The following is a 57671-nucleotide window of genomic DNA, read 5'->3' on the forward strand; positions in this document are numbered from 1 at the left end:
CCTGAAAACGATAAGTCCCCTTATTATGATTTAGCAAAGAAATACGGGTTAAAATTAGACTTTCGAGGTTTTATACACGTAGAAGGAGTTCCTGCCAAAGATGTGCGTAGGGATAAGGTTAATTTAGCAGATTATTCTGCCGTAATATTTACGAGTAGAAATGCTGTAGATCATTATTTTAGAATTTGTGAAGAGATGCGATTTGAAGTGTCTGCAGAAATGAAATATTTCTGTATTTCAGAGACGATTGCCCTCTATCTTCAAAAGTATATTCAATATAGAAAAAGGAAGATTTTCTTTGGTAAACAGACCGCGAAAGACCTTGAAGAGGTATTGAAAAAACACAAAGGGGAGAATTTCTTGTTCCCTTGTTCGGATGTAGCTAATGAGGAAACAAGTAATTGGTTACAACAAAACGGCTATAAATTTACACCAGCTGTGCTTTTTAGAACTGTTGTAAGCGATTTGACTGATTTGAAAGATGTTTTCTACGATGTTATCGTGTTCTTTAGCCCTTCAAGTGTACAGTCCTTATATGATAACTTCCCTGACTTTAAGCAGAATAATACCAGGATTGCAGCATTTGGTGCTTCTACTCAACAGGCACTTTTAGATCACGGATTGATTTTAGATATCCCTGCTCCAACACCAAAAGCTCCTAGTATGACGATGGCTGTAGAAGAATATATCAAAAAGGTAAATAAGTAGTACCTAACATAAGGTAAATAACAAAAAAAGGGTTCTTAAGACCCTTTTTTTGTTATTTATGCAGTTTAAGGTCCGCAAAGATCTGTAAAGACTTTTACGGGCGTTGTTGTTGAGTTTTATCATTCCGAATCGGGAATGGTACGATGACAATTTTACGAATTGGCCGGATGATCAATTTGTGAGGTATGTTCATATTGTATGAAAGATAAATGAATTGTATTTTTATCTGTAGGGGGTATAGAAATGGTGGCGAGTCGAATCGATGATGTTAAAATGTAATAAAAGTGACGATGGTCATTGAGATTTTAAGTATATTTCTATTAAATTGCTTGGAATAATTTATTCCAATTAAAAATAAAGCATAGGCAGTATTTTTAAAATTTGATAGAAATATTTTTTTATGTTTGTAATTAAGCAAAATTAGTCAGTCGTGAAGTTAAAGCAAGTTGATAAAATTTCGGGCATTCAATCAGAGGACTTTTTAAAGAATTATCTGAAACCAGGTTTTCCTGTAATTATATCAGATTTTATAAGTGCAGAAAGTCCAGCGTGGAAGAAATGGAGTTATGATTACTTTAAGGAAATCGCAGGAGATATAAAGATAGATGTCTATGGAAAAGAGGAAGAATCAATGGACCGTGCTGCCAGTGCTCCTGTTGGCCATATGACATTTGCAGAATATTTGGATCTGATCACAAAAGAACCTACAGAGTTACGGTTGTTTTTGTTCAATCTACTCAAAATACGTCCTGAACTGAAACACGATGTTATTTATAACGATGTCACAGGAGGTAAGGTATTGCAATGGTTGCCATTTATGTTCTTTGGTGGAGAGGGGTCAAGTACCCGTAACCATTTCGATATTGATATGTCACACGTATTTATTTCTCAATTTCAAGGATTAAAACGTATTTGGCTTTTTCCGAATGATCAATCTGATTTGATGTATAAATTGCCATACAATTTTCATAGTATTGCCAATCCAAAATATAGTAGTGAAGAGGAATATCCCGGGATTAAGTACTTAGATGGTTATGAAGCGGTTATTCATCCTGGAGAGACCTTATATATGCCGGCAGGTTGGTGGCATTATATTCAATATGAGACAGAAGGCTATTCGATTTCTGTTAGGGCTTTAGCAAATTCGATCAGCGAGAAATTGCAGGGGGCGCGTAATCTGTTTATCACAAGGCATTTTGACAATACGATGCGAAAGATCTTCAAAGACCATTGGTTCCATTATAAAATTAATACAGCAAAACGTCGAGCCAATAATGCAATTAAAAGAAATAAACGTTAATATAGAAAGGGGACAGTAAAATGTCCCCTTTTGTTTTTAGAATGTATTTTTTGTACAGCATTTCGTTTGACCTCTCCTTAAAGTCTTTGCTATATTCATTCTTCTGCATCGCCCCATTTGCTAGCTTCCCGATAGAATAATGTATAAGGGTCGCTTGGGTAAATCATTGAGTCCGGGTTATGCCGAAATGGGAGATCAGGGTTAAAGATTTCCTGAAGAATATCTCGCATAAATCTGACAAAATTTTCTTTCTGGAAAGCAAGGAATTCATCAGTCAATATTCCCTCTTTACCACTGAATAATGTCCCTTCTTCCCGCATTTTACGGGCGACATAGAGATGGGGCTCGAGTTGTTTTCTTCCTGTCTTTTGTTCAAATACATAGGCATAGAATAGCGTCTGCACCATTGCTTTATTTTCGGTATTTGGCGCAAATACCTGGTCGATTTCTTTGAATATGATCGAGTCTCCACCTGTTTTGTAATCGACAATTCTACTGATAATACGATCGTCGTGTGTTACGACCTCATCTACACGGTCAATGATGCCGTAAAGTGTGACCTGTTGTTCTTCTCCATTGATCTCAATAGGAAAGGGCAGTACATAATCGTGGTCATTCTCGAGTTCAATAATCCGAAATGCTTTGTAGTTGTTGATGTCATATTCAAGATACATCTTGACATACTCGCAGGCAATCTTCAGCATGATCCGCTGCAGGCTGTTTAAATCATGTGTTGTCTTTAATTCGATCTGATATTGCAGGCCTATTTCACGAATCACCTGTGCTTCTATTTTGTCTATCTCGTGCCGTAAGACAGTTGTCGGTGTAAAGTCCTGTTGGCCCTTGAAAGGTAGGAATATCTTCTCCATGACATTATGGATGACAGTTCCCAGTTTATTCATCTCAAATTCCTGAGAGATTGAAGGCGGTTCTTTGATGCCGGCAATATGTTTTAAAAAAAACTGTAGCGGGGATTGCAGGTAAGTTGTTAGAGCCGTTGCAGATATCCTTTTCTGGTTGACGATAAAATCCTGATACATCTTTTCCCAGACTTCACCACGTTTCTCTATGACAATCTCTTGCGCTTTATCGGAAAATTGGATGGTCTGTTGTTGAATTTTTCGGTCAAACTGAAATTTACTTTCAAACTCCAGCTGTTTGATAAAGCGACTTTCTTCGCCGGTAGAGCTTTCGTCCACTAAGCCATTGTAGAAAATATGTATTCCTTCACTGTATTGAAAATGGCGATAGAATAAATAAGCTGACAGGGCATCCTGATTCTCCAATATGGGAAGGCCATAAGCGCTTCTTAGACTATTGGGTATAAAGGTAGGTGAATTGGACGTCTTTGGTAGAATGCCTTCATTTGCTCCTAAAATATATACGTTGTCAAAATTTAAACAACGACTCTCCAAGAGTCCCATAATCTGAATTCCTTCTAGGGGATCTCCTTCTATCGCCGAATTTATTGGGGCGATTGCTTTTTTAATCAAGCCAATCTGGAAGCTGATGCTTAAGGGCGCAACTGTTTCAAAGCCCAGTAGCAGCTGATTTAACGTTTTCTTTGTTTCGATCAAGAGGTTGTTGTCAATTTGGCGGATGCGCTCCTGAGAAGAGATGCTATGCAATAGGTCATCGACGATCAGAATGAGCGCAGGGATCAAATGTGCAGAATTTTCGATTGGCACAAAAAACTGAGGCAGGGAGCTTTTGAGATGAAGTTCCTCAAATGCGATCTCAAAGAGCTGTTTGTCGGCAATCTCTTTTTGGATCTGAAGTTTATCTGCCAAAGAAACCATGCTGAGCGGATGGTTGATAAAGGTCTCTATGACCTGATAAGGAATCTTCCGTCTCTTGAACTGTGATATCTCCAAATGAACATCCATCCATAGGTCCAGGATGCCGAAAATGGGAGACTGCGTCAGTGGATATCCCGTTGTGATGTTGGGGTTGACATCGGGTAGACTCTGTAGCAAAGGAACCAGTAGGTTTTCATCTGCTAGAAGAATGGCAGAGGTCTGTTCCATGTTATGGTGCTGTTCGAGGATATCATAGAGCAATTTTGTTTGGCTGATTTTTCCGGTGCTGGCATATAGATTTACGGTTGAGGTTCTATTGCCTATAATGTTCGGGCTATCGCCAAGGGCATTGATCAAACCTGTTTGAAAAATATTTCGACGGATAAAAAGTCCCGCCTCCTGCATAGTGTCCTCCAGGTAATAGGCATCGGCATCAAAGTAGAATAGTGCGCTGCCTTTGTCCTGCCATTGTTTAAATAATTTTGCCTCGGCTTTATTTAAAGCATTGAAACCGACAAAAAGGATATGCTGAAAGGAAGATGCAAACTGCTGATTCGTAGCCTTGCCATCAACCAGATCACGGTAGATTGTTGGATAGTTGGTTTGTCCTTCTGTTTTGAGCTTTTCTTTGAACCGATCATATAATACGGGCAGTCTTTTCCAAAGTTGAAGAAAGCGCTCTTGTACTCCACTATGCCCCGCAATAGAAAAGGACTGCCAAAATTGACGGATAAACCCTTGCTGTTCTTGCGTGAGATGTTGAAAAGCAATGTCGATTTTGGTATTGTCATAAAGTTCTAGATAGATCTGCTCGATGGGAACGAGATCATAATCCAGTTGACCAAAGTCACTCAATATAATTTCGGCAATGGGATAGAACTCTTCCAGCGTTTCTGGTTGCTTGCCCTCAGCTACCAATAACTCATTATGAATATTAAACAGATGAAAAAATTGGGTTAAAGGACTGGCTTCGGTATCATCGGTCGAAAGTCTGAAAAATTCCTGAATCGTAAAAAACTGCGGCGACCAGATCGCCTGACCATACACTTCGGCAAGATGTTTTTTGAGGTAGGTAATCGGCCGTTTATTATTAAACACGATGGCAATTTCACTCAGATCGTTTCCAAAACGTTTTTGAATGTCTGCTGCTACTAATTTTAGAAAGGCTGTCTGCATCGTGCTATTATTTTACTTCAGTTAATTGATTTGATTTCGCATAATAGAGATAGGCTTTAACGTTGTTATAGCCAAGGTTCTCCAAATTCTTTTTATAGTTGTCGACTTGATACTTGTGCCCAATATAGTCTGTCTGTGTGAATTTAAAATCCAGAACGATTGTTTCTTCCACGGAGGTGAAGACTTTATCGGGACGAATGGTCTCACCCTTGGCGGTAATAATGCTTGCTTCATTCCAGATTTTATAGTTTCCGGTGAGCCATTTATTGATCATGGGGTGCTTCCAGATCTGATTGATCTCCTGCATGAGAAAAGGCTCTTCCTCTTTGGAAAGGATTCCTTCCTGGATCAGTTGGCGTACCAGTTTATGGATGTCTTCTTCCTTTGAAATTTGAGCCATAATATCGTGGGCCAATATACCGTACTGCGCGGCTTTCTCCAGCATCATAATATCATTGATGTTACGTGTACTCGATTTTTCTAAGGCCATTTCCAATTCTTTGGAAATGGGGTAATGGCGAAGGGAAATAATATTGTCTTTTTGAGTCTGATGTTTTTTTTGTTCGATCGTTTGATCGATGTGTACACCTTTTTCCTCCAGTGCAAACGGAGCTATCGGGCTATCCAAGACTTGATAGAGCACATCGCTGATATATTCGTCTTTAATATCATATCCTGTAATTTCACCTGTTTTTTTGTCAACAGATTCTTTAAAGGAAGGTGCCGTAATATAGAGGTGTTCAACAGCACGTGTTGTTGCTACATAGAATGTGTTGAGTGCATCCATGTAGTTGAACAGCATCTCTTCAAAATATTGCTTGAAAAATACAGATTTGCCGACTGTAGATGTATATTTTATTGGGATTTTTCCCAATTGGGCAAAAGGAGTATCCGAGGTCTCTATCCAAAAATCGCCATTGATCATGCCATCGAGATCCCAGGAACAGAATGGAATCATCACAACGTCATAGGCTAGACCTTTTGATTTGTGGATTGTTGTTACCTCGATCGCATTAATTTCTCCGTTGGAAGGGAGCACCGCCCGGTTGCCATCTTCTTCCCAAAACTCCAGGAACTGTATAATGCCACGTTCGCCATTGGTGGAGAAAGCTGAGATCATATCTTTGAATGCGAGGAGGTAAGGGAGGTGGATATTGTCTGTGGTTGTGAAACCGTAGATTTCAATGAGTTTTTCAATTAAATGAACTAAAGGCTGTTTCTGTGCCATTTCCCACGAGTCAATCAGCGCCTCAGGGAGATAATCTTTAAGTGCGCGGATGTCATTGCTCGCAAATTTTAACCATGCATTCTGATCGATTGTCTTATTTTGAATATGCTGGTAGAGATAGACCATCTTTGCTTTATGGATGGTATGTTTATCTGAATTATAGACTAAAGCCTTCAACGTCTCGATCAATAATAGTACAGCATCATTGCTCGCTAAGGATAAAGCATCACCAGATATCACTTCAAATGTAAGTTGCTGCTCTTTTTTGAAGTCCATGAGCTTTTGGATGACCAATTTAGCCTGCACATTACTCCGTACCAGGATGCCGATCTGCTGCGCCTGATATCGTCCGCTACCGAGCCAGTCGCCTATTTTTTGACATAGTTGTAGTAACGATTCTTCAATAACCTGATTTCTTCTGTAGCGTCCATCAGTGACAGGAATGTAGGAGATTTCAATAGATCCTAATTGGTCAAGTTTCCCTTTTTTATGTTCAGGTACTTCCTGTTGGCTGTTTTCATAAGCTTTGACCAGCATATTGTCATTGCCAGCAGAAATCCACCATTGTTTACCTTCTTCATCGAGGCTTTCGAATACTTTTTCATTCAGTACCTGTTGCAGATGTTGGGGAATACTGCTAAAGAGGTAATTGTTTAAATGGATGATATTTGGAAGACTTCTAAAATTGGTGTCGAGGCTTCCGTTTTCGATAAAGGTGGTTTTGCTATCCTCGTCTAAGTGAAAGGTATGACCAACCTGTTGTTCTACCTGTTGCAGGAGTATACGCCAATCCCCATTCCGCCAGCGATAGATACTCTGTTTGACATCCCCAACGATCAGGTGTTCGCTGATTGTGCCTTTGGCATCTGCCAATGCATTGATCAATAGCGGACTATAGTTTTTCCACTGAATACGCGAAGTATCCTGAAATTCGTCAAACAAAAAGTAGTTAAATCGATTGCCGATCTTCTCCCAGATAAATGTTGGATCGCTATTTTCATCAAGTCCGAGTTTGTTTAATAAAATCTGCGAGTCGGAGATTAATTGAGCACCATTGTCCCGCCGCCATTGCGTCAGTAAATCGCTCATTTCCTTGAGCAGGCGTAGGTAATAGAGATTACTTTGTACCGCTTGATAAGCAATGTAAGCCGATAGATTATCGTGTAGCTTTTGGAACGATGCCAGAATGGGCCCGAGTGCGGCGATAAGATCATGACGTATATTTTTGTCACTATCTGTAAAAGCATCTTCATTGTCGATCAACTGGATATACTTTTCCAGTACCTTGGCAATTTCGGAAGCGCTTAGCTTTTCCGTTTTTTTATTGGTTTTGCTAGCGGAGATTATTTTATTGCGCGATTTACCTTTCAGGTCACTTTCGGAGATATTAAAATTCTTAAATGTTTCACTAAAGGCTTCAATTGTCATGGAGAGCGCTTCCGTGAAGGAGTTTATCTTCTGTTCAACTTCCTGATTGAGAAGATTAAAAACTTCCTTTGGATTGGCAGAATTGATGTAGCCATCAAATTCCTGAAAATTTTCAGAGAAAATAAGACTTGCCAAACCCATTAATTGTTGGCGGTAGTTCCAATTTTCATTTTTTGCTATTTTCTTTTCCGCATAAGCGATAATCCAATCCAGTAGGTCGGGTCGTTCATCCAGCAATTGATTAAGCATGACTGTAAGGTCATTTTTCACTTTATTGACATTCATTTCAATCTTATAAGCAGCATCAAGATTGAGTTCATAGGTAAATGCGCGAATGACTTTTTGGGAAAAACCATCAATTGTACTTATGGTAAAATGACTGTAGTCGTGTAGGATACGTCGATAAACCCGAAAAGCTTTCTCTTGTACCAGATGCGGATTCCAATCTGGCTGCTGCTGGAGTAAAAGCTTTCTGAAATCTTCAATTTTAGGGGTACGATTGCCTGTTGCCAAGCCATGGAGCACCGAGAGGATGCGTTCCTTCATCTCGGCGGTTGCCTTATTGGTGAATGTCACCGCCAAAATCTCCTTATAGCTATTCTCGTTGGAGAGTAGGAGTGTGAGATAGTGTAAAGTCAAGCTAAAGGTTTTTCCCGAACCGGCTGAAGCTTTTAGTATTTTTAATGGCGCAACAGATTTCATAGAATGAAGGTAGAAAGTAAAAAGTGAATTGGCAAAAATGTCGATGACTATTTCGAAGGTACTGTACCCAAACCGTTCATCCTGTTTACATTTGGTAAAGATGTCCTTTTGAATAAAGGAGCTGTTTAGTGCCTTGATTTTTGAAAAGTTCGTTGTAGATGCTGTATGGAAGCAAGAAAAGACGAAGGTCTAAGGGGTAGGTGTTACGCTTGAAAGAGCTTGTTGAAAACAGCTAACCCTGTCGTTTTCAGTGAAGTTTTATTAAATTATAATGATGATTAAAAAAAAATAACTATCTTTGCATCCCCTCTAGTATGAAGCTCGGGGGATATGTTGAATACATAAAATAAAATTAAAGAATGGCAACTAAAATCAGATTGCAAAGACACGGTAAAAAAGGACGTCCTTTTTACCACGTAGTCGTAGCGGATTCTCGCGCTCCACGTGACGGTAAATTCATCGAACGTATTGGTTCTTACAACCCAAACACAAATCCAGCAACTATCGTTTTGGATTTTGAAAAAGCTTTGGATTGGATGAATAAAGGTGCTCAACCAACTGACACTGCTCGCGCTATCCTTTCTTACAAAGGTGTTCTTTACAAAAAACACTTGCAAGGTGGTGTGAAAAAAGGTGCTTTTGATGAAGCTGCTGCTGAAGCTAAATTTACAGCTTGGACTGAAGCTAATGATGCAAGAATCACTGGTAAAAAAGATGGTTTAGCACAAACTAAAGCTGAAACTAGAAAAGCTGCTTTAGCTGCTGAAGCTAAGAAAAAAGAAGAAAAAGCTGCTGCTGTAGCTGCTAAAAATGCTCCTGTAGCGGAAGAAACTGCTGCTGAGGAGACTGAAGCTCCTGCATCAGAAGAAACTGAAGGTTAATTCTTTCATAAAGTATTCGAGAAAGCCGACTCAATCTTGAGCCGGCTTTTTTTGAAACAGCCAATAGGCTAATGGTTTGCCAAATCATGTCTCACAGCTAATCGCTAAATACGAAATATATGACTATTGATCAAAGCTTTTACATCGGTTACATCAGTAAAACAAGAGGTCTTAAAGGAGAAGTACAACTGTTTTTTGAATTCGAGGAATACGAGAGTTTGAATATCGATGTTGTCTTTGTGGAAGTGAACAAAAAGCTTGTTCCTTATTTTGTTGATACCATTAAATTTCAAAAAAATAGTACAGCGTATGTGACATTTGAGGATGTGGATCATATCGATAAGGCTCAAGTACTTGTCCGTAAAAAGCTATATCTTTCCAATGATAAGATGCCCGAGCGCGATCCAGATGATTTTAGATATACTGATTTAATCGGTTTTTTAGTGATTGATGAAAACCATGGTGAACTGGGGCAAATAACAGATGTCCAGGAATTTCCACAACAATTTGTCGCCTCGGTAAATATGGACGGTAAAGAACTGATGTTCCCGTTGTCTGATGATTTGATCTTAGGAATCGATGGCGAAGAGGAGATCATTGAAGTTGAATTGCCAGAAGGCTTGGTGGATCTTTATAAAGAATAAGCATATCCCCGAGCTTATTCAAATAAATAGCAGTATACGAACTATTGCAGTAATTTCTTATCTTGGTCTGTATATTATTACTGGCCATAATTATTGATTGATTTTGAAACCGTTATTACTGCTGCTATTCGTATTCTCGTTGTCTTCTTGTGCTTTCTTTGGGAAGAAAAAGGACTTTCCTGAAGGCAATTACCAAATGATATTGGGCTATTCAAATGAAGAGTATCATAAAGTAAAAAGAGAATCACCCCAAAATGTCGAGGCAGATACCTATGGTAATGATCCTACGATATATCGGTCCTTTCTCTCTCTCCATGATAAAGACAAGTTTGTCATGGCGATCGATGATATCTTACTCTTCGGTAAGTATAGATTCAACGGCGATCGATTAGAATTGACCGATGAGAAAAAAGGTAGCCTCGCATTAGATATTATTAAGGTAAAAAGCGATTTTGTTCAGCTGAGAGGTGATTTTTCACAGTTTAGCTCAGCACGTATACCCACTAGCGAAAGACTTTATATCAACTTTGCGTTAGATAAAACCCCTATCCGGGAGACCCCCAGCAAATTTGATAGCCAAGTGAATCTATGGCGAAATGCCCCTGTAAAATCAGAAAGTGAAAAGGAGATAAAAGCTAGGGCATTGAATTTTGTAGATTATTCTATCGCTTATTTCCAACACATATCAAGTTCTGGTACACATCACGATTATCGAATGGATGGTGTTGAATCACCCATTATTTATGCTGAGAATGGCATTGTGCTCAAGGCATGGGCAGATGTTCCCGATTCTTGGAAGGAATTATTTTACAACGAAAAAAATGCATTAGTCGCCTATCAATATTTATTTGATGGTTTTAAATTTGGATCGAAAGAGGAGTACCATGTTACAGGACTCTTATTGATCACATTTTATCTCAAAAATCTACGGAATTCCCTGGCAGCGAATCTTTAGCCAATCCTGTTGTGGCATAGTCAATATCTTCGCTGTCGATGATCCTCGATCGTTAATTTTATCTGTTTTTTTAAGTCTTTTACTTTTGGTGGAGCGTAAATTCCTGTTGTTGACTGGGAATAAACCTGAAGCCGCATTTATTGCAGTCTTTTTGCCGCTATTTTTGCCTTTTCGAAAAAATATTTTTGTCTTTTGATTTTTTAAAACGATATTAGCAACGCTTATAGAGAAAGGCCGAGGGACTAGACCCGTTGAAGCCTTAGCAACCTGTATTGTTCAAGGTGCTAAATTCTACCCTACTCCATGTGGGAAAGATAAGTTACATGTAGATAAACGATTCCTCGACTTGTGCGTTTCGATGTAAGCCAACCAAACTAAAAACAGTTTTTTAATGAAGATTATCGATCATATCCAGAATGCCAAAGGAAAAACATTGTTTTCTTTTGAGCTATTGCCACCGGCAAAAGGGCAGGGCATCCAAAGTATTTTTAAAACCATGGATGAACTGATGGAGTTTAAACCTCCTTTTATCGACGTAACCTACCATCGGGAAGATTATATCTATAAAGAGCATGCGAGTGGATTACTGGAACGCGTTTCCTATCGTAAACGTCCTGGGACAGTGGCGATATGTGCTGCAATCATGAATAAATATAAAGTAGATGCGGTGCCCCATTTGATATGTGGTGGTTTTACAAAAGAGGAAACTGAAAATGCCCTGATCGATTTGAACTTCCTGGGGATAGATAACGTCTTGGTATTGCGGGGAGATGCACGTAAAGGCGATGCCGATTTCATACCGAGCGATGGTGGACATGCTTTTGCAACAGACCTATTGGAACAGGTAACTGATATGAATAAAGGAAAGTATTTGCATGAAGACATTATCACATCGGAAAAGACTGATTTTTGCATCGGAGTAGCGGGATATCCCGAAAAGCATTTTGAATCGCCAAATTTCAATACTGATTTTAAATATCTGAAACAAAAAGTCGATATGGGAGCAGAGTTTATTGTGACTCAGATGTTCTTTAATGTTGAAAAATACAAAGAGTTTGTAACAAAATGTAGAGACAATGGAATCCATGTGCCTATTATTCCAGGATTAAAACCATTGACAACGAAAAAGCAGTTGGTGACCTTACCAAGGATATTTCATTTAGATATTCCGGAGGAACTGAGCGATGCTGTTTCAGCATGTAAAACGAATGCCGACGTCAGACAAGTCGGTGAGGAGTGGTTGGTGCAACAATGTCAGGAGCTGATTAAATTTGGCGCTCCGGTATTACATTTCTATACGATGAGTAATCCTGGTCCAACAAAGAAAATTGTTGAAAAACTAGCCTAACTCATAAAAATAATACGAAAAGGGAGCCAATAAGCTTCCTTTTTTTATTGTAATATTAGTTGTGAAAGCCCGAAATAAGTCCATAATTTCGATAGTGTGGTTTAGGTCGGTCTCTATATTCAGGGTTGAGTAGCCTGTTTATAGTCAGATACTTGTGTTAAATAGTGTTAATTAACTTATTGGAGTCAGGATAACTTTTTAACTTAAAGTGCTAAAAAGGATTTTAACAATAGACCAAATTGACCTTATGAAGTACACTAGATTAAATTCTCTACTCGGCTTTGCTTGCGGACTAATTGCTACATGTGTATATATCGCCACCGTTGAAAAGACGGTAAGCTGGTGGGATTGTGGTGAATTTATTGCCTGTGCCTACAAGCTAGAAGTGGCACACCAACCGGGAGCACCATTATTTCTTCTTATTCAGAATATATTTTCCAACCTGGCTTTTGGTAATGCAGGTAAAATTGCCTATTGGATGAATATTGGATCCGCAATCTGCAGTGGGCTTACTGTTACATTTTTATTCTGGACGATAACAGCAATTGCCAAAAGGATACTCAACAGGCAAGAGAAAGTTCAATTATCGAATTATTTCCAAATTTTTGCTGCGGGTTTAGTTGGTGCAATGGCTTTCTGCTTCAGTGATTCATTCTGGTATTCGGCTGTTGAATCTGAGGTATATGCGATGTCTTCATTGTGTACAGCGATTGTTTTTTGGGCAATTTTAAAGTGGGAAGTGCGTGCAGATGAAGAAGGTAGCGATCGTTGGCTGGTTTTTATTGCTTTTGTTATGGGCCTTTCAATCGGAGTGCACCTATTAAATCTGTTGGCAATCCCGGCTATAGCGATGGTTGTCTATTTCAGAAGAGCAGGACAGGTTAATGCGAAAGGTACAGTAAAAGCTTTCCTGGTAGGAGTGCTGATCTTGGGGGCCGTTTTGTGGGGAATTATTCAATGGTTGGTCGGTCTAGCTGCTAAAGTGGATCTCTTATTTGTAAACTCGCTAGGTTTGGGCTTTGGCTCAGGCATCTTCTTCATGTGTCTGCTGTTGGGGGGCTTCCTCATTTATGGCCTATATTATTCTTATAAAAAGCAGCAATATACACTCCATACCGGACTACTGGTCTTTTGTTTTATTCTATTTGGGTATAGCTCCTATACCATGGTTTTGATCCGTGGAAAAGCGAATCCCTCGTTAAACAATAATGCGCCAGACAATGTGTTTTCTTTTTTGGGTTATCTGAGCCGGGAGCAATATATCCGGGAACCTTTACTCAAAGGACCCAATTATGATTCACAGGTCGTTGGTGTCGAGAGTAAAACCGGTTATCGCAAAGATGAATCAGGTTATATTCCTTTTAGTCAGGTCGATAAGTATACGTTTGATAAGGAAACTTTCTTTCCCCGCATATATAGTCAAGATGGAGCCCATCAAGCTTATTATAGGAGTTACCTCAATTTGAAGGAGGGGCAGCAGCCACAATTCTCTGATAATTTTAAGTTCTTTTTTAATTTTCAACTGGGCGATATGTATACCCGATATTTCTTGTGGAATTTTGTCGGTAGACAGAATGACAGGCAAGGGTATGGGACCTATAGTGACGGCAACTGGTTGTCGGGGATTAAACCATTGGATAATTGGCGTTTGGGGGGGCAAGATAAAATATCCCAATCACAGAAGCATGACCCGAGCCGGAATACCTATTTTTTCCTTCCACTGCTACTGGGAATAGCCGGAGCGATCTGGTTGTACCGGAACAATAAACCTTATACCTTGGTCTTGACCTTACTGTTTGTGTTTACGGGAATAGCGATCGTTGTTTATCTCAACCAAACTCCTATGCAACCTCGGGAACGAGATTATGCTTACGTAGGATCTTTTTATGCGTTTGCGATCTGGATCGGACTGGGAGCAATAGCATTTGTTCGGTTTCTCAACCGTTTTGTACAAACAAGGTATGCGTTAGCGACAGGTATTTCTTTCGCTTTATTGGGCGGTCCCATTATTTTGGCCCATCAAAATTGGGATGATCATAATCGTTCTGAAAAATCGCTGGCAAGGGACATGGCACGTAATTATTTAGAATCCTGTGCTCCAAATGCTATTCTATTTACCTATGGAGATCATGATACATTTCCTGTATGGTATTTGCAAGAAGTGGAAGGAGTACGTCCGGATGTTCGGGTTGTGGTATTAAGTTATCTGACTGGCGATTGGTATATGCAACAGGCCAAGCAGCCGACGTATCAAGCGGCAGGTCTTCCCGTGACGATCCCAGCTGAAAAGACGAAAAAAGGCGTTCGTGATTATATCCCTTTTGTGGATAGACAACTTGACAATGCGGTAGATATACAGCAACTATTACAGTTTGTCACATCGGATGATCCCGAGTATAAAGTTCAGTTGAATTCCGGTGATATGGAAAACTATTTCCCTTCCAAGAAGGTCCAATTGCGCATTGATAAAGAGGAGGTGGTTAAGAAAAAAGCGGTTCCAGCTTATTTTCAGGGCGCTATTGTTTCTGCAATGGAATGGGAAATTCCGAATGATCATCTGACCAGGGCGGATTTAACCTTGTTATCGGTGCTTGAAAATAACCATTGGGACAGACCAATATATTTTTCGAACATGCTGCCAAGTGACATTAAATTGGGCCTGGATAAATACCTGGTCAATGAAGGCTTTACTTCCCGATTGATGCCCGTCGCTGCTACAGATCAGTCGACAGGAAAACGAAATGAGCAGGCCGGGCTAGTTAACATGGAAGCATTATATAACAATATTATGCATACGTATCATTGGGGCAATGTTAAAAATGCACAGTATTTAGATACAGATTCGTTTCGCTTTACAAGTATGTACGCCCGTGATATATTTGGAAAAGCCGCCCGGATGCTCTTGGCCAATGGTCAGGTCAAACAAGCTGGGGAAGTAGCAAAAAAAGCATACGATCAATTACCAGATCGCGTATATGCGATGTCGGATGCCATCAATTATGCCGATATTATCGACAGTCTATATCGTTCGGGACAACCTCAGCTAGCCAACAGGATGATGGACCGAAACCTTGATTATGTGGCTGAAAATATGGAGTATCTACATCAGTTGGTGTCGGATAAGAAAAACCTGAGCTTCGAGTGGAATGATATTCAGACCGGTTTGGACTCTGTAGACCGGTATAAGGCTATTTTATTGGAAGCAAAAGATACCAAGCGATTGGCACGTGTTGAGCGCTTGAGACAGCAATATCAAAATTGGTACGGAGTAGAATAATTTTGATGACACACTGAACCAAATTTACGCGGTCTGCCTAAACGGTAAATTGACTGCTATACTTGAGGTAAAAAAACCAGATGAGGCCTCTTCTAAAATATTGGAAGAGGCCTCGATACATATAGGATAGGGAATGAGCCAAATGATTAGAATTTCATGCCGACACCAAAGCCGAGCAGGAAGGGATTGATGTCAACTTTTGCCGGTATGGATAAGTTAGGTGCAAGATTTGATGCATCAACATTGACATCGGTTTTTAAAAGAATGTACTTCGCATCCAAATTCACGAAATATTTTTCAGATAGCTTAAAATCAATTCCCAGTTGAGTCGCAAAACCGAAAGCATTATCGTATTTTACATTTTTTACCGTTTGTCCCGCGTTGACGCTATAGAATATTGTATAATTTATTCCTGCACCTACATAAGGTTTAATGGCACCATCGGGGAAGAAATGATACTGAGCTGTCAGTGTGGGTGGAAGGAGCCATACACTGCCAAGATCGACATTGCTGGATGAACTACCACCAATGGCAGTTAAATTTGAACCGGTTGTATTAACTTTATGTTTTGTAGTCCCAAGGATCAATTCCGCAGCAATGTTTTTTGTGAAGAAATAGGTGAAGTCCAGTTCAGGGATAAATTTCGTATTGATGTCGACGTCTCCGCCTATGGTATTAATATTGGCCGATTCGTTTGGCATGACTGTCACACCTCTGAGTCTCATTTGCCAGCGTTGATTAGGGATTGTTTGTGCCTGTAAACTTAGTGCGCCTAGAGTGAGTGTTAGTGCAATTAAAAGTAGCTTTTTCATATCATTAAGGGTATTTTGTTTGCTGTAAAACTATTGCTAAAATCACGGCAAAAGAGTGACGATAATCAGGTTGAAAAATGAATGATACGATGTTTTTCTTATTGCAGATGATGTACCTTTATAAATTACTGCTGTAAAAAAAGAGAAGTACGGGAGGGCATAAATCGTCTCTTGTAGTTTTTCAGTTCGAAGAAAGTAAAAGAGCAGGCAGTTTTCAAGCAGTTATCTGGATTGAGAACGGGCTAACCTGATAAAAGGTGGTCATTTTCGAGCAGGAGTGGATTCTTTGCGAAGCTTTATGCTATGAGCGCGGATGTTTCAAGAGGTTGACAGAGCTGTAGTTTAGCAAGATTAATGGGGATATAAATCCGGCATGTTGGAGAATATTGGGGATAAGAATACACCATAAAAAGAAGAGGTTGGAATCACTTCCAACCTCTTCTTTTTATAGGTTACGGTTTTACGCGTTTTTCTTTACTTCCTTACCCCAAGAGTCTTTTAATGTAACCGTACGGTTAAAGACTAAATGAGCTGGAGTTGAATGTGTATCTAAGGTAAAATACCCCAATCGTATAAACTGATATCCTTTCCCCGGGGTTGCATTTGCAAGATCCGGTTCAATGTAAGCACGTTCAATAATATGTAGGCTTTCAGGATTTATCGATGCTTTAAAATCTTCTGCAGCAGCAGGATTTTCATCATTGAACAATCTGTCGTACAATCTCACTTCGGCTTCTTTTGCATGTGGAACCGAGATCCAGTGGATTGTTCCTTTTACTTTTAATCCCGAAGTGTCTTCTCCTGATTTTGAGTTTGGAACATACGTACAATGAACTTCCGTTACATTGCCGTTTTCATCTTTCACAAAATCATGACAGGTGACGATGTAAGCATGTTTCAAACGTACGGAAAGCCCAGGGCCTAAACGGAAGAATTTTTTTGGTGCATCTTCCATAAAATCATCGCGCTCTATCCAGAGCTCTTTTGAAAATGGAATAGAGCGTGAACCTTCACCACCTTCGACTTCTGGATTGTTCTCGCCAACAAGATCCTCGACCTGACCATCAGGATAGTTTGTGATCACCAATTTGATCGGATCAAGAACAGCCATTCTGCGCCATGCCGTTTTGTTGAGATCCTCACGGATACAAAATTCCAAAAGGCTGACATCGATCATGTTTTCCCGTTTTTGAACACCGATTTTTTCACAGAAGTTGCGGATACTTGCAGGTGTATACCCTCTTCTGCGCAATCCTGAGATCGTAGGCATACGCGGGTCGTCCCAGCTTTCAACAAACTTCTCATTGACCAACTGCAGCAATTTACGTTTACTCATGACGGTATAAGTCATATTCAAACGTGCAAATTCGTATTGTTTGGAAGGGAAAATCTCCAATTTATCAATACACCAATCATAAAGTGGACGGTGTGGAATAAATTCCAACGTACAGATCGAATGTGTAATTTTCTCAATGGAATCTGATTGTCCATGCGCAAAATCATACATTGGGTAGATACACCATTGATTCCCTGTTCTGTGGTGATGTGCATGTTTGATGCGGTATAACAAAGGATCACGCAAATGCATATTCGGGCTAGCTAAATCAATCTTTGCGCGTAGCACTTTTTCACCATCTTGGTATTTACCGGCACGCATAGCCGCGAATAAGGTTAGATTTTCCTCAATAGACCTATCGCGATAGGGAGTTGGAACACCCGGTTCTGTTGGGGTACCTTTTGCTGCTGCAATTTCTTCAGCAGTACTGTCGTCGACATAAGCTAGACCTTTTTTAATTAGATCAACGGCATAACTATATAGTGTCTCGAAATAATCTGAAGTATATAATTCCTCTGCCCACTGGAATCCAAGCCATTGAATATCTTTCTTGATACTTTCAACATACTCAGTGTCCTCAGTGACAGGGTTAGTGTCATCAAAACGTAGATTAGTCTTGCCATTATACTGCTGTGCTAATCCAAAATTCAAGCAGATGGATTTGGCGTGACCAATGTGGAGGTAACCATTTGGCTCAGGAGGAAAACGTGTCAATACACGTCCGCCATGCTTCCCTGTACGAAGATCCTCTTCGACAATTTCCTCGATAAAATTTAATGATTTTTCTTCACTCATAATACAAAGTTAATTATTCGCCGTGAAATATTAGCTAGCAGATCGTAGATATTCGGCTTAGCATGAGTGGTTGAATATGCCAGCTGTATCTGTTGGAATGGAGAGACTTAATAACGTTGGGATATGAAATAAAAAAGGGACGAAATTTCGTCCCTTTTTACCGATTTTTATTACTACTCTATTTATAAGCGAAGACTTCACCTAGCTCATCATTATTGGTAAAGGTACAATGTTGATCGATCAATTCTCCCGTGCCGATATTGATAATCATTCCATGTACCGCAAGATCATTACGCTCTTTCCATGCGTTTTGGATAATCGACGTCGCACAAAGATTGAAAACCTGTTCTTGTACGTTGAGCTCGATTAAGCGATTTACTTTTTTATCATGTTCCTGGATCGCATCGATCTCTGCGCTATGTAAGCGATAGACATCCTTGATATGGCCCAACCAGTTGTCAATAATACCATACTGCTTACGGCTTAAAGAAGCCGCAACACCACCGCAGCCATAGTGACCAGCGATAATCACATGTTTTACTTTCAGCACATTCACGGCATAGTCTAATACGGAAAGCATACTCATATCCGAGTGAATAACCATGTTGGCAATATTACGGTGAACGAAAACCTCCCCTGGCTTTGTACCTGTCAATTCATTTGCGGGTACACGGCTATCTGCACAACCGATCCAAAGAATTTCCGGATTTTGACCTTTAGCAAGTTGTTGGAAGCGTCCCGTAGCGTCATTCTTTACAAATTCCATCCACTCTTTATTTCCCTTTATGATATTGTCAAATCCTATTTTTAAATCTTTATTTTCCATATTCTTCTTATTTCACTCTTGCCCAAAGGCATCGTTTCGATTTTATTATAATAATACAAATGTCTAAATTCATTGTTTACTTCAAACAACTTATTTTTTATTGAAAATCTGTTCTTGATGTTCAATAATCCTTCCTCTTATTTCAACCAAGGATTGATGGTAGAACGATGGAAGGTAATGGCTTACGCGATACGTGGAAAACCTTTCCCTTATGAGGAGGGTTTTTTATAGACAACCTGCAAAAGCTCGATGTCTTTTCCCTTACTTCTCGCGTTCTGCTCAAAATCTTTTATGACTTCGATGACATCCTTGTCTATAAATTTACTGAATGTTCCATCGATGCGGATCTTACTGATAGATTTTGGTAAGCTGTATAATTTCTGTTGGATCGGAACCTTGTTCAAAAAGGATACTTCCTCCGCTAATGTAATGACGGCCTTATCTTCTTCATTGTCTTTTTCAACATTATATTTGAAAGCATTTTTCATATTTGCTCTCAAAATATAGAATGTCGCCACGACAATACCTATTCCTACACCCATAAGAAGGTCGGTAAACACGATCGCTACAATGGTGACAAAAAATGGAATAAATTGATCTAAGCCTTTTTTGTACATTGAGGTGAATAGACTTGGTTTAGCCAATTTATACCCTGTATGGAGAAGGATAGCCGCTAAACAGGCCAAAGGAATCATATTCAGCATTGTTGGGATAGCGAGCATAGCGACCAATAGCCACATACCATGCATGATAGCAGACTGTCTCGTTTTTCCACCTGCATTGACGTTTGCTGATGAGCGTACGATAACGGATGTTAAGGGTAGACCACCTAGAAGTCCGCTGGTCATGTTACCGATTCCTTGTGCAACGAGTTCACGGTTGGTTGGCGTATTTCTTTTGTAAGGGTCTATTTTATCAACCGCCTCGATACTCAATAAGGTTTCTAGACTTGCAATAATTGCAATCGTAAATGCAGCTATCCACACATCTTTGTTGACAATCTGTGTGAAGTCCGGTAGGGTAAATAATCCTGTGAATTCAGCAAAAGAACCTACAATAGGGACCAAAACAAATTGTTTATCATGCAATTGAAGCGCTGAACCGTTGAAAAAATAAGCTAAGCTTACGCCCAGAATCACGACAACCAATGGGGCCGGAACCTTATTAAGCTTTGGAATAGATGGCCAGAAGATTAGGATTGCCAATGATAGTGCACAGATGATTAATGCCCCAAAGTTGATCGCAGAGGCGATCGTATCAAAATAGGCGCCAATACCATGTCCATTGTCCATTTCGAAGGCATGTGTTTCCACTAAGCCCAATGCCAAAGGAATCTGCTTCATGATAATTGTGATACCGATCGCAGCAAGCATACCTACAATGACCGCTGAAGGGAAATAATTGCCGATCATCCCGGCTTTTAATATGCCAAGAATGATCTGTACTACACCAGCGATCACGACGGCAAGTAGAAAGGTTTCATATGCACCTAGGCTCTGAATAGCACCTAAGACAATAACGGTAAGGCCAGCAGCTGGCCCACTTACACTGAGTGGTGATTTACTGATTGAAGCGACAACGATTCCACCAATTACACCAGTCAATAATCCTGCAAACAATGGCGCACCAGAGGCCATTGCAATTCCCAAACATAATGGAAGTGCCACCAAAAACACCACAACACTAGCAGGGAAGTCATATTTTAAGTCTCTTTTCGATAGTTTCAGAAAAGCCGACGTACGAGTTCCAAACATAAAATTTGTGTTTATCTATAAATAAAGTTTTCATCAGGCAAACTTTAGCTAGCTGTAGCTTTGTATCGTTATATCATATGACCTTCAATAGCATTGACAAAGCGTCTTGCTGAGAAAGCTCAACGATAAGACTCAACCAAGCTAAAGCAGATAAGGTTACTTCAGAAAAATCAAGGATACCGCACATGCTTTATCTTTTGCATGCGGGTCGATGGAAATACATCCCTAACTCAGGGATGCCTGTATTAACAGTTAGGAGGCGGTGTTGGAACCGTAGGATGGAAAGCTAAAATGCTTTTCTCATTTTTAAGATAATTCTTCTGTTTTCCTTGGTTCTCAACGGTAATGGTTTCAAATACAATAGGTTCTTCTGTTTTTGTATTGAAAAATTTTGAGGCGGTTTCAAGTGTATCGTTACTTGCACCGTTATTGTTTTCGATTTCCAGTTGTAAAACGACTTGTAAGATGGTGCTTTGATCTAAGCTGTTGGAAAAAATAGGCGAAATAGAAATGGCCATCTTTGTGAAAAAGATGATAGCACAAAGGAATGCTGCCACAAATCTAAATCTCTTATTTAACATTTTTTATTACCTTTAATCTTACTGTTTTACATCGTAAAAATAGTAATTCTATGTTAAATTCAAATTAATAGTGCACTAAAAATAAAATTTGGCACGAAATTGTGACGAAGAGATTATTTTTTGAAAAGTTTTCAATTTTTTTTGATTTATAAATATTAAGCCTTTCATATGGCAAATAAAGAACAATTTATTGAGAAGGTCCAGGCCTCCTATAATCCCAAAGGAGCATTTATCTATCTGGGAGCGGGAATGCTCAATGGTGAAATTTTGGCTGAAGCGAAAGTGAATTTAGCCTTGAAAATGATGAACCGTCACGGACTTATTGCCGGGGCCACCGGAACCGGTAAAACGCGTACGTTGCAATTGATCGCCGAACAGTTGTCGGATGCCTCTGTACCTGTATTTATGCTGGATGTCAAAGGCGATCTATCAGGCTTAGCAGAACCAGGTGTCACCAATCAGGCCCTTATTGATCGGGGAAACGCTGTGGGGGTGCCGTTTGAGCCGTCGTCGTTTCCCGTTGAACTGTATTCACTTTCTGGCAATAAGGGGATTCCTATGCGGATTACCGTAGAAGATTTCGGACCGGTCTTGCTGGGCCGGATCCTGGAGCTCAATGAAACACAAACAGGGGTATTGGCCGCGATGTTTAAATATGCGCAAGATCATCAAATGCCATTGATCGATTTTTCAGATACTAAAAAACTGCTAAGCTACCTTTCAGAAGGACCCGGTAGCGAAGAAATCAAAAGCGATTATGGTAAGATTAGTTCCGCCAGCTCAGGAACTATCCTGCGTAAGATCGTCGCCCTGGAGCAGCAAGGTTTGGCTCATATCTTTGGCGAGAAAGAGTTTGATATCAACGATTTGTTTCAAAAAGTAGATGGTAGGGGCGTGATTAGCCTGTTGAATATTTCCGATGTGCAGGATCAGCCCATACTGTATTCTACATTCTTATTGAGTTTGTTGGCACAATTGTTTAAAAATATGCCCGAAGTTGGCGACCTGGATAAACCGAAGCTGGTCTTTTTCTTTGATGAAGCCCATCTGCTGTTCAACGGAGCTCCTAAAGCCTTTTTGACACAGGTGGATCAGATTATTCGTCTTATCCGTTCGAAGGGGATTGGTGTTTTCTTCTGTACACAGTCTCCAACCGATGTGCCGGAGTCTGTATTGGCGCAATTGGGAAATCGGGTACAGCATGCATTGCGTGCCTTTACACCCAATGATGCTGAAAACTTAAAGAAGACAGTTAAAACGTATCCAAAATCTGATTTTTATGAAATTGATCAGGTGTTGACCGCTTTGGGGACGGGACAGGCATTGATTACCGTATTGAATGACAAAGGTATTCCTACAGAGGTTGTTGCTACGCATTTGGTACCGGCACGTGCCGTGATGGGGCCTGCAGCTGATGCAACAATCAACCAGATTATCAATCAGTCTGATTTGAAAGCTAAATACCAGGAGCGACAAGAAAATCGTTCTGCAGCTGAAATCATAGATGAAAGAATGCAGGCAGCGGAGCAGGAACAACAACGTGCGGCACAGGAAAAAGAAGCAGAGAAGGCAAGTCGGCCTTCTTCCAGAAGACAGACGCCTTTGGAGGCTGCACAACGAACTGCGACAACGACTTTAGCACGGGAAGGCGTTAAGTTTTTGGGTAAATTAGCGACGGGTTTATTAAACGCATTCTTAAAAAAGAAATAACAATAATTTTTTGATTCTTTTCGTTTCAATACTATACCTTTGAAGGTGGAGCTGAACTTAGCTAGATTTGCTTTTAAGGGCAAATTTAGCTAAGTTTGCGGACGAAAAGAAAATTCTATTAACGCAATTTAAATATGAGTAAACCAACCCTTTTGATTTTGGCAGCAGGAATGGCTAGCCGGTATGGTTCTTTAAAACAAGTAGACGGTTTTGGCCCACACGGCGAGACAATTATTGACTATTCAATTTACGATGCCATTCGCGCAGGATTTGGAAAAGTTGTATTCATTATCCGGGAAGAATTTCTGGAAAAGATGAAATCGGTATTTGATGAAAAATTGAAAGGTAAAATAGAAGTAGATTACGCTTTTCAAGATTTTGACCTAACGAAATTCGGTGTTAGTCACGTTATCGAAAGAACTAAACCTTGGGGTACTGCCCATGCGGTGATGAGCGCTAAGGATAAAGTGCATGAACCTTTTTGTGTAATCAATGCAGACGATTTCTATGGCTCGGATTCTTTTCAAAAAATGGCCCAATTCTTAACAACCGAAGTCTCTGATGAGCAAATGTCATTGATGGGCTTCCAGGTAGGAAATACCATGTCTGATTATGGTTATGTTTCACGCGGAGTATGTGAGGTTACCCCTTCTGGACACATGGAAAGTGTAACTGAACGTACAAATATATACTACAAAGGTGAAGGTGACGATCGTAAAATCGTTTATGAAGAAAATGGTGTTGAAACAGATCTAGATCCAAAAACCCGTGTTTCGATGAATTTTTGGGGTTTTACACCAAAGATTTTCGAAGTGGCGCAGGCGATGTTCCCTGCATTTGTTGAGGAAAATAAGGAGAATTTAAAAGCAGAATTTTTCATTCCTTCCGTACCGGATTATATGGTGAAACATAAGTTGGCTGATTTTAAAGTGATCCCAACGTCTTCGAAATGGTTTGGCGTAACTTATAAAGAAGATAAACCTATCGTACAAGAATCGATTTCGAAATTAGTAGCTGATGGAATATATCCTGAAAAGTTATTTTAAGAGCTAAAAGAAATAGCTTATATTGAACCTGTATTGTCAAGCAATACAGGTTTTTTTTGACCTGTGGGCTAGATTAATTGAGCGGAAATAGATCTTAGATGAAAAAAATTCTTAAGGTGTTTGGTTATATTATTTTAGGATTGTTGTCTTTTTGTGTGCTCTATATTGTTGCTGAATACAGTCTGTCAAGGATTTCGGCTCCAAAGAAGAATATAGACGAAGAGAAGACGATTCAGGTTTTTGTTCAGTCCAATGGTATTCATACCGATATTGTATTGCCTGTCGTTAACGAAGATATGGATTGGTCGCAACTATTTCCTTATGGGAATACAGTTGGGAAACATAGCGGATATCGGTATGTGGGTATCGGTTGGGGTGATAAAGGATTCTATTTGGATACACCAGAATGGAAGGATCTAAAAGCATCGACGGCTTTTGTTGCTGCCTTTGGATTGGGGGAGTCTGCCATTCATGTGACCTATTACAATTCGGTTCAACAGGATGAGTTATGTTTTGCTTATCAAATCAGTAGATCCCAATACCGGGATCTGATAAAGTATATAGAAGATTCGTTGGATCGAAATCAAGCGGAAACTATTTTGGTGAAAACAGACGCACAGTATGGTGACTCAGACGCTTTTTATGAAGCAAAAGGAGCCTATAGCATGTTTTATTCCTGCAATACCTGGACAAATAATGCCTTAAAGAAGGCGGCTATGCCAGCAGGTATATGGGCGACATTGGACAAAGGAATATTAAGTCACTATAAGCATAAGAAGTAGCTAGAAATCCATAAGCAGGATCTCGTTGAATGTGAAGTGAGATAGTGAAAATGATAGACATAAAAAAAGCTCCAGGATTAATCCCGGAGCTTTTTTTATGAGGAGGAGTGATTACTTCACTTCTTCGTAATCTACGTCAGTTACATCATCACCACCTTGGTTTCCACCTTGAGCTTGACCTGCATCACCTTGAGGTTGTTGTGCACCACCTTGAGAAGCAGCATACATTTCTTCAGAGGCAGCATTCCAAGCATTTTGCAATTCTTCGGAAGCAGCGTCGATATCAGCAAAGTTTTTCGCTTCGTAAGCAGCTTTTAATTTTGTTAAGCCAGCTTCAATTGGCGCTTTTTTATCTGCTGAAATTTTATCGCCATATTCTTTCAATTGTTTTTCAGTTGAGAAGATTAAAGCGTCAGCTGCATTTACTTTGTCAGCTTCTTCTTTCATTTTTTTGTCAGCATCAGCATTTGCTTCAGCTTCTTCTTTCATGCGTTTGATTTCGTCGTCAGACAAACCTGAAGATGCTTCGATACGGATATTTTGTTCTTTTCCAGTAGCTTTATCTTTCGCAGATACTTTGATGATACCATTCGCATCAATATCAAAAGTAACTTCGATTTGAGGAACGCCACGAGGAGCTGGTGGAATGTCATTCAAATGGAAACGGCCGATTGTACGGTTTTGGGTTGCCATAGGACGCTCACCTTGTAAGATGTGAATTTCTACAGATGGCTGATTGTCTGAAGCAGTAGAGAACGTTTCCGATTTTTTAGTTGGAATTGTTGTATTTGCTTCGATCAATTTAGTCATCACACCACCCATTGTTTCAATACCTAATGAAAGTGGAGTAACATCCAATAATAAAACGTCTTTTACTTCACCTGTCAATACACCACCTTGGATAGCAGCACCTAAAGCTACAACTTCATCAGGGTTTACACCTTTAGAAGGTTCTTTTCCGAAGAATGCTTTTACAGCTTCAACGATTGCAGGGATACGAGTAGAACCACCTACTAAGATAATTTCGTCAATATCAGATTTGCTGAAACCAGCATTTTTCAATGCAGACTCACAAGGAGCAATTGTTCTCTTGATCAAGTCAGCTGCCAAAGCCTCAAATTTAGCGCGTGATAATGAACGAACTAAGTGTTTTGGACCAGTTGCATCAGCAGTGATATATGGCAAGTTGATTTCAGTAGAAGTTGCGCTTGATAATTCAATTTTCGCTTTCTCAGCAGCTTCTTTCAAACGTTGCAATGCCATTGGATCTTTTTTCAAGTCAAAGCCATTGTTTTCACTTTTGAATTCTTCGTTCAACCAGTTGATGATTACGTTATCAAAGTCATCACCACCTAAGTGTGTATCACCGTCAGTAGATTTAACTTCAAATACACCGTCACCTAATTCCAATACGGAAACGTCATGTGTACCACCACCACAGTCAAACACAGCAATTTTCATGTCTTTGTGTGCTTTGTCCAAACCGTACGCTAAAGCTGCTGCTGTAGGCTCGTTGATGATACGTTTTACAGATAAACCAGCGATTTCACCAGCTTCTTTTGTTGCTTGACGTTGTGCGTCGTTGAAATATGCAGGAACTGTAATAACAGCTTCAGTTACTTCTTGACCTAAGAAATCCTCAGCTGTTTTCTTCATTTTTTGAAGAATCATTGCAGAGATCTCTTGTGGTGTATATTTGCGGTCATCAATTTCTACACGAGGTGTATTGTTGTCACCTTTAACGATATTATAAGGTACGTGTTCAGCTTCTTTCACAGCTTCATCGTATGAAAGTCCCATAAAACGCTTGATGGAATAAATAGTTTTATGCGGGTTAGTAATTGCTTGACGCTTTGCTGGATCCCCAACTTTGCGCTCGCCACCTTCTACGAAAGCTACGATCGAAGGAGTTGTACGTTTACCTTCGTTGTTCGTAATTACTACAGGCTCGTTACCTTCCATTACGGCAACACATGAGTTTGTAGTACCTAAGTCAATTCCTATAATTTTAGACATATCTTGTGTTTTAATTTTTTACTTAAATAAATTCTATCAGTCTATTATCAACCCTTATGCCAATCCAAAAGTTTTGTAAAAAAAACACTATTTGTCATCAATTTGTCTTTAGGTACTGCCAAACTGACATTTTCAATACACCAGTTGCTCTAATATCCTTTTTTTTGCTGACTCGTTTTGGCGATTGCGTGGCATATATCTGCCAAAGATTTCCGAGAATTCGGCAAGTTTCATTTTTTTTGATTTCTTATCCCGCCAATCAGAAGGAACAAGTTTATTGGTATAGGCGATATTTGTAGCCCAATATTGAATGTGCATTTCTGGGATGACAAGACCCAATATCATTCCCGGGAGGCCATGACTCAAGGCTGGTCCTGCTGATACTGGGATTTCTTCCGAATAGTAAGCAATTAGATAAAGTGAGTCTTTGGTGGCGCCGTTGACTCTACGGCAGTTTACACCAGCAATATTGCGGAACTCCTCCGTGAAACGCCAAGTGATGCTGTCCAATGTTTCCGAAAGAATGTATTTTTCGTCGATGTCAAGCTGGATGTCCGCTGTACCACCTTTCAGATCCTGGTAGAGGACTTTGCCATTCTTGTTGGCACCACCTCTAAATTGTCCTCTTTGGTTTCCTCCGATTCGGGTCGCGCCCTGAGATCTGCCCCCTCTGCCATTGGCCGAAGTTATCGTAGGGGCAGCCATTTTTACTTCAGCACGTTGTTTTTCGGTACCCTGGCTTTCCTCGGGCATCAACACGGTAGAATTCTCATCAAAGTAGAAGTTTAATTTTTCTGTATGTGAATCCGGTACCTTGTCGAGATATTCGACCATTCCCATACCTCTGTCCATCCCTTTCGAGCTCATGTCGTTGGACATCTGCCGTATGCGTGCTTTTGTGTAGGTGACTTTGTCAAAACTAATGGTACCCCTACTTCCAAAATAGGCGTATTGCGCCTGAAGCGATAAGCCACACAAACAGCAGATGATTACGGTTAAATATATTTTTTTAATCATTTCCTTTCCCTAGATATTTGTTAAAATCCCATTTTACACCGACCAAGAAATACTGTGTCAATACCTGTTGAACGGATTCGGAGTAGTTGGTATCACTCGCATTACGGCGTGTGTTGTTAAACGTATTGAAGAGGTCAAAGGCCTTTACACTGAGTGTCATGCTCTCATCTTTCAGTACTTTTTTCTCCAATTCGATATTGGTATAAAATTGATTGATTGATTTCTTATAAAGTTTCGTAGGTCCTGTATAGCTATAGAAGATGTTGGCCATGATATTAAACTTCTTCGGTAGAAAGTATTTGACATAGGCTGAGGTCCCACCTTGAAAACTTGTTGCATTGTATTGTGTGTTGATCGAGTTTTGCTGGATATTAAAGCCTGCGTTTGCAGAAAGGTCGAAATCGAATCCTTCTGAATCTTGCTCATTTAAGCTTGAACCTAGGCTAAAGTTGGTATTCTTTGCATTGTTCAGCAGAAACTCGCCGCCGGATTGTCCGCCTTCAAATTTGGTGTAGCTATAGCTGTTGTTAAATCTAACGTTTGCACTTTTGTTAAAATTGATACGACGATTGGCCAAGGGCTGCATATGGTTGATATTCAGACCGCCATTCCAGTTGGATTTACCGGATAGATTTTCATAAGTACTAATCTGGGCAGAGTTGTCCAGTATGGTTGTTTTGTTGACAATCGGATTATTAACGAAAGATAAGTTTCCGTTGATATTGATATTGGTTCCTTTCAATAAACTGAAAGCATTATAATTGGCCGAAATATTATTGTTCACCGCGCGTTTTAGGTCCGGATTACCAACTTGTTGAAACAAAGGGTTGGTTTGAGGTTGCAGTGGTTGTAGCTGATCGAAGGAGGGGATGATATTCGAACTTTGATAAGCTAAACGTATATTTTTGCTATTTGAAAGGCGATAATTCGCATCAACGTTTAAATTGTTGTCCCAAAAATTCCGGGCGAGATCGATTGATCTGTAACTATCATTTAACTTTTGATTCTTGTAGAACGTACGGTTTGAAAAATTGATTTCCAGCTTTTCTTTACGATAAGAAAAGTTAATATTAACACCTTGATTGGTGTTATTGTCAATCTGATTTTGAGAATACAGTGAATCAAACTTTTGTGTGATATTGTCTGTCGAATTTTGTGTGTTCGTATTCTTCGAATGATTAAAGCTATAACCTAGCGCCAAATTAATGTAATCGCTGATTCGGTTATTGAAGTTAATTGACGAGTTGAAGTCATTTCCGCTATTCCGTCCGTGCCGGTCTTGGTCAATAATTGTGCTATCTCCTGTTTTGTAGAAATAGGTTCGCGAATAGACTTTGCTGTCTGAATTTGACTCTTTATGGTTATTCCCGACCATTAGGTTTACAGAACGACCCGCTTTTAATCGTTTTCTATAATTTAAACGGAAATTATTGTTGGAGCTTGAAGAATTGGATTGATTGTTCTCCCTAAAGTCGCTGATCGGATTACCTGATCCGTCGCCCGTTTTGCTGTCTGTATAGGTTAGATTAGAATTGTTGGCCCAATTGGCATTGGATTGAAGTTCCATAGTTTGCGTGGAATCCAGTCGCATGTTAAGGGTTGACCTTAAACCATTACTTCGACTATGCCTTTCATTATCGTTTTTGCTGTTTTTTTCCTGAATGGACTCGTCTGGTAGTACATTCTTATTGTAAGTCTCCGAGTGATTCCTGTTGCTGTTGTTGTCGTAACCATAGTTGGCATTGACTTTTAGGGCTTTTTTGAAGAACTGATTTTCATAATTGGCACCAAGGTTGGTGTTCAGTGGTGCGCCCGTAATTTGGTTGTTCATCCGTAGAGAGCCTTCACGACCGCTTGAACTACCCATGTTGTTGTGACTCGCGGTGATGCCAATCCGCTCAGTCTTATTAAATTTGGCCGCAAAGAGATTTCCCGCATACAATTCTTTTGATCCAGCCAATGCTTCCATGTTTCCAAAGACACCCTTTCTTGCTTTCTCTTTGAGTACAACGTTAACTGTCTGGATTCTTACGCCATCATCGATACCTGACAGCTCAGCCTCCTCCGATTTTTTCTCATAGAGCTGCACCTTGTCAACGGCATCTGCCCGTACATTTCGAATGGCTATTTTAGGATCATATCCAAAAAATTCTTCCCCATCAATAAAAACCTTCTGTACTGATTTCCCTTGAGCAGTGATACTTCCGTCTCCCGTAACCGTAAAACCGGGTAGACGGCGTAGTAAATCTTCTAACTTCGCATTCTTTTCTGTTGCAAAACTCGCCGCATCATATTCGATGGTGTCGCCTTTCAGTGTAATTGGAAGACGTCGGGTGACAATCACCTCCTGCAAAACATTTCTTTGGGAATTTATTTTGATATCATGCAAATCGAGATCTTTGTCTGCAATTTGGATCGTATCACTATATAGTTCAAACTTGGGGTACGTGGCCAAAATAATATAGCTCCCGGGTTTGATATTTTTGACCTGGAATTTTCCCTCTTCATTGGCTCGGTTAAAATAACGGAGGACTGAATCGCGGTTCAGTAAAATAATAGAAGCATTGGTCAGGGGCTTGTCATCCGCCTTGTCTAGAATTCTCCCCTTGATGTTTATTTGGGAGTAAGCACTGTTGATGACGATAAATAGTAAAAGTATTAATTGAACTAATCTTTTCATGTACGGGTTGTATCTTTCAAATATAATTTACTTAATCGTTAATAAATGTAAAACATCTCTTCTGAATGTAAAATCTTTGGTATATAAGGTAGAGGAAATCACATTTTTTCTTGCTGTACATGTACTTTTTGAGCATCATTTTTTTTATTGCATTCAATACAGATTGTTGGCGGAAGGTTTTTTGAAAAAGTTAGAAGTAAAATTTACCTTTGCACAAAATTGGTATTATGACGTTTGAAAATTACTTACAACAATTCGAAGATATCTTAAATCATCCTGAGAATCACCCTACCTATCAAGATGATGAATATTATCAGTACACAAAAATGAACTGGACAAGAATGGGCCGTTGGTTAAAACGCTTTGAACCAACGTCGACTTTTGAACAATTTGTGGAGTCAATTACTGAAAAGCAACAATGGATCATTATTACTGAACCTTGGTGCGGGGATGCAGCGCATTCGGTGCCTATGTTGGCGAAGATGGCCTCAAAAAATCCCAATATTACCGTGGATATCCAACTGCGTGACAGCGCTCCGTTTCTGATCGATTCTTATTTAACCAACGGAGGTAAATCTATTCCAATTCTGGTGATACGTAATGAACAGGGACAGGATTTGGCTGTCTGGGGTCCAAGACCGCAAGCCTGCCAGGAGCTGTTTTTGAATATGAAAGCGCAAGGGGCAGATTTCTCCGAAATCAAAGAGGAGATTCAAAAGTGGTACAATGCCGATAAAGGAACCGAAATCCAAAAGGAAATCCAGGCTTTGCTAGAAAAATAAGAAAAAATACATCTTTATAATAGACTGGCAATTTTAAAGTTTAACCGGATAATCATCTCAGGAGTAGACCTGGTCTTTCCTGAGCATGGTTTGAAAAAGTGAAAGAATTCGCTGTAACAGTCCGCGTTTAACTTTGGTATATGTAAGCCTATTTCAGTATAATATATTCTGCCTTTTAACGCTGCTTGTTCGGTGCTTCCTCGGTACTTGTTCGGTACTCATTCGGAGCTTCTTCGGTTACAAGCGAAGAAGCTCCGAATGAGTACCGCTTCATATCCGTCGATAATTCCTATAAAGGCCGAAGTTGTCCTATCCTTTTCATTGTCTAATTCCAGTTTATTCCGCATTTGTTTTTCTTTGTATCCGTATTGCTTTATTGCCAATAGATTTAATATCGCCTTTGCTAAAGATTAAAAGATTTTAAGTAAAACGACCCGCTGTTTTTGTTAGCTTTATATGAATTATTGCCCATTTTATGGTGGGCATTCAGATTAGCTTAAGCGATAACTAAAACTAAAAAAAATATGAACATTGAAGATCTGAGGGAATATTGTTTATCTATTGGACCAGTTATGGAAGAGACGCCATTCGGTCCGGATGCACTGGTATTTAAGGTTGGCGGCAAGATTTTTTTATTGGTGGGACTAGATCAGATTGATCAGCTGCGGTTTAATGTGAAGTGTAATCCCGAATGGGCAATCGAACTGCGTGAAAGGCACGAACACACAGTGCTTCCCGGGTATCATATGAATAAAAAGCATTGGAATACCATTATTGCCAATCGGGAACTTGATGATAGAAAGCTTGAAGAGTTGATTTTGCATAGCTATCAACTTATTGTCGAAAGCCTGCCCGCGAAGATTAGACAAGAAATTAGCGGGCGCTAAGTGTGTTTTACGTGTAAAGAATTAGTTGCTTGGTGCATAAAAGGAGTTAAAAGAGCTGTTTTTGGAGCGAGGAATGGTAGCTTTGCCAAATCGATGTATCGCTCAATAACATCGATCATTAAATTTACACTAAATATTATTTTTATGAAACGAACACGAAATTACTCGTGGGTAATCTGTTTTATGCTTCTTTTCAGTTTGGGAAGTTGTATAAAGGAAGAAGCGCTTAATATGGAAGCGGATATTGTCGGTGTTCATGCCGATGAAGATGTCTTCTTGCTGAACCCGGTCATCTCAAATACGCAAGTTACACTTTATCTTCAGCCCAATATTCATGATCTTACCAAGTTGAATATGACTTTTGACCTGACTCCTGGTGCCTCGATTGAGCTTTTGAAGGATTCTTTGAAAATGCCGGTCGGAACTCAGGATATGAATAAAGTAATCGTTGATGAATTGCTAAAAAACGGCGTATATTATAAAGTTACGTCCGAAGATCATCAGTTTACAAAGAACTATCTGATTAAAATTGTGAAAACAGATGGTGGATTTGTTCCAACAGAATATGGTTTTGAAGATACGGCGATCGATAAGGATGATAAATACACCATATTTTATAATAAAATTGATGGTCAGGATTTCTATAATTGGGCTTCCGGAAATCCAAGTTTCTCCTTGACACTGAGCTTAGGGGGAGGTACAAAGGAACCCGAATCATATCCTACTAAAACGAGTTCGGATGCACATTCAGGATCGAAAGCGGCTTTATTGGAAACGAAGTTGACCGGTGCTTTTGGGGCGATGTTCAAGAAACCTATTGCTGCCGGAAATCTTTTTATAGGAGCGTTTGATACGGGACCTGTATTGACAGATCCGCTGTCGGCAACGCAGTTTGGTCTTCCTTTCAATCAGATACCGTTGGTTTTGGAAGGTTACTATAAATATAGTCCAGGCGCGAATGTGACGGATGAAAACATGAAACCGGTCAATACCAAAGATTCCTGCGATATCTATGCGGTTTTTTATAATCGCAAGCAGCTGATGGATTCGGAACCTGATCCGAAGAAGAAAGTTTCCTATTTGACCGGACATAATATTTTGAAAGATCCAAGTATAGTGGCTATAGCCAGGCTGGAAAATGGTGGCGCAACAGCGACCGATGGTTTTGTCAAGTTTACATTGCCATTTAAGTACACAGCGAAAGTAAACGATGCTGACGTTGCCAATTTGGATTATAGCATTGCTATTGTGATGTCTTCGAGTAAATATGGTGATAATTTTATTGGTGCTGTCGGTAGTAAGTTAACGGTGGATGATCTCAAAATTGTAACGAAGAAATAATGAAAATGATAAAATATACAATCGCACTGGCTGCGATGGTTTTGATAGGATCTGTTGCAAATGCTCAGGAAAATACATCGGATGAAAGTAAATTAGGCTTCGATGTGATGGTTGGCGGTAAGATCGGCGGAGCAGCACCACTATCGTTGCCACGTGAAATCCGAAAAATTAAAAGCTATAATCCGAATGTTCCCTTTTTTGTCGGAGCAAGGGCAAACTATCATATTGATCCCAAATGGGGAGTATCTTTGGGACTCGTCTTCGAAGGAAAGGGAATGGATACAAAAGCGAGTGTTAAAGGATACAAGACGACATTCAATGCTGTGAATGATGCAAAAGAGGAGCTGAGAGGTTATTATACGGGTGATATTACAACCAAAGTGCATAATCTGTATCTGTCTGTGCCGATTCAAGCTACTTATCAGCTTTCAAATCGTTGGAATGTGCAGGCAGGTCCTTATATTTCTTTTGCGGTAAGAAAGCAATTCTATGGCGAGGCCTATAATGGCTATCTTAGACATGAAGAACCTACTGGAAATAAAATTGTTGTGGATAATGCCGATTATGATTTCTCGGAGAGTGTTAGGAGTATCGATGTTGGTATGAGTTTGGGGGCACATTATGCTATCGACAAAAGATTCTTTGCGTTGGCACAGTTGGATTATGGCTTCAATAATATTATGAAAACTGGATTTGAAAGTATTAGTTTCGGATTGCATAATATCTTTATGAATGTTGGTATAGGTTATAAATTGAAATAGTTTTCATATCCGTAAAAAAGAAATGGTCGATCCTAGGATCGACCATTTCTTTTTTATATGCTGTTTTGCTCATTTAAACCAATTTAAATGATGCGGAGTCTTACATTTTTAATCCGATTTCTCTTAATCGTTCATCCAGGTACTGACCAGCGGTATAATCTTCGTAGACCTTCGGGTGTTCCGCATCGATGCAGGAATCTAATGAAGCCAAACTCATGGAGGATTTTGGATGTAAAAAGAATGGAATAGAAAAACGGGAAGTACCCATTTTTTCACGTGGCGGGTTTACTACGCGATGCGTAGTAGATTTCAACTTATTGTTTGTTAACCGTTGTAACATATCACCTACATTGATGACGATATCTTCACCTTTGGCTTTGATAGGGAACCATTCTCCGTCTTTTGTCAATACTTCAAGTCCATCTGCACTAGCCCCAATCAATAAGGTGATGAGGTTGATATCTTCGTGAGCGCCTGCACGTACGGCATCTGGAGATAAGGCATCAGGATCGCTGATTGGGAAGTAGTGTATTGCACGTAGAATAGAATTACCATTGATAACATATTTTTCAAAGTAATTTTCTTCCAGATCGAGGTAGGTAGCAATCGCTTTTAATAAGTCCCGGCCTGTATCTTCTAATTTTTTATAGACCTCCGCTGTCACACCGTTAAAGCGGGGTATTTCGGCCACTTCGGGATTGTCCGGAAAATCAGCTTTGGAGTATTCTTCACCAACGATCGTTTGACCGCGTTGCCAAAATTCCTTTAAATCAGGAGTCTTCGCATCTTTCGCTTTTTCTCTTCCTTTTGCTGTATAGCCACGTTGGCCTGCAAGTTCTGGAAATTCATATTGTTCCTTCGTCTCGGTCGGCAAACCAAAAAATTCAGGAACTACCTGATATAACTCTTCAATCAGCTCTTTTGATAAGCCATGATTTGCAATCGTTACAAAGCCCGTTTCGTTAAAAGCCTTGCCAATATCTTGGATGAATTGATTTCGTTGTTCTTGGGTTCCTTGAGTATAATGTAGCAAGTCCAAGCGAGGTATGTTTACTAAAGCCATACGGTGTTGATGTTTGTTCAGGACAAAGTTAACGGAATTAATTTTGATTATTAAACAGGAGCTGTTAATAAAAGTTTTATGTTTTGTTTTATTTGGTTGTATTTCAGTGCTTAAAAGTTTTCCACATTTTCTATTATTGGCAAATTCAGCTAAGAAATATGAAGCGCAGTCATGCTGACGAATATATGACAAAATTTATATTTTGGATCTTGTTATTCTGATTACTAACTGGTATATTTGTTATGCAAGCATAATAAATAGCTTGTGAGTACGCTTATGAACCAAAATCAGACAATCGACTATTTTTTAAAAACAGGCTGGCAGACAATTGCCAATAAATATAATCAAATTGCTTCGCAGTACGGTTTTACCCAGGCTGCAGGTTATATTTTGATTAACATCCATAAAGAGGGTACACCTGTTTCTCAGATTGCAAATTTGACAGGAGTTAAAACAACTAGTTTGTCTCGGGTGTTAAATAATTTGGAGTCATTGGGATTTATATACCGTGAAACGAGTGAAACCGACAAAAGGTCAGTAAAAGTATACTTGACTGAATTGGGTCGGGAGAAAAGAAGAATTGCCAAGGATGTGGTGCGTAATTTCAATCAATACTTAGCGGATAATTTTTCAGAAAATGAACGTGATCAATTGATTGCTTCTTTAGCGAAACTCAATGAGCTTGCAACCAGTTACAAGGAAGAAGTAATCGTTTAGAAGTTAAACCAAATGTACAGAAGTGCATGATAAATATGTTATGATGAACAGAAATATTAGAAAAGTGGCGGTTCTCGGTTCGGGTGTTATGGGCTCGCGAATTGCTTGTCATTTTGCTAACATTGGTGTTGAAGTTTTATTGTTGGATATCGTTCCGCGTGAACTGCTGCCAGCGGAACAAGCCAAAGGTCTCACGCTGGAGAGTAAGGTCGTTCGGGACCGAATTGTCAACAGCTCCCTAGAAACGGCTTTAAAAACAAACCCTTCGCCAATTTATAGCAAGTCATTTGTCAGACGTATCAAAACAGGAAATTTTGATGATAATCTAAAAGATATTGCTCATGTGGACTGGATCATAGAGGTTGTCGTTGAGCGACTTGATGTTAAAAAGTCTGTTTTCGAGCGTGTTGAGCAATTTCGTAAACCTGGAACATTGATTACTTCCAATACTTCTGGTATTCCTATTCATTTAATGACAGCGGACAGAAGTGAAGATTTTAAAGATCATTTCTGCGGTACGCACTTCTTCAATCCACCACGCTATCTTCCTTTATTGGAAGTTATTCCCACACCGCACACCAAGCCTGAGGTAATTGATTTTATTCTTCACTTTGGCGATAAGATGCTGGGAAAATCGGTTGTATTGTGTAAGGATACACCAGCATTTATTGGTAATCGTATCGGTGTTTATTCGATGTTGGCGGTTACCCATTTAGTGGAACCCTTGGGGTTGACAGTGGAAGAGGTCGACAAATATACCGGTCCCGCAATGGGGCATCCCAAATCGGCAACTTTTCGTACGGCTGACGTTGTAGGACTTGATACCTTGGTGAATGTTGCCAATGGACTGGCACAGAATGCGCCCGAAGATGAAGCCAAGGGTGTCTTCCAACTTCCAACATTCATCAATAAGATGGTAGAGAATAAATGGTTGGGTGAGAAAACCAAGAAAGGGTTTTATGAAAAAGTAAAAGCTGCCGATGGTAATTCGGAGATTTTGTCTTTAAATCTAAAAACACTGGAATTTGGTTCACAGCAAAAAGTGAAATCAGCTACTTTGGAAGCCACCAAGCCTGTGGAGGATATCCGCAAGCGGATGAAAGTATATGAACAAGGAAGCGATAAAGCGGCGGAACTTTTCCGTGCCATGCATTATCCATTGTTTGAATATGTGTCCCGCCGTGTTCCCGAAATTACAGATGACTTCTTCCGCATTGATGATGCCATGCGTGCTGGATTTGGTTGGGAGTTAGGACCATTTGAAGTATGGGATGCGCTAGGTGTCCGAGAGACCTTAGCTAAAATTAAGGCCGAAGAAAAACGACTTCCAGGTCAGGATGGGGAGGTTGCTTCCTGGGTACACGAGATGTTGGAAGCGGGATGTGAATCATTCTATAAAATTGAAAATGGTGTACGTCACTATTATGATATTGCGACCAAATCTTATAAAGCTATTCCCGGAACGGAAGATCTGATCGTATTGGATCATATTCGGGAAAGTAAAACAATCTGGAAAAATACGGGTGTTTCTATTATTGATCTTGGCGATGGTATCATTAACTGTGAATTTCATACCAAGATGAATACCATTGGCGGAGATGTTATCCAGGGCCTGAATAAAGCTATTGATCTCGCTGAAAAGGAATATCGCGGTTTAGTGGTGTCCAATGATGGGAAGAACTTTTCTGCTGGAGCCAACATTGGAATGATTTTCATGATGGCCGTAGAACAGGATTTTGATGAATTGAATATGGCCGTTCGTGCCTTTCAAAATACATCCATGCGCTTACGCTATTCGTCAATACCTGTAGTCGTTGCGCCATTTCAAATGACCCTCGGTGGGGGCTGTGAATTCTCCATGCATGCTGATTTTGTTCAGGCTCACGCCGAAACTTATATGGGCTTGGTTGAACTTGGCGTTGGTGTTATCCCCGGTGGCGGTGGAACCAAAGAATTTACACTACGTGCCTCTGAGGAATTTAAGGAGGATCAGATTGTTCAGAACACCTTAAAAGATAAATTCCTGACCATTGGGCAGGCGAAAGTGTCGACTTCTGCTTATGAAGCCTATGAACTCGGCTATTTGCAGAAAGATAAATTTGCAATTACAATGAACCGTGCCCGCCTTTTGGCAGATGCCAAAGCAAAGGCACTGGAATTGGCTGATGAGGGTTATGTTCAGCCTGCTCCACGCAATGATATCAAGGTTTTAGGAAACCAAGGATTAGGGATCGTGTATGTGGGGGCTTCATCGATGCGTGAAGGTAATTATATCTCTGATTATGATCGAAAGATCTCAGAAAAACTAGGCTGGGTGATGTGCGGTGGAAATTTATCGTCACCGACCGAAGTGTCTGAACAGTATCTACTGGATCTTGAACGTAAAACTTTCCTCGAGCTTTGTGCCGAACGCAAAACGCTTGAAAGGATTCAATTTATGCTGACCAAGGGTAAGCCTTTACGGAACTAAAAATCACTACTCACGAAAAAAATAAAAATAATGGAAGCATATATAGTAGCAGGATTTCGTACAGCAGTAGGCAAAGCGCCGCGGGGAGTATTTCGCTTTATGCGGGCGGATGATTTAGCCACGGATGTTATTAAACATCTTGTATCCACTGTGCCAAATTTAAATAAAGAAGATATAGATGATGTCATCGTTGGGAATGCCATGCCGGAAGCGGAGCAGGGACTCAATATGGCACGTTTCATTTCACTGATGGGATTAGACACGGATAAGGTCCCGGGAGTAACCGTTAATCGATACTGCGCTTCAGGTTTGGAGACTATTGCAACAGCGGTAGCAAAGATCAAGACTGGGATGGCCGATGTTATTATTGCCGGTGGGGTAGAGGTGATGTCCGGAATGCCCTTTGGAGGTTGGAAAATTGTGCCTAATCCTGTCGTGGCAAAAGAACATCCAGATTGGTATTGGGGTATGGGATTGACTGCCGAAGCTGTGGCCAAAGATTACAATGTCTCACGTGAAGATCAGGATGCTTTTGCACTTAAGTCAAATCAAAAGGCAGTTGCAGCTATTCAAAATGGTCATTTGAAAGATGGTATCGTACCTATCACCGTAAAAGAAAATTATTTGAAGGACGGCAAGATTGCAACGCGTGAATATGTCGTTGATACGGATGAAGGTCCTCGAGCCGATACTTCCCTGGAAGCTTTAGGGAAATTAAAACCAGTTTTTGCAGCGAATGGTTCCGTGACAGCAGGGAATTCCTCACAAACTTCTGATGGGGCTGCATTTGTCTTGGTGATGTCTGAAGCAAAAGTGAAAGAGCTTGGTGTAAAACCTATAGCAAAGCTCGTTAGTTTTGCTGTAGCAGGTGTTCCGCCCCGCATTATGGGTATCGGACCTATCTATGCCATACCCAAGGCTTTGGCAAGAGCCGGTCTTAAAAAGGAAGATATTGACCTCTTTGAGCTGAATGAAGCTTTCGCCTCTCAATCGCTAGCCGTTATTCGTGAACTTGGATTAGACGAAGAGAAAGTAAATGTCAATGGCGGTGCCATCGCTTTAGGGCATCCACTTGGATGTACAGGAGCTAAATTGACGGTCCAAGTCTTAAACGAGTTAAAACGCAGAGGCAAAAAATACGGCATGGTGACGATGTGTGTCGGAACTGGTCAGGGAGCTGCTGGTATTTTTGAGTTATTGGATTAAAATTAGCCGCTAAGAATAGCAATATAAACGAAATATGGATCTCTGATCTCATAACGCATAGAAGTATTTAAAAATTGTGGACAGCATCATCACTAAGCAGTGATTTGCTGGTCCATATAAATCTAAAAAGACAATGGGTGAAAATAAAGCAATTAAAGGCGGAGAGTTCGTGATTAGAGAGACTCCCTATACAGCCGTTTTTATTCCGGAAGAATTTGATGAAGAAGCCAAAATGATTCGTCAGACCTGCTTGGATTTCTTGGATACAGAAGTATTGAACAAGCTGGACCGTATCGATGCGCAAGAAGAAGGACTTATGCCTAGTTTGATGGATAAGGCTGGTGAACTGGGGATGTTGGGTGTTTCTATTCCCGAAGAATATGGTGGTTTCGGCAAGAATTTCAACACTTCTATGCTTGTTGCCGATGCAGTAGGTGGCGGGTTTTCTTTTGCTGTCGCATTGTCTGCTCATACGGGAATCGGTACGCTGCCTATTTTGTATTATGGTAATGATGCCCAAAAGGCAAAATATGTTCCAAAGCTTGCTACTGGTGAATGGAAGGCGTCGTATTGTTTGACAGAGCCCAATGCTGGATCGGACGCAAATTCGGGTCGTACTTCCGCAAAATTAAATGCCGAAGGGACACATTATTTGATCAACGGACAAAAAATGTGGATTACAAACGGTGGTTTTGCAGATATCTTTATCGTATTTGCAAAAATCGATGATGATAAAAACCTGACGGCATTTATTGTCGAGAAAGACTTTGGTGGCATCACGATGAATCCCGAAGAACATAAATTGGGTATTAAGGGATCTTCAACACGTCAGATCTTTTTCAATGATTGCGCCGTTCCTGTAGAGAATATGCTTTCTGATCGTGAAAATGGATTTAAGATTGCTGTAAATATCCTGAATATTGGTCGTATAAAACTGGGCGCCGCCACGATCGGTTCGGCACGTATGGTGATCAATCATGCGGTGCAGTATGCCAATGAACGTGTGCAGTTTAATCTGCCGATTTCTAAATTTGGCGCCATTCGTTATAAGCTGGCTGAGATGGCAACACGTTTGTTTGCTGTGGAGTCGGCATCATATCGTGCCGGTCAAAATATTGATGATGCCTACGATGCATTGATTGCTGGCGGTATGGATGAAGCTAAAGCAAAATTGAAGTCTGTGGAGCAGTTTGCAATTGAGTGCGCTATCATCAAAGTATGGTGTTCGGAGATGTTGGATTATGTGGTTGACGAAGGGGTACAGATTTATGGTGGAATGGGTTACTCGGCAGATGCGCCAATGGAACGCGCTTATCGGGATTCACGGATCAACAGGATCTTTGAAGGTACGAATGAAGTGAATCGATTGCTTGTCGTTGACATGCTGTTAAAACGGGCCATGAAAGGTGAATTGGATCTGATGGGACCTGCCCAAGCTGTAGCTGGAGAGCTTCTCGCTATTCCAGATTTTGGTGAAGAGGACGATGCGCCTTTCGCTGTAGAAAAGAAAATTGTGGCAAACCTTAAAAAAGCAGGGTTATTGATTGCGGGAGCAGCTGTGCAAAAATTGATGATGTCCCTTTCCAAAGAAGAGGAAATCCTCATGAATATTGCTGATATTATCGGGTATGTTTATATCACCGAGTCAGTCTTGTTGCGCGCAGAAAAATTGCTGCATACAGGATCTGATAAAGCAGACTATGCAAAAGATATGGCTAAGATCTACCTGTATGGTGCTATTGATAAAATCAGCGCCGCCGGTAAAGAAGCATTATATTCTTTTGGTGAAGGTGATGAACTGAATATGATGTTGGTTGGTTTGCGCAGATTCACGAAAGCACAGCCATTTAATGTGAAAGATGCACGTCAGCGAATCGCAAAGAAATTGATAGATGAGAATAAATATTGTTTTTGATTGGTAATAGATTATTGGTTTTGGTTAATGGCCGGAGAGAAATCTTCGGCCATTTTTGTGTTACAATCCTAAAAAGTAACTGTAATTATGCTACATTTAACCTTTTAAACCCTAACCATTATATGACATCTTCAAGATCATTTACATTTACAGAGGACTGGGTAGTCGTCATTTTGGGGATTGCTACCATATTTCTCGCACTCTCAGGAATTGTTGCGCCAGTACCTAGTTTTTCGTGGAGTAATTCCGCCGAACTCGTCGCAACGGTTTTCGACCCGACAAATTTAATGAAGCTTTTTGAGCAGTTTATTTTTGTATTCGTTACCGCGATATTGGGCGCCTTTCTTTTGGGGAAATCTGTGAAACATTTATTCGTTGTATTTCCTGTTGTATTTATCCTTACCGTATTTGCATTGGTGCTGGCAGGAAATGCAACGGTTAAAGAATATAATCTCGAAGCTGTAATTTTTAGTTTGATTATCGGTTTAATCATCAGTAATTGCTTTAAACTGCCTAATTGGTTTAAAGAGGCGCTCAGTACAGAGCTGTATGTCAAGATAGGCCTAATTCTGCTCGGAACTACCGTGATCTTTGGGGATATCCTGAAAGCGGGATCCTTGGGGCTTATTCAAGCACTGGCTGTCGTATTGTCTGTTTGGTACTTTGCTTTCTGGATCTGTAAAAAGTTAAAGATTGACAAGGAGATGTCCCTAATGCTGTCGAGTGCAGTATCTATTTGTGGTGTTTCCGCAGCAATAGCAACTTCGGGAGCAATTAAAGGCGATAGCAAAAAACTCTCCTATGTAATTTCACTGGTCCTTATTACAGCGATTCCAATGATGATTTTCATGCCTTATATGGCGGAGTGGATGGGCTTGTCGCAAGAGGTTACCGGTGCTTGGCTCGGCGGGAGTATTGATACAACAGGAGCTGTCGTGGCGTCGGGCTCCCTCGTAGGTGAAGAAGCGTTGAAAATCAGTACCATTGTGAAATTCTCCCAAAACGTATTGTTGGGGCTTGCTGCTTTTGCTATCAGTATTTATTGGACTTATGCGAAATCTGTAGATGACGAAACCAAGCGGGATAAACCTACGCTAAAAATTATATGGGAACGTTTCCCAAAGTTTGTGTTGGGATTTGTATTTGCATCGTTGCTCTTTTCATTCGTGATATCTCCTGAGAAGATTGATGCGGTCAAAGGAAGTTTGAAAAACTTACAGGGCCTCTGGTTTACCTTGGCATTTACATCCATTGGCTTGGAAACGAACTTTAAGGATCTATTTGCTCAAGATAACAAGAAGCCACTATATGCTTTTCTGATTGCCCAGACTTTTAATGTTATTATTACCTTATTGATTGCATTGGTACTATTTCGCTAAAAAGGTAAGTGTTTCAATGTGAAACAGATCGTTATATTGACTGTGAGAAAGGCTGTCCGAAAAGGACGGCCTTTTTTATGCTTTTCCATCAAGGGTTTATGAGTACCGTTTTTTTTCAGATTCGTAGCACAGATCTTCGTTTTTTATAAAATTGCTTTGCTTCTTGATTTTCGCTGGATTGTTGGTGTGTAGGATGGTTGTCTTCGTGATTTTTTTCATGCTGAAAGAAATTCGAAGCGCTTTTTATTTGCTTTAAGTGTCTTAAAATTAAGGTTTAATGGTTTTAAAAAAAATATCATTAAATCTATCAAATTAGTAGTCTTTTAAAAAATATTTATATATTTGTATCGTTATCTGATTTACAGGTAAATAGGAAGGCGAGCAAAAAGGACTGACTTGATTATGAATCGAACTAGCCATGAAATTGATTTTATAAAAAAGACATGTGATTAAAGTTGTTTGAGATTGCCGCCTGATAAGTGCATAAATTGATTCGTTTATGCAGCAGGAAATAAAAGAAAATAACAAGATAAAAAGAATGAAACAAAATTACTCTCCAAAAACAAGTTTATTGGTTGCTTCGGTAGAAGGATCTGTTGTTACCCTAAAAAGTGACAAGAAACGAATGTGTTGTTAAAATTTCTCTCTTACACTCTCTTATATTAGAAAAGGGAAGCCGAGGCTTCCCTTTTACAAAGTTTTAACAATGAAGCAAGTATCGATTGGCGTTGGCACTTGTTTTAGATTCACCATTAAACTGAATAAATTTATGAAAAAAAATGCTATTTTTCGAATTAGCGTCATTTTTAGCTTGCTTTTAACAGGTTCTTACCATACCTACGCGCAAGTAGAAAATCCTAAACCTATTATAAATGCCTCGTTAACAGGTACCGTAATTGACGCCGTAACAAAAGAGCCTCTGCAAGGCGTAACGGTTCAGTTGGAGGCCGTTACACACCAGGTGAAAACCGACAGTAAAGGTGTTTTCCAGTTTGTAACTGGACAAAAATTGCCATTTTCATTGATTGTATCCATTGTTGGTTATCAAACCCGTCATATCGTTGTAGACCATTCTCCGGCAGTGATTGAACTTACACCACGATTGGAAGCATTGGATCAAGTAGTGGTCACTGCACGCCGTCGTAAGGAACAGTTACAGGATGTTCCGATTCCCATATCGATTATTCGTGGCGCTGCATTGGAGGATGCAGGGGCATTTAATGTCAATCGACTAAAAGAGCTTGTACCTACAGTTCAGTTATATGCATCGAATGCACGTAATACGACGCTTAATATCCGGGGACTGGGCTCAACTTATGGCCTCACCAATGATGGTATCGATCCTGGTGTAGGATTTTATCTTGATGGTGTATATATTGCCCGTCCTGCCGCGACTTGGCTAGACTTTATTGATATCGACCAGATAGAGGTACTGCGTGGACCCCAAGGTACACTCTTTGGAAAGAACACAACAGCAGGTGCATTCAATATAACCTCACGTTTACCACAATTCACACCAGAGGCCAATGTGGAAGTCAGTTACGGAAACCAAGGTTTTATTCAGGCGAAGACTTCAATCTCAGGGCCATTGGCCAAAAACCTGGCTGCGAGAGCTTCTTTCTCTGGCACACAACGGGATGGAAACCTGTTTAATGTACATACCAATAGGAAGATCAATGATATCAACAACCTGGGCTTTAGAGGGCAATTGCTGTTTACCCCGACCGAAAATATCAAACTGGTGCTTTCTGGGGACGTGTCATCACAAAAGCCTGATGGTTACGGTTGGGCGGTTGCCGGAGTTGTAAAAACACAGCGTGCGGACTACAGACAATTTGATGCAATTATTAAAGATCTTGGCTACGAGTTGCCCTATAAAAGTGCCTTCGAGCGTAAGATAGATTTGGATACACAGTCCAAAGCTGATAATAAATTGGGTGGTGTCGCATTGAATGCCGATATCAAGATTGGAGAAGGGACACTGACCTCAACTTCTGCGTGGCGGACATGGACATGGGTTCCGCTCAATGACCGCGATTACTTAGGACTTCCGGTATACACCGTTTCAGCAGGTAATTCCGTCCATAATCAGTGGTCACAGGAATTCAGATACTCCGGAAAAATCAGTGAAAAGGTCAGCGGAGTTGTCGGACTATTTGGTCTGTGGCAGGATCTAGGCACCGATCCCGTACATACTGAAGAAACCGGATCTTCATTCTGGCGGTTTCAAAAAAGCTCTACCAGTGCTTTGTGGCAAACACCGGGATTATTTGACAATTTTGGAATCAAGACCGTTTACGGAATTAAGAGTACAAGCTTGGCAGCCTATACACAGATTGATTGGGCTGTGACACCAAAATTACACATCCTCCCAGGGCTGCGCTACAACTACGATAAAAAGGTGGCTAACTACGATAGGCAGACCTATGGTGGTTTGCAGACGTCAGACCCGGCACTGCTAGCCTTAAAGAACGGTGTATATACCAATCAGACTTTTGATATCAATGCGGATGCCGATAATTTCTCAGGTCAGCTATCGGCAAGATATCGTTTCAATCCGAAGATAAATGCTTATGCAACGTATTCCATCAGCTATAAACCTGTCGGTATCAACGTTGGTGGATTGCCGACTGCCAATGGAGCAGTGTTGCTGGATCTCGCCGAAGTAAAACCTGAGGCTGTACGTCATAAGGAAATTGGTGTTAAGACAAATCCAACGCGCAATTCACTCCTCAATCTGACCGTCTACCAAACGGATATCAAAGACTATCAGACCCAAGTGCAGACTCCTGAACCTGGGGTGAACCGTGGTTATCTGGCCAATGCGGAAAAGGTGCGTGTAAAAGGTGTTGAATTGGATGGAAATATCAACATCGGACATTTTCTCCGATTGAATGGAGCGCTAGCCTATACAGATGCCAAGTATGTCAAATTTACCAATGCACCTGTCCCTTTAGAAGAGGTTGGCGGAGCTCAGGCTTTTAAAGATATCTCTGGCGGCGTCCTTCCTGGTGTTTCCAAATGGTCTTGGTCGCTGGGTGGTGAAGCGAATAAAAGCGGTAAGCTGATCGGGATTAATGGATCTTACTTTTTGGGCGCAGACCTATTTCACCGCTCTAAATTTTCATCCAGTTCTTCCCCCTCACAATACCTAAATATTGATGCCTATTCGGTATTGAACGCCAGGTTAGGATTCAGGGGATCGAATGGTATTTCGGTGTTTGTGTGGAGTAGAAATCTAACAAATAAAGATTACTACGAACAGTTGCTGGCGGCGCCTGGAAGTTATGGGCAATACGCAGGTGTAGTTGCCGATCCAAGGACTTACGGCGTTACACTGCGATACAATTGGAAACAAGGAAATTAAATCCGTAATTCATATTATATTCTTATCGACCGTCTCCATTTCATCATGGGGACGGTTTTTCTTTTTTCGGTAATTTTCAATAGCTCCTTTTTTTATATATGGAAATTTGTATATTAAATCATCATTAAGGTGAATGATTTGCGCATGAACGAAAAAGAGCTTTTACAACACTATAAAACAAGCGGTGACTTGTCTACACTGGGGAAACTATATTCGCCCTATATGTCTTTGCTTTATGGTGTGTGCTTTAAATACTTACAGGATCCCGATCGTAGTCAGGATGCTGTGATGCAGATATTTGAAGAACTGATACCGAAGCTTCGTCAATATGAAGTCGATAATTTTAAGAGCTGGTTACACGTTTACAGTAAAAATTATTGCCTTATGCAATTACGTAAGGATAAGCGGACGACGCAGGTTGATATTGAAAACAATTTGTTTGAAAGCGAACAAAAGCTAAATGATACCAGTGAAGCGAAGTGGGAAGAAAAAGATTTCGAGAAACTGGAAGGCTGTATGCAAACTTTAAATCGCGAGCAAGAGGAATGTGTACGTTTGTTTTATCTCGAGCAAAAATGTTATAAAGATATTGCAGATTTGACTGGGTATGACTTGAATAAGGTCAAAAGTGCTATTCAAAATGGAAAGCGCAATCTGAAAATCTGTATGGAAAGGAAAGAAAATGGAAAATAATTATCAATTATCAAGGATCCATAATTACATCCATGGTTTGATGAGTAAGGAGGAGATGTTTCAGTTGGAACGTGAAGCGTTGGAAGATCCCTTTTTACAAGATGCCATCGATGGTTACCGATTGCAAAATGGTGTGGATGCCCGGCAATTGAGCCTCTTACAACAGCGCCTCAATCGTAGGGTGGAAGATACTGTTGCAACAAGACACGCCCAGTATTTCACATGGCAGCGTTTGGCCATAGGTGCTACCGCAGGTGTACTGTTTGTGACTTTATTGGCCCTGCTATATTTTAAACATTTTAGCGGTAAAGCTGAGCGTACAACGGATGTAGAATTAAGTGAACCTGAAAATAGGGTATCTGTTCAACCTTTGCTGGACGGGGGGGATGCAACACCCCGTGAAGGATGGAAAATTTTTGAACAGTACCTCAATCAGAAGTCGGTAGCGCCTGCAGGAGGTGGCGAAATTATTGTCAATTTTACGATCGACAAAAATGGAGTGCCCACTAATATTAGTGCCGAAGGGCAACCCGATCAGTCACTCTTTAATGAAACGGTTCGCCTTCTACAGAATGGACCAAAATGGCAGGGAACAAAAGGACGTTTAAAGATTGTTTTCCCCGTCAAAGCGGGAAATAATCCAGCACAAGCAGCTGTCATTAAACCTCCGCATTGTTTTGGAATTGAAAAAAAATAAAAGTGATCTGATAAAAAGCAGCGAGCCATTTCCTATGAAAGAAATGGCTCGCTGCTTTTTTATATGGTCTGAATTACTTAAAATGCATATCTCAGACCCAATTGTACTTGATAAGGATTACCATTTAAGTTAGATACGCCAACGCCTGAACTCATATTGTAAACATATTGTTGATTCGCTGCATCGAAGCTTTTGATGGCATATAGATTCTGTTTACCCAGATTGTGTCCTACACCCCAAGTTTTTTTCAAAAGGTTGGCTACATTGAAAATGTCTATCGAAGCTTCAATGCCATGTTTCTTGTAAACTTTTAGATTTTTGGCCAAGTGCAAGTCAAATACGCCGTAAAAACCGTTGATGCCACCGTTACGTTCAGCTATGCGGTCGAGGTTTCCATTGATGTATTTTTTGATGCTCTGCTCTGCATTTGGATCATCTAAAATAGCTTGAATGCCGGTTTTGATGTAATCGGGTGTGTTTTTGTTATTTGGATCGTATACGAAGGCAAGATCGTTGGAATTTACAAAATCACCGTTGACATTACCATTGACCGCTAAAGAATAGCGTGTTCCTGCAATTCCGCTGAAACGTAAACCCATAGATACACCCCATAACGATGGCATGGTACCATAAAAGACGACTTTATGGCGGAATTGATTGTCCGAATATGTCATCGTACTCAAGTCGCGTGGATCATCTTTGACCATTAGGGAAAGAGTGGCAGAGTTGGCAACATTACCGTTATAGGAGGTATTGTCTTTGGTATCGTTCCAGGTGTAAGACATCGTGATCTGACCGTCTTTATAATAACGATAAGTTCCGTCCAGTACAACGGTGTAAGAATTGTTTTTCCCTTCGCTGTTCATTTCCAGTACGCGGCCTATTTGTTTGGTTTTACGGCTATTGGTCCAGTTGGCGGCACCATTTGTCGTGTTGATGCTCGATGCTGGAACATACACCCCACGGTTACCTTCGGCAGTCAACCTAAAGTAAGGGTCCTCCACCATATTGCGATCTACATACATATAATTGTTGCGTCCCCAAGTTCCGTAAGCACTTAACCCGATACGTAACGAAGGTGTGAAAAAGTGATTGATGGAAATATTGGCTTTATATACCGTCGGCACTTTCACATCCTTGCTATTGGTATTGATGGTGACAAGTTTTTCGATCTTTGGGTTGTCCAACAATTCACGTCCCGGAGCTGTATCGGGATCCTTGCGATATCCTGCAAAATTTGGCTTGGGAATTAAGGTCGGGTCAGTAATATCTACACCGGCAATGCGTGAACCATCAAACAACATATTGTTTAACATAGAATAGGGGTTGAGGGCCGAACCGAATATACCAGCGCCAAAACGGATGATATTTTTCTTTTCTTCATTGATATCCCAGTTGAACTGCACACGCGGCTGTATCTGAAAAGTATTGATCCCATTATCGGTCGAGAGACCCAGTTCGTCATAGACCGTTTGGTTGAATGTTGCCTTCTTTAGGTATTTCGTGTTGTCCAGACGTAGGCCGCCGACAACATCAAGACCTCTTGCGATTTTAGCTTCCATCTGTCCATAAAGACCTACAGCCAGATTGTTGACCAAGGTGTTTTCTTTGTCGGTCATATATACATCACGGGCATAGCGATAAGGAGTCAGGTTGTCGAAATTTTGTAAACCGGTAAAATAAAAACGGCCATTCATTTCGCTGCCGTAGCGGAAGTCCATGTTGGTATACATGACATCTGCACCAAAGGTATATTTGATTTTATCTGTATTATAATATAGGTTGTTGACCAATTGTAACATATTTCCATTAAACCATTCTGGCGCATAACGCTGACCACCAAGCTGTATTGAATTGGTATATTTATTTGTACCGTCTACAGATTGAACGGATTCGACGATCGCACGCGGAATACTGTGTGATTGATCAAATCCAGCAACATTATGTTGTGCTTCTGAACGTTCATAGAAATGTTGTACTTTCAAGTCGTTGGTCAGTTTGGAGTTGATAGACGTACGCAAGGAGGCCATTAGGCTATTGTTTATGTACCTTCTGTTGGTATAGGATTCAAAAGCATTGATCCCTGTATTGTCTCCTTCCTGTTGATTGTCCATATCGTAGACAAAGTTGTTACGAATTGTCAATAGGTTTTTATCGTTCAATTGCCAGTCAATGCGGGCAAAGGCAGCATCGGTCTTTTTCTTTTTGTCGAAAGAGCCAAACAGACGATCGGCGCTAGCGCCATATTTGCCCACAGCAATGTGGGTAAATTCATCTAAAGTAGTCTGCGTTACTTTGTAACGTGCAATATCTTCCGTTGTTTGAATATCAGCGATCTGAAGTGGGCGGGTATCCATCTGTCGGTCCCAGGTTACAAAGAAATGGGCTTTGTCCTTGATGATTGGCCCACCAAGTGAGAATCCATATTGATAGGTGGAGAATTTTTGTTTACGTGCCGTTCCATTAAGGTTGTACTTGCTCGAAAGCCATCCCGCGCGTGCAAAAGTGAACGCACTTCCTGTTAAAGTATTTGTACCTGATTTGGTTACTGTGGTAATACTCCCGCCACCGCTGCGGCCGAACGTAACATCGTAGTCGTTGGTCACTACCTTGAATTCGCGAATCGCTTCCATGGAGATTGAATAGGCCCCACCACTGTTCCCGCCAGCAACTGTACTGCGTGAATTCATGCCGTCTACTGTAAAATTGGTCGAAGATGCTCGTTGTCCAGCTAGATTTGTTCCACTGCTGACAGGTGATAAATCAATTAGCGAGGAGAAATTACGTCCATTTACAGGCATTTTTTTGAGATCATTAGCCGTAATAGCTGTAGATGCCCCCAATGTCTTGATCTTGTTTTTTAAATCAGCTGCAGTTCCTTGAACGATCACTTCATCCAATTTATTTTCAGCTGATGATAAGGTGAAATCCACATTGAGCTCGTCACCATAGCTTAATTTATAGTCGGTCTTTTTTTGTTCTGCATAGCCAACATGGTTTACCGATATGCTGTATGGCGAGCCTAAAGGTAATTGTGGAAAGGTATAGATACCGTTTTGGTTCGTCAGTGTTGTTTGTTTAAACCCGGTAGATTCATTTTTTACTGATACGGACGTTCCTTTTACAGGGCCATTGTTGTCCATGATACGGCCTGTAATGGTTGCTTCAGTACCCTGAGCCCAGCTGTTGGTTGGAATTTGAAAAAATGTAATGATGGTTAATGAGATTAACCAAATGATCTGTCTTTGCATAATAATTTCACTTTTTAGTTGATTAGTGTCTGTCACAAGTATGTTGCGAAATTATCCCTGCAAGATTGTTAAATGGTTAAGGGCTCATTATTAAATATTTAATAAAAATGGATTTAGGTTGCCTATTGCGTATAATTAATTAACCTATACACAGAGCGGGCGACTCGGAAGAATCCGAGCCGCCCGCTCTGTGTATAAAGATGAGAGGATTTACTCTTCCCAACGAATTTTATCTGCAATGGGTGTACGGATAGGTTCACGCGCCTCAGATTGGTGGTGTCCTAAGTAGAATAGACCAATACATTTTTGATTTTCTTCGAGATTTAAGAAACCACCCAAGTGATTGATTAAACCTGGAGTCGCCCAGTATCCACCGATATTTAGCGAGTGTGCAGCCAACCACATGTTTTCAACAGCAGCAGCCGTACAAGCCAATTCTTCCCATTCAGGAACTTCGCCCGTATAATTGACAACAATCGCAATGGCAACGTTTGACTGTGTTGCTTTTTTGCCCATTGTTATTTCAGTTGCTTCAGTATATTTCTCTGTAGGTGTTACTGACTTGTAGATACGTGATAATTCGGTGCCTAAACGTTCTAATCCCTCTTTGCGGAAGATCACAAAACGCCAAGGTTGTGTTCTTTTGTGTGTTGGAGCAGCATTGGCCGCTTCCAAGATACTCAAGATATCTTCTTTACTGACTTCTTCTTCAGTAAAGGAAGCTTGAAATACGGATCTTCTGTAGTGTATTGCTTTTAATACGTCGTTTTTCATTATAATTTATTTTTCCTTTATGCTTTTTCTTCCCATAAAGATACAACATGCAAAATTGTTTTGACGGCTTTTTCCATATCTTGTACAGCTACCCACTCTTGTTTTCCGTGGAAAGCATGCCCTCCAGCAAAAATATTTGGACAAGGTAAGCCCATAAACGAAAGACGGGAGCCATCTGTTCCACCGCGGATACTTCTTCTTTCGGCCACCATTCCTGCACGGTTGATGGCTTCCATACCGATTTCCATAATTTCAGGATGCTGATCCAGCACCTCTTTCATATTACGGTATTGTTCTTTTACGACAAAAGTATAGGTGCAGTTTGGATATTGTTCCACAATCGATTTTGCGATGCCTTCCAGTTCATCTTCATGTTTCTTTAGATTGGCTGTAACGTGGTCGCGTACGATAAATTGAATTTCAGCTTTTTCCACAGATCCACTGATATGAACAGGGTGTACAAAGCCGTCTTTTTTGTTGGTGCTTTCAGGTGAAAGTCGATCTTGTGGTAGTGCATCAATTACCGCACTGGCGATTTTGATGGCACTTTGCATTTTACCCTTAGCAAAGCCCGGATGTACGGATACTCCATGAATAGTTAATGTAGCTCCATCCGCTGAAAATGTTTCATCCTCAATGGTTCCGGCTCTTTCGCCATCCATTGTATAAGCAAAATCTGCTGCTAAACGTTTCAAATCTGCTTTATCAACACCTCTACCAATCTCCTCATCTGGTGTGAAAAGAATTTTGATATCACCATGTTTGATTTCAGGATGTTTCATTAATAAACGGGCAGCATCCATGATTTCAGCCACACCTGCTTTGTCATCTGCACCCAACAAAGTGGTGCCACTCGCTGTAATGATATCATGGCCAATTTGATTGGCTAGATCGGGATGTTCGGCGTATTTGATGATAATACTCTTGTCGTCAGGAAGCATAAGATCCTGGCCCTGATAATTAGGATGAACCAGTGGTTTAACATCTTTTCCAGAAGAGTCCGGAGATGTATCCATATGAGAACAGAAGCAGATAACAGGAACTCGCTTTGCAGTATTGGATGGAATAGTTGCATAGATATATCCATTTTCATCCATTGCCGCGTCCGAAATACCCAATGCTAGCAACTCCGCTACAAGTAACTTTCCAAGGTTCTTTTGCTTTTCCGTAGAAGGACATGTTGGTGAATTTGCATCAGATTGTGTGTCAATCTGTACATAGCGTTGAAATCTTTCGGATACCGAAAAATCACTTATGTTGTTGATCTCAAATGTGCTCATTTTCTAATAGCCTTAATGTGATAAGGGTGGTCAAACTTAGATAAATTGCTTTTTATTTGCAATTTAATTTGGTTGCATTTACAAACAATTTGTCCCTACTCCATAGGTTTAATTCTATTTGTTAACAAACTGACAATAACTGAAACTCATAGGAGGGGATACGACCCTAATTCCCGCTGAAAGGAATGTATTGTTATCTATAATTTATTGCTACATACAATGTGCTGTAACGCTTTTGAACAGTAAAGTTTTACCCATAGCTATGTGAGCAGAAATCTTGGATGATCCCACATAAAAAAAAAGGACCTATCAAATCGTTGACAGGTCCTTTTTTAAGTGTATCGTTCTCTATTTCTTTTCGTCTGCGTAACCAAATACTTTCTGTAAAATATTGGTATTTCTACTGCCGCCTATGTTCTGTCTAATTTTTGACTCTTGGTCGGCAACTTTGATGAAAAGACCGTCTATTGCTTTCTGCGTAACGTAGGCAGTAAGATTTGTCTCCACTTTATTGCCTAATGGAAGGTTGTTATAAGCTGAGGTCAATTGTGTCCAATACTGGTCCACATTGTTTGTACCCATGGCAGATTTGATAACTGGACTAAATTTGTTCGTTAACTCTGTCGATGTATTTGTTTTAAAAAACGTTGTCGCGGCGTCTTCTTTGCTGCCTAGAAGAATATTGGTCGCATCTGTAATTGTCATCTTTGAAAGTGCATTGACAAATACGGGGGCAGCCTCTTTAACGGCTCCCTCAGCAGCTCTGTTCATGCTCTGTATAAACTGATCGCATAATTTTCCCATACCGACAGCGCGAAGCGTTTTTTCTACTTTCTGTGCTTCGGCAGGCATCAAAATCTTTACTGCCGCATCACCCAAAAAGCCATCCTTCTTGGCTAAAGATTCGATACTCAGATTTAAACCATTGCTTAAAGCCTGTTTGATCCCCAATGAAGCATCTTTGTTGGATAAAGACGTCAAGGTATTGGATTTGGATGCTGTTGCTTTAGTATTTGATGTTGTGGTCGTTTTAGTACTGTCCGTCTGGCCCTGATTTGCTTTTGTCAATGTTTCACTGATTTTCTTAAAAATCTGCGCTTCACTTGCATTGGAATAAAGTAGTCCTGAGACAAATAGTGTGCAATATAATAGTGGAAATTTCATCATGTTATTGTTTTGCTGTCAAAATTAAACATATCGACTGTTAATTTATGTGAAAGTTTAAAGCAATTGCTAGGAACCATAGCTATTGTCAAGAATCGTAGCAGATGCGCTACAGCGTGCTGAATCGCTATCCCTGATGCGGTGTAAATAAAAAGCTGTCCCAAAAAATAAAACAGCAGATTCTAAGCGAACCTGCTGTTTGTGTTATAGGGTTGTTGTAATTAACCTGATATTATTTCCAGGAGAGCGTCGTTGCTACTGGAAAGTGATCTGAGGGGAATTTATTCATATACGTGTCCGTCAGGATACCATATTTTTTAACCTGGAAAGGTTTGGTAATAAAAATATGATCAATGCGGCCTGTTGGTCTGATGCTTTTGCCCCAGCCATTGAAGGAAGAATTGGGTTCATATTTGAATGTTGCCAGTTCATGTACGTCAGTGACTACTTTGCTATTGGCTAATGTGAAATAAGCCTCATCTTTTTCATCCACATTGAAGTCGCCGGTTAAAATCAAAGGTAGGTCTTTGGCAAACTCTTTTGCTTTTTCTAGAATCAACTTGGCACTCTCGGTGCGTGCAGTACGGCCGATATGGTCAAAGTGCGTGTTCATGAAGATGAAGCGTTTTTTGTTGGCCTTGTCTTCAAAAATACCCCAGGTACAGATCCGCGGTAGTGCTGCATCCCAGCCTTTATTCGGGTGTTCGGTATCTGTTGCTGAAAGCCAGAAAGTTCCGCTCTTTATTGCTTTAAAGCGATTTGTATTGTAATAAATAGCCGAGTGCTCGCCCTCTTGTGCACCATCGTCGCGACCAACACCCACGTAATCAAATCCAGGAAGGAGCTTTTTAAGATCTTGAACCTGATCAAAAAAACCTTCTTGGATACCAAAGATATCAAAGCCATGGTATTTAATCAGATTGGTTAGCGGAACTTTACGGTCGTTCCACATGTTGTCAACATCGACGGTATTTCTTTGACGGATATTATAGCTGGCTGCAATAAATTCCTGTGCATAAGACAGAAAGGATAGACAGAGCGCTAAAGCGAGAATAATACTTTTTTTCATTTAGAATCTAGTTTTTAAAAAGGTACTGAAACGGTCACGCTCATCAAGTCGGCCTGATAAGTGGTCAACTGATTAGGAACCATGACTATTTCAACGGTATTGTTATTTCTTTAACACACGGAGCAACAATTCAGGTTCGTCAGTTGTAATAAAATCAATTTTCTGATTAATTAGATTGGTCATTTCCTCTTCTGTGTTTACTGTCCACGCATTCACTTTCATGCCAAGTTGATGTGCATCTTTCAGCCATGTCGCATTCTTTTTGAAAACCGAAAAGTGATAATCCAAACCATTTATTCCCGCAGCCTTCACCTCAGCAGGAGTTTTGTCACCTGTGAGGTATTGAATATTGGCCTTAGGCGCCAGTTCGTGAATCTTCTGACAAGCCTCAAAGCTAAAGGAAATATAATCAGTGACTTTCTCTGCCTTTAAGTTTTTAACCATTTCCACCGTTTTTGCTGTCGCTTCAAGTGTACGCTCTACGCCGAGTTTATTGATTTTCAATTCAAGGATAAGACGTAAACCTTTCAATTTTTTTCCAGCGTTAAGATATTCTTCCAAGGTGGGAATAGATTCACCGTTAGGATGCTTCTTTTCTAAGAGCTCCTTGTACGTTGCTGTGGCAATATCGATACCATAGAAATCATTATCGTGGTTGACCACAAGAATATTATCTTTGGTCAAATGCACATCAAATTCGGATCCGAAGAGCTTAAGGTCGTGGGCTGCTGTTAAAGAAGCAATAGAATTTTGCGGAAGATGGCTGTTTTTCCATACGCCACGATGCGCAATGGCTTTAGTTTGTGCAAATAATGCCGAAGATGAGATCACCATGGCTAGTGTCAGACAGCTAAAAATATGTTTTTTCATGTGATAATTATGTATGAGTGTTTGTTTTCAACGGCATAATTTGCACGTTTCACTCGTTGATTTATTCCTATTCTATTTCTCTTTTTGGGCATTTATATTACCGATTAAGATGTTTATGGTAAAAAATCGACCCCTAATGATAGGATCATTTCTTACAAATCTGTTTAAAAGCTGATTTTACATAAGACAAAAAAAGTGGTACTTTTTATCTCGATGTACAAGATCTAAAGTACCACTTTTATATTTAGGAATTGTTAAGTGTAATTTATTTTTTACCGTTCCATTCGGCCATGAACTCATCTAGGAAGCTGAGCATATAATCATGGCGATGCGCTGCGATTCTTTTCGCTGCTTCTGTATTCATCTTATTCTTTAACAATAGTAGCTTTTCGTAGAAGTGATTGATTGTAGGAGCTTCCGAATGCTTGTACGCTTCCTTATCCTTATATTCCTGAACAGGAACGTTGGGATTATACATCTCACGGCCTTTGTTTCCGCCAAAGCTAAACGCGCGGGCAATACCTATTGCGCCAATAGCATCTAGACGGTCAGCATCTTGCACGATCTCCATCTCTTTTGAATGGAATGAAACTTCACCTAAACTTGCTTTGAAAGACATGTTGAAGATGATTTTCTTGACATGGTCGATGATCTCAGGCGAAATTTCTAGACTTGCCAAAAACTCTCCGGCAACACGAGGGCCTATTGTTTCGTCGCCATCATGGAATTTACTGTCAGCGATGTCATGTAATAGCGCTGCCAATTCGCACACCATAACATCTGCTTCTTCATCTTCTAAAATTAACTTCGTATTGTTCCATACGCGTTGAATATGCGACCAATCGTGGCCTGCTTCTGCAAATTTCAACCGGTCTTGCACAAATGCTACTGTGCGCTCAATAATGTTATTCATACAATACTTTTGTTTTTTCGCGAGTACCCTCGTATAATTCGTATTCTAATAATCTACAATCTAATTTACCATTATAAAATTCTATACGTCGGGATGCGCGCAACCCGATTTTCTTTGCCAGATCTGGATTTCCAGTAAATATATAGCCTCTATAACCTTTGCATTCCTGTTTCATGAAATCTCCCATACGCTTATAGGTAATTTCTAGCTTGCTGTGTGTGCCCAAACGTTCACCATATTCAGGATTGAATAAAATGACACCTCCTTCTTT

At 40.3% G+C, this 57671-nt stretch carries 41 protein-coding genes and 1 riboswitch (2 of these 42 running past the window's edge); of the genes, 22 read left to right on the forward strand and 19 right to left on the reverse strand.

The genetic code is table 11. The annotated features are described in order from the left end of the window. Together HS960_RS22365 and HS960_RS22370 are read left to right on the forward strand one after the other, a co-directional pair. Positions 1-708 carry the 3' portion of a uroporphyrinogen-III synthase gene (locus HS960_RS22365; protein WP_075994453.1) on the forward strand. The gene continues 63 nt to the left of window position 1, outside the view, so the window shows 708 of its 771 coding nt (coding positions 64-771); the start codon falls outside the window, past its left edge; its stop codon occupies positions 706-708. A 430-nt stretch (positions 709-1138) separates the two neighbouring features. After that, entirely contained in the window at positions 1139-2008 is an 870-nt protein-coding gene (locus HS960_RS22370) for a cupin-like domain-containing protein (RefSeq protein ID WP_088163188.1), read from the forward strand. 95 nt (positions 2009-2103) lie between these two features. Here HS960_RS22370 and HS960_RS22375 read toward each other — a convergent pair whose 3' ends face one another. Continuing rightward, positions 2104-4983 (reverse strand): PD-(D/E)XK nuclease family protein, encoded by a 2880-nt coding sequence (locus tag HS960_RS22375; protein WP_182330654.1) that lies wholly within the window; start codon positions 4981-4983, stop codon positions 2104-2106. Positions 4984-4990: 7 nt separating this feature from the next. Beyond that, positions 4991-8341 carry a UvrD-helicase domain-containing protein gene (locus HS960_RS22380; protein WP_182330655.1) on the reverse strand — a complete coding sequence of 1117 codons (3351 nt, stop codon included), beginning with the start codon at positions 8339-8341 and terminating at the stop codon, positions 4991-4993. 359 nt (positions 8342-8700) lie between these two features. Between HS960_RS22380 and HS960_RS22385 the strand changes: the two genes are divergently transcribed. The 5 genes from HS960_RS22385 to HS960_RS22405 all read left to right on the forward strand — a co-directional run bounded on the left by HS960_RS22385 (position 8701) and on the right by HS960_RS22405 (position 15446). Beyond that, the gene (locus HS960_RS22385; RefSeq protein ID WP_153844340.1) at positions 8701-9222 is read left to right on the forward strand and encodes a 30S ribosomal protein S16; all 522 of its coding nucleotides are present in this window, start codon (positions 8701-8703) and stop codon (positions 9220-9222) included. 119 nt (positions 9223-9341) lie between these two features. Then, positions 9342-9866, forward strand: a complete 525-nt coding sequence (gene rimM, locus HS960_RS22390; protein WP_075994448.1) for a ribosome maturation factor RimM — start codon at positions 9342-9344, stop codon at positions 9864-9866. Between the two features lie 103 nt (positions 9867-9969). Continuing rightward, positions 9970-10821, forward strand: coding sequence for a hypothetical protein (locus HS960_RS22395; protein WP_159727420.1), 852 nt, complete (start codon positions 9970-9972; stop codon positions 10819-10821). Between the two features lie 218 nt (positions 10822-11039). Beyond that, a riboswitch (SAM riboswitch) is annotated at positions 11040-11142 on the forward strand. A gap of 70 nt (positions 11143-11212) precedes the next feature. After that, positions 11213-12169, forward strand: coding sequence for a methylenetetrahydrofolate reductase (locus HS960_RS22400; protein ID WP_153844338.1), 957 nt, complete (start codon positions 11213-11215; stop codon positions 12167-12169). Between the two features lie 247 nt (positions 12170-12416). Continuing rightward, on the forward strand, positions 12417-15446 hold the full coding sequence (locus HS960_RS22405) for a glycosyltransferase family 117 protein (protein ID WP_182330656.1): 3030 nt from the start codon (positions 12417-12419) through the stop codon (positions 15444-15446). A 146-nt stretch (positions 15447-15592) separates the two neighbouring features. Here HS960_RS22405 and HS960_RS22410 read toward each other — a convergent pair whose 3' ends face one another. The 5 genes from HS960_RS22410 to HS960_RS22430 form a co-directional block, all read right to left on the reverse strand. After that, the gene (locus HS960_RS22410; RefSeq protein ID WP_088163182.1) at positions 15593-16258 is read right to left on the reverse strand and encodes an OmpW/AlkL family protein; all 666 of its coding nucleotides are present in this window, start codon (positions 16256-16258) and stop codon (positions 15593-15595) included. Positions 16259-16718: 460 nt separating this feature from the next. Next, a complete protein-coding gene (locus HS960_RS22415; protein WP_182330657.1) occupies positions 16719-18389 on the reverse strand; it encodes a glutamine--tRNA ligase/YqeY domain fusion protein in 1671 nt (556 codons plus the stop codon). A 178-nt stretch (positions 18390-18567) separates the two neighbouring features. Next, positions 18568-19215, reverse strand: a complete 648-nt coding sequence (locus tag HS960_RS22420; protein WP_075994442.1) for a carbonic anhydrase — start codon at positions 19213-19215, stop codon at positions 18568-18570. Between the two features lie 209 nt (positions 19216-19424). Then, positions 19425-20969, reverse strand: coding sequence for a SulP family inorganic anion transporter (locus HS960_RS22425; RefSeq protein WP_182330658.1), 1545 nt, complete (start codon positions 20967-20969; stop codon positions 19425-19427). Between the two features lie 245 nt (positions 20970-21214). Next, the gene (locus HS960_RS22430; protein ID WP_228280107.1) at positions 21215-21550 is read right to left on the reverse strand and encodes a hypothetical protein; all 336 of its coding nucleotides are present in this window, start codon (positions 21548-21550) and stop codon (positions 21215-21217) included. Between the two features lie 168 nt (positions 21551-21718). Here HS960_RS22430 and HS960_RS22435 point away from each other — a divergent pair, with 168 nt between their 5' ends. The 3 genes from HS960_RS22435 (at position 21719) to HS960_RS22445 (ending at position 25088) form a co-directional block, all read left to right on the forward strand. Continuing rightward, positions 21719-23260 carry a helicase HerA-like domain-containing protein gene (locus HS960_RS22435; protein ID WP_182330659.1) on the forward strand — a complete coding sequence of 514 codons (1542 nt, stop codon included), beginning with the start codon at positions 21719-21721 and terminating at the stop codon, positions 23258-23260. A 134-nt stretch (positions 23261-23394) separates the two neighbouring features. Further along, positions 23395-24306, forward strand: coding sequence for a sugar phosphate nucleotidyltransferase (locus tag HS960_RS22440; RefSeq protein WP_153844332.1), 912 nt, complete (start codon positions 23395-23397; stop codon positions 24304-24306). A gap of 98 nt (positions 24307-24404) precedes the next feature. Then, positions 24405-25088 carry a TIGR02117 family protein gene (locus HS960_RS22445; RefSeq protein WP_182330660.1) on the forward strand — a complete coding sequence of 228 codons (684 nt, stop codon included), beginning with the start codon at positions 24405-24407 and terminating at the stop codon, positions 25086-25088. 111 nt (positions 25089-25199) lie between these two features. Here HS960_RS22445 and dnaK read toward each other — a convergent pair whose 3' ends face one another. From dnaK to HS960_RS22460, 3 genes are all read right to left on the reverse strand, one after another. Further along, positions 25200-27104 (reverse strand): molecular chaperone DnaK, encoded by a 1905-nt coding sequence (gene dnaK, locus HS960_RS22450; protein ID WP_153844330.1) that lies wholly within the window; start codon positions 27102-27104, stop codon positions 25200-25202. A gap of 132 nt (positions 27105-27236) precedes the next feature. Continuing rightward, positions 27237-28121 (reverse strand): GLPGLI family protein, encoded by an 885-nt coding sequence (locus HS960_RS22455; protein ID WP_182330661.1) that lies wholly within the window; start codon positions 28119-28121, stop codon positions 27237-27239. Further along, on the reverse strand, positions 28114-30801 hold the full coding sequence (locus tag HS960_RS22460; RefSeq protein WP_182330662.1) for a TonB-dependent receptor: 2688 nt from the start codon (positions 30799-30801) through the stop codon (positions 28114-28116). Before HS960_RS22460 ends, HS960_RS22455 begins: the two co-directional genes overlap by 8 nt. A gap of 227 nt (positions 30802-31028) precedes the next feature. Between HS960_RS22460 and HS960_RS22465 the strand changes: the two genes are divergently transcribed. The 4 genes from HS960_RS22465 to HS960_RS22480 all read left to right on the forward strand — a co-directional run bounded on the left by HS960_RS22465 (position 31029) and on the right by HS960_RS22480 (position 34572). Further along, positions 31029-31583, forward strand: a complete 555-nt coding sequence (locus HS960_RS22465; protein WP_153844327.1) for a thioredoxin family protein — start codon at positions 31029-31031, stop codon at positions 31581-31583. 572 nt (positions 31584-32155) lie between these two features. Next, positions 32156-32470, forward strand: coding sequence for an MmcQ/YjbR family DNA-binding protein (locus HS960_RS22470; RefSeq protein ID WP_317167953.1), 315 nt, complete (start codon positions 32156-32158; stop codon positions 32468-32470). 144 nt (positions 32471-32614) lie between these two features. Next, the gene (locus tag HS960_RS22475; RefSeq protein ID WP_227550063.1) at positions 32615-33811 is read left to right on the forward strand and encodes a PCMD domain-containing protein; all 1197 of its coding nucleotides are present in this window, start codon (positions 32615-32617) and stop codon (positions 33809-33811) included. Between the two features lie 5 nt (positions 33812-33816). Then, positions 33817-34572, forward strand: a complete 756-nt coding sequence (locus HS960_RS22480; RefSeq protein WP_227550062.1) for a porin family protein — start codon at positions 33817-33819, stop codon at positions 34570-34572. A 100-nt stretch (positions 34573-34672) separates the two neighbouring features. On the opposite strand, the gene HS960_RS22485 is transcribed toward HS960_RS22480, so the two are convergent. Further along, positions 34673-35635: an isopenicillin N synthase family dioxygenase gene (locus HS960_RS22485; RefSeq protein ID WP_153844324.1), complete on the reverse strand. Its 963-nt coding sequence runs from the start codon at positions 35633-35635 to the stop codon at positions 34673-34675. Positions 35636-35911: 276 nt separating this feature from the next. On the opposite strand from HS960_RS22485, the gene HS960_RS22490 reads away from it, so the two are divergent. The 8 genes from HS960_RS22490 to HS960_RS22525 all read left to right on the forward strand — a co-directional run bounded on the left by HS960_RS22490 (position 35912) and on the right by HS960_RS22525 (position 48079). Next, positions 35912-36352 carry a MarR family winged helix-turn-helix transcriptional regulator gene (locus HS960_RS22490; protein ID WP_075995002.1) on the forward strand — a complete coding sequence of 147 codons (441 nt, stop codon included), beginning with the start codon at positions 35912-35914 and terminating at the stop codon, positions 36350-36352. A 40-nt stretch (positions 36353-36392) separates the two neighbouring features. Continuing rightward, positions 36393-38822, forward strand: a complete 2430-nt coding sequence (locus HS960_RS22495) for a 3-hydroxyacyl-CoA dehydrogenase/enoyl-CoA hydratase family protein (protein WP_159727410.1) — start codon at positions 36393-36395, stop codon at positions 38820-38822. Between the two features lie 30 nt (positions 38823-38852). Then, positions 38853-40028 carry an acetyl-CoA C-acyltransferase gene (locus HS960_RS22500; RefSeq protein WP_088163166.1) on the forward strand — a complete coding sequence of 392 codons (1176 nt, stop codon included), beginning with the start codon at positions 38853-38855 and terminating at the stop codon, positions 40026-40028. A 133-nt stretch (positions 40029-40161) separates the two neighbouring features. Beyond that, positions 40162-41943: an acyl-CoA dehydrogenase family protein gene (locus HS960_RS22505; RefSeq protein ID WP_153844322.1), complete on the forward strand. Its 1782-nt coding sequence runs from the start codon at positions 40162-40164 to the stop codon at positions 41941-41943. Positions 41944-42065: 122 nt separating this feature from the next. Continuing rightward, entirely contained in the window at positions 42066-43322 is a 1257-nt protein-coding gene (locus HS960_RS22510) for a YeiH family protein (RefSeq protein WP_153844321.1), read from the forward strand. Between the two features lie 769 nt (positions 43323-44091). Further along, on the forward strand, positions 44092-46689 hold the full coding sequence (locus HS960_RS22515) for a TonB-dependent receptor (protein WP_159727406.1): 2598 nt from the start codon (positions 44092-44094) through the stop codon (positions 46687-46689). Between the two features lie 144 nt (positions 46690-46833). Next, positions 46834-47382 carry an RNA polymerase sigma factor gene (locus tag HS960_RS22520; protein ID WP_075994424.1) on the forward strand — a complete coding sequence of 183 codons (549 nt, stop codon included), beginning with the start codon at positions 46834-46836 and terminating at the stop codon, positions 47380-47382. After that, the gene (locus HS960_RS22525; RefSeq protein WP_182330664.1) at positions 47372-48079 is read left to right on the forward strand and encodes an energy transducer TonB; all 708 of its coding nucleotides are present in this window, start codon (positions 47372-47374) and stop codon (positions 48077-48079) included. Before HS960_RS22520 ends, HS960_RS22525 begins: the two co-directional genes overlap by 11 nt. Before the next feature lie 77 nt (positions 48080-48156). Here the strand turns inward: HS960_RS22525 and HS960_RS22530 are convergent, their stop codons facing one another. The 8 genes from HS960_RS22530 to HS960_RS22565 all read right to left on the reverse strand — a co-directional run. Continuing rightward, on the reverse strand, positions 48157-51330 hold the full coding sequence (locus HS960_RS22530) for a TonB-dependent receptor (protein ID WP_182330665.1): 3174 nt from the start codon (positions 51328-51330) through the stop codon (positions 48157-48159). 210 nt (positions 51331-51540) lie between these two features. After that, positions 51541-52104 (reverse strand): nitroreductase family protein, encoded by a 564-nt coding sequence (locus HS960_RS22535; RefSeq protein WP_227550060.1) that lies wholly within the window; start codon positions 52102-52104, stop codon positions 51541-51543. Between the two features lie 17 nt (positions 52105-52121). Continuing rightward, a complete protein-coding gene (pepT, locus tag HS960_RS22540; protein WP_182330666.1) occupies positions 52122-53384 on the reverse strand; it encodes a peptidase T in 1263 nt (420 codons plus the stop codon). Positions 53385-53732: 348 nt separating this feature from the next. Beyond that, positions 53733-54551: a DUF4197 domain-containing protein gene (locus HS960_RS22545; RefSeq protein ID WP_227550059.1), complete on the reverse strand. Its 819-nt coding sequence runs from the start codon at positions 54549-54551 to the stop codon at positions 53733-53735. A 229-nt stretch (positions 54552-54780) separates the two neighbouring features. Next, a complete protein-coding gene (locus tag HS960_RS22550; protein WP_075994419.1) occupies positions 54781-55617 on the reverse strand; it encodes an endonuclease/exonuclease/phosphatase family protein in 837 nt (278 codons plus the stop codon). Between the two features lie 102 nt (positions 55618-55719). Beyond that, entirely contained in the window at positions 55720-56487 is a 768-nt protein-coding gene (locus tag HS960_RS22555) for a glycerophosphodiester phosphodiesterase (protein WP_182330667.1), read from the reverse strand. 265 nt (positions 56488-56752) lie between these two features. Beyond that, positions 56753-57400, reverse strand: a complete 648-nt coding sequence (locus HS960_RS22560; protein ID WP_088163158.1) for an HD domain-containing protein — start codon at positions 57398-57400, stop codon at positions 56753-56755. Beyond that, positions 57393-57671, reverse strand: the end of a protein-coding gene (locus HS960_RS22565) for a THUMP domain-containing class I SAM-dependent RNA methyltransferase (protein ID WP_153844545.1). Its footprint extends 900 nt past the window's final position; the window shows 279 of its 1179 coding nt (coding positions 901-1179); its start codon lies off the right edge, out of view; the stop codon is at positions 57393-57395. The genes HS960_RS22560 and HS960_RS22565 overlap by 8 nt, the downstream gene beginning before the upstream one ends.

Source organism: Sphingobacterium paramultivorum, from assembly GCF_014109745.1.
Classification (GTDB): domain Bacteria; phylum Bacteroidota; class Bacteroidia; order Sphingobacteriales; family Sphingobacteriaceae; genus Sphingobacterium; species Sphingobacterium paramultivorum.

Bases quoted from the DNA above. Each gene is read 5' to 3' on its own strand.
- HS960_RS22415 (WP_182330657.1), bottom strand. From the start codon at position 18,389: ATGAGTGAAGAAAAATCATTAAATTTTATCGAGGAAATTGTCGAAGAG.
- HS960_RS22405 (WP_182330656.1), top strand. From the start codon at position 12,417: ATGAAGTACACTAGATTAAATTCTCTACTCGGCTTTGCTTGCGGACTA.
- HS960_RS22560 (WP_088163158.1), bottom strand. From the start codon at position 57,400: ATGAATAACATTATTGAGCGCACAGTAGCATTTGTGCAAGACCGGTTG.
- HS960_RS22385 (WP_153844340.1), top strand. From the start codon at position 8,701: ATGGCAACTAAAATCAGATTGCAAAGACACGGTAAAAAAGGACGTCCT.
- HS960_RS22420 (WP_075994442.1), bottom strand. From the start codon at position 19,215: ATGGAAAATAAAGATTTAAAAATAGGATTTGACAATATCATAAAGGGA.
- HS960_RS22485 (WP_153844324.1), bottom strand. From the start codon at position 35,635: ATGGCTTTAGTAAACATACCTCGCTTGGACTTGCTACATTATACTCAA.
- HS960_RS22520 (WP_075994424.1), top strand. From the start codon at position 46,834: ATGAACGAAAAAGAGCTTTTACAACACTATAAAACAAGCGGTGACTTG.
- HS960_RS22475 (WP_227550063.1), top strand. From the start codon at position 32,615: ATGAAACGAACACGAAATTACTCGTGGGTAATCTGTTTTATGCTTCTT.
- HS960_RS22430 (WP_228280107.1), bottom strand. From the start codon at position 21,550: ATGTTAAATAAGAGATTTAGATTTGTGGCAGCATTCCTTTGTGCTATC.
- HS960_RS22530 (WP_182330665.1), bottom strand. From the start codon at position 51,330: ATGCAAAGACAGATCATTTGGTTAATCTCATTAACCATCATTACATTT.
- HS960_RS22380 (WP_182330655.1), bottom strand. From the start codon at position 8,341: ATGAAATCTGTTGCGCCATTAAAAATACTAAAAGCTTCAGCCGGTTCG.
- HS960_RS22480 (WP_227550062.1), top strand. From the start codon at position 33,817: ATGATAAAATATACAATCGCACTGGCTGCGATGGTTTTGATAGGATCT.
- HS960_RS22525 (WP_182330664.1), top strand. From the start codon at position 47,372: ATGGAAAATAATTATCAATTATCAAGGATCCATAATTACATCCATGGT.
- HS960_RS22410 (WP_088163182.1), bottom strand. From the start codon at position 16,258: ATGAAAAAGCTACTTTTAATTGCACTAACACTCACTCTAGGCGCACTA.
- HS960_RS22515 (WP_159727406.1), top strand. From the start codon at position 44,092: ATGAAAAAAAATGCTATTTTTCGAATTAGCGTCATTTTTAGCTTGCTT.
- HS960_RS22440 (WP_153844332.1), top strand. From the start codon at position 23,395: ATGAGTAAACCAACCCTTTTGATTTTGGCAGCAGGAATGGCTAGCCGG.
- HS960_RS22400 (WP_153844338.1), top strand. From the start codon at position 11,213: ATGAAGATTATCGATCATATCCAGAATGCCAAAGGAAAAACATTGTTT.
- HS960_RS22535 (WP_227550060.1), bottom strand. From the start codon at position 52,104: ATGAAAAACGACGTATTAAAAGCAATACACTACAGAAGATCCGTATTT.
- HS960_RS22435 (WP_182330659.1), top strand. From the start codon at position 21,719: ATGGCAAATAAAGAACAATTTATTGAGAAGGTCCAGGCCTCCTATAAT.
- HS960_RS22465 (WP_153844327.1), top strand. From the start codon at position 31,029: ATGACGTTTGAAAATTACTTACAACAATTCGAAGATATCTTAAATCAT.
- HS960_RS22490 (WP_075995002.1), top strand. From the start codon at position 35,912: ATGAACCAAAATCAGACAATCGACTATTTTTTAAAAACAGGCTGGCAG.
- HS960_RS22510 (WP_153844321.1), top strand. From the start codon at position 42,066: ATGACATCTTCAAGATCATTTACATTTACAGAGGACTGGGTAGTCGTC.
- HS960_RS22455 (WP_182330661.1), bottom strand. From the start codon at position 28,121: ATGATTAAAAAAATATATTTAACCGTAATCATCTGCTGTTTGTGTGGC.
- dnaK (WP_153844330.1), bottom strand. From the start codon at position 27,104: ATGTCTAAAATTATAGGAATTGACTTAGGTACTACAAACTCATGTGTT.
- HS960_RS22375 (WP_182330654.1), bottom strand. From the start codon at position 4,983: ATGCAGACAGCCTTTCTAAAATTAGTAGCAGCAGACATTCAAAAACGT.
- HS960_RS22545 (WP_227550059.1), bottom strand. From the start codon at position 54,551: ATGATGAAATTTCCACTATTATATTGCACACTATTTGTCTCAGGACTA.
- HS960_RS22500 (WP_088163166.1), top strand. From the start codon at position 38,853: ATGGAAGCATATATAGTAGCAGGATTTCGTACAGCAGTAGGCAAAGCG.
- HS960_RS22495 (WP_159727410.1), top strand. From the start codon at position 36,393: ATGATGAACAGAAATATTAGAAAAGTGGCGGTTCTCGGTTCGGGTGTT.
- pepT (WP_182330666.1), bottom strand. From the start codon at position 53,384: ATGAGCACATTTGAGATCAACAACATAAGTGATTTTTCGGTATCCGAA.
- HS960_RS22550 (WP_075994419.1), bottom strand. From the start codon at position 55,617: ATGAAAAAAAGTATTATTCTCGCTTTAGCGCTCTGTCTATCCTTTCTG.
- HS960_RS22505 (WP_153844322.1), top strand. From the start codon at position 40,162: ATGGGTGAAAATAAAGCAATTAAAGGCGGAGAGTTCGTGATTAGAGAG.
- HS960_RS22425 (WP_182330658.1), bottom strand. From the start codon at position 20,969: ATGTTTGGAACTCGTACGTCGGCTTTTCTGAAACTATCGAAAAGAGAC.
- HS960_RS22470 (WP_317167953.1), top strand. From the start codon at position 32,156: ATGGAAGAGACGCCATTCGGTCCGGATGCACTGGTATTTAAGGTTGGC.
- rimM (WP_075994448.1), top strand. From the start codon at position 9,342: ATGACTATTGATCAAAGCTTTTACATCGGTTACATCAGTAAAACAAGA.
- HS960_RS22445 (WP_182330660.1), top strand. From the start codon at position 24,405: ATGAAAAAAATTCTTAAGGTGTTTGGTTATATTATTTTAGGATTGTTG.
- HS960_RS22460 (WP_182330662.1), bottom strand. From the start codon at position 30,801: ATGAAAAGATTAGTTCAATTAATACTTTTACTATTTATCGTCATCAAC.
- HS960_RS22555 (WP_182330667.1), bottom strand. From the start codon at position 56,487: ATGAAAAAACATATTTTTAGCTGTCTGACACTAGCCATGGTGATCTCA.